This window comes from Variovorax sp. Soil_C_19 (assembly GCF_057657255.1).
In genome coordinates, this window is the sequence record NZ_JBDGIV010000020.1 from 1 (window position 1) to 55,482 (window position 55,482).

The 55,482-nt window shown below is 69.7% G+C and carries 53 protein-coding genes (1 of these 53 only partly in view); 25 read left to right on the plus strand and 28 right to left on the minus strand.

Translation table 11 applies throughout. The features are described 5' to 3' along the window. Positions 1-213: 213 nt before the first annotated feature. The 3 genes from AC3A6R_RS24885 (at position 214) to AC3A6R_RS24895 (ending at position 1,626) form a co-directional block, all read left to right on the plus strand. Positions 214-747 (plus strand): CinA family protein, encoded by a 534-nt coding sequence (locus AC3A6R_RS24885; protein ID WP_487865893.1) that lies wholly within the window; start codon positions 214-216, stop codon positions 745-747. Positions 748-814: 67 nt separating this feature from the next. Next, positions 815-1,312, plus strand: a complete 498-nt coding sequence (locus AC3A6R_RS24890; RefSeq protein WP_487865894.1) for a nuclear transport factor 2 family protein — start codon at positions 815-817, stop codon at positions 1,310-1,312. Then, on the plus strand, positions 1,309-1,626 hold the full coding sequence (locus tag AC3A6R_RS24895) for a GNAT family N-acetyltransferase (RefSeq protein ID WP_487861310.1): 318 nt from the start codon (positions 1,309-1,311) through the stop codon (positions 1,624-1,626). Before AC3A6R_RS24890 ends, AC3A6R_RS24895 begins: the two co-directional genes overlap by 4 nt. Before the next feature lie 9 nt (positions 1,627-1,635). Here the strand turns inward: AC3A6R_RS24895 and AC3A6R_RS24900 are convergent, their stop codons facing one another. Next, positions 1,636-2,820: an MFS transporter gene (locus AC3A6R_RS24900; RefSeq protein ID WP_487865931.1), complete on the minus strand. Its 1,185-nt coding sequence runs from the start codon at positions 2,818-2,820 to the stop codon at positions 1,636-1,638. 61 nt (positions 2,821-2,881) lie between these two features. Next, entirely contained in the window at positions 2,882-3,667 is a 786-nt protein-coding gene (locus AC3A6R_RS24905) for a UPF0149 family protein (protein WP_487861309.1), read from the minus strand. Between the two features lie 64 nt (positions 3,668-3,731). On the opposite strand from AC3A6R_RS24905, the gene AC3A6R_RS24910 reads away from it, so the two are divergent. Together AC3A6R_RS24910 and AC3A6R_RS24915 are read left to right on the plus strand one after the other, a co-directional pair. Further along, positions 3,732-5,420, plus strand: a complete 1,689-nt coding sequence (locus AC3A6R_RS24910; protein WP_487865895.1) for an FMN-binding glutamate synthase family protein — start codon at positions 3,732-3,734, stop codon at positions 5,418-5,420. After that, positions 5,417-6,259 carry a BUD32 family EKC/KEOPS complex subunit gene (locus AC3A6R_RS24915; protein ID WP_487865896.1) on the plus strand — a complete coding sequence of 281 codons (843 nt, stop codon included), beginning with the start codon at positions 5,417-5,419 and terminating at the stop codon, positions 6,257-6,259. The genes AC3A6R_RS24910 and AC3A6R_RS24915 overlap by 4 nt, the downstream gene beginning before the upstream one ends. Here the strand turns inward: AC3A6R_RS24915 and AC3A6R_RS24920 are convergent. The 8 genes from AC3A6R_RS24920 to argS form a co-directional block, all read right to left on the minus strand. After that, positions 6,256-6,663, minus strand: a complete 408-nt coding sequence (locus AC3A6R_RS24920) for a PIN domain-containing protein (protein ID WP_487865932.1) — start codon at positions 6,661-6,663, stop codon at positions 6,256-6,258. The two genes, AC3A6R_RS24915 and AC3A6R_RS24920, sit on opposite strands and share 4 nt — an antisense overlap. Positions 6,664-6,712: 49 nt before the next feature. Further along, a complete protein-coding gene (locus AC3A6R_RS24925) occupies positions 6,713-7,957 on the minus strand; it encodes a THUMP domain-containing class I SAM-dependent RNA methyltransferase (RefSeq protein ID WP_487861306.1) in 1,245 nt (414 codons plus the stop codon). A gap of 17 nt (positions 7,958-7,974) precedes the next feature. Then, a complete protein-coding gene (locus tag AC3A6R_RS24930; protein WP_487865897.1) occupies positions 7,975-9,573 on the minus strand; it encodes an RNA polymerase factor sigma-54 in 1,599 nt (532 codons plus the stop codon). A gap of 17 nt (positions 9,574-9,590) precedes the next feature. After that, the gene (gene lptB / locus AC3A6R_RS24935) at positions 9,591-10,385 is read right to left on the minus strand and encodes an LPS export ABC transporter ATP-binding protein (RefSeq protein ID WP_487861304.1); all 795 of its coding nucleotides are present in this window, start codon (positions 10,383-10,385) and stop codon (positions 9,591-9,593) included. Then, positions 10,386-11,066: a lipopolysaccharide transport periplasmic protein LptA gene (lptA, locus tag AC3A6R_RS24940; RefSeq protein ID WP_487861303.1), complete on the minus strand. Its 681-nt coding sequence runs from the start codon at positions 11,064-11,066 to the stop codon at positions 10,386-10,388. It abuts the gene before it with no gap. Positions 11,067-11,192: 126 nt separating this feature from the next. After that, positions 11,193-11,840 (minus strand): thiol:disulfide interchange protein DsbA/DsbL, encoded by a 648-nt coding sequence (locus tag AC3A6R_RS24945; protein ID WP_487865898.1) that lies wholly within the window; start codon positions 11,838-11,840, stop codon positions 11,193-11,195. A 145-nt stretch (positions 11,841-11,985) separates the two neighbouring features. Further along, positions 11,986-12,735, minus strand: coding sequence for an SPOR domain-containing protein (locus tag AC3A6R_RS24950; protein WP_487861301.1), 750 nt, complete (start codon positions 12,733-12,735; stop codon positions 11,986-11,988). Between the two features lie 10 nt (positions 12,736-12,745). Next, a complete protein-coding gene (gene argS / locus AC3A6R_RS24955; RefSeq protein WP_487865899.1) occupies positions 12,746-14,431 on the minus strand; it encodes an arginine--tRNA ligase in 1,686 nt (561 codons plus the stop codon). 133 nt (positions 14,432-14,564) lie between these two features. Here argS and AC3A6R_RS24960 point away from each other — a divergent pair, with 133 nt between their 5' ends. Then, on the plus strand, positions 14,565-14,909 hold the full coding sequence (locus AC3A6R_RS24960) for a hypothetical protein (protein ID WP_487865900.1): 345 nt from the start codon (positions 14,565-14,567) through the stop codon (positions 14,907-14,909). Positions 14,910-15,015: 106 nt separating this feature from the next. Here AC3A6R_RS24960 and AC3A6R_RS24965 read toward each other — a convergent pair whose 3' ends face one another. From AC3A6R_RS24965 to AC3A6R_RS24980, 4 genes are all read right to left on the minus strand, one after another. After that, positions 15,016-15,462 (minus strand): DUF2214 family protein, encoded by a 447-nt coding sequence (locus tag AC3A6R_RS24965; RefSeq protein ID WP_487865901.1) that lies wholly within the window; start codon positions 15,460-15,462, stop codon positions 15,016-15,018. An 82-nt stretch (positions 15,463-15,544) separates the two neighbouring features. Further along, positions 15,545-16,471 (minus strand): LysR family transcriptional regulator, encoded by a 927-nt coding sequence (locus tag AC3A6R_RS24970; RefSeq protein WP_487861297.1) that lies wholly within the window; start codon positions 16,469-16,471, stop codon positions 15,545-15,547. A gap of 34 nt (positions 16,472-16,505) precedes the next feature. Next, positions 16,506-17,699: a CaiB/BaiF CoA transferase family protein gene (locus AC3A6R_RS24975; protein ID WP_487865902.1), complete on the minus strand. Its 1,194-nt coding sequence runs from the start codon at positions 17,697-17,699 to the stop codon at positions 16,506-16,508. Continuing rightward, on the minus strand, positions 17,696-18,631 hold the full coding sequence (locus AC3A6R_RS24980) for a hydroxymethylglutaryl-CoA lyase (protein WP_487861295.1): 936 nt from the start codon (positions 18,629-18,631) through the stop codon (positions 17,696-17,698). The genes AC3A6R_RS24975 and AC3A6R_RS24980 overlap by 4 nt, the downstream gene beginning before the upstream one ends. A 134-nt stretch (positions 18,632-18,765) precedes the next feature. Between AC3A6R_RS24980 and AC3A6R_RS24985 the strand changes: the two genes are divergently transcribed. The 3 genes from AC3A6R_RS24985 (at position 18,766) to AC3A6R_RS24995 (ending at position 23,192) form a co-directional block, all read left to right on the plus strand. Beyond that, a complete protein-coding gene (locus AC3A6R_RS24985; RefSeq protein WP_487865903.1) occupies positions 18,766-19,509 on the plus strand; it encodes an IclR family transcriptional regulator in 744 nt (247 codons plus the stop codon). A gap of 174 nt (positions 19,510-19,683) precedes the next feature. Further along, the gene (locus tag AC3A6R_RS24990) at positions 19,684-21,861 is read left to right on the plus strand and encodes a malate synthase G (protein WP_487865904.1); all 2,178 of its coding nucleotides are present in this window, start codon (positions 19,684-19,686) and stop codon (positions 21,859-21,861) included. Positions 21,862-21,962: 101 nt separating this feature from the next. Then, on the plus strand, positions 21,963-23,192 hold the full coding sequence (locus AC3A6R_RS24995) for an MFS transporter (protein WP_487865905.1): 1,230 nt from the start codon (positions 21,963-21,965) through the stop codon (positions 23,190-23,192). Between the two features lie 27 nt (positions 23,193-23,219). Here the strand turns inward: AC3A6R_RS24995 and AC3A6R_RS25000 are convergent, their stop codons facing one another. Next, positions 23,220-24,128, minus strand: coding sequence for a LysR family transcriptional regulator (locus AC3A6R_RS25000; protein ID WP_487865906.1), 909 nt, complete (start codon positions 24,126-24,128; stop codon positions 23,220-23,222). 131 nt (positions 24,129-24,259) lie between these two features. On the opposite strand from AC3A6R_RS25000, the gene AC3A6R_RS25005 reads away from it, so the two are divergent. Further along, positions 24,260-25,582: an arylsulfatase gene (locus AC3A6R_RS25005; RefSeq protein ID WP_487865907.1), complete on the plus strand. Its 1,323-nt coding sequence runs from the start codon at positions 24,260-24,262 to the stop codon at positions 25,580-25,582. 61 nt (positions 25,583-25,643) lie between these two features. Beyond that, complete coding sequence (locus AC3A6R_RS25010) at positions 25,644-26,630, plus strand: tripartite tricarboxylate transporter substrate binding protein (RefSeq protein ID WP_487865908.1); 987 nt, start codon at positions 25,644-25,646, stop codon at positions 26,628-26,630. A 30-nt stretch (positions 26,631-26,660) separates the two neighbouring features. Here AC3A6R_RS25010 and AC3A6R_RS25015 read toward each other — a convergent pair whose 3' ends face one another. The 5 genes from AC3A6R_RS25015 to AC3A6R_RS25035 form a co-directional block, all read right to left on the minus strand. Beyond that, entirely contained in the window at positions 26,661-27,344 is a 684-nt protein-coding gene (locus AC3A6R_RS25015; RefSeq protein WP_487865909.1) for an RraA family protein, read from the minus strand. 57 nt (positions 27,345-27,401) lie between these two features. Continuing rightward, a complete protein-coding gene (locus AC3A6R_RS25020; protein ID WP_487861287.1) occupies positions 27,402-28,916 on the minus strand; it encodes a tripartite tricarboxylate transporter permease in 1,515 nt (504 codons plus the stop codon). Between the two features lie 2 nt (positions 28,917-28,918). Beyond that, positions 28,919-29,374 carry a tripartite tricarboxylate transporter TctB family protein gene (locus tag AC3A6R_RS25025; RefSeq protein ID WP_487865910.1) on the minus strand — a complete coding sequence of 152 codons (456 nt, stop codon included), beginning with the start codon at positions 29,372-29,374 and terminating at the stop codon, positions 28,919-28,921. A gap of 19 nt (positions 29,375-29,393) precedes the next feature. After that, complete coding sequence (locus tag AC3A6R_RS25030; protein WP_487865911.1) at positions 29,394-30,377, minus strand: Bug family tripartite tricarboxylate transporter substrate binding protein; 984 nt, start codon at positions 30,375-30,377, stop codon at positions 29,394-29,396. 63 nt (positions 30,378-30,440) lie between these two features. Continuing rightward, the gene (locus AC3A6R_RS25035) at positions 30,441-31,451 is read right to left on the minus strand and encodes a hydroxyacid dehydrogenase (RefSeq protein WP_487865912.1); all 1,011 of its coding nucleotides are present in this window, start codon (positions 31,449-31,451) and stop codon (positions 30,441-30,443) included. A 131-nt stretch (positions 31,452-31,582) separates the two neighbouring features. Between AC3A6R_RS25035 and AC3A6R_RS25040 the strand changes: the two genes are divergently transcribed. Together AC3A6R_RS25040 and AC3A6R_RS25045 are read left to right on the plus strand one after the other, a co-directional pair. Continuing rightward, positions 31,583-32,482 carry a LysR family transcriptional regulator gene (locus AC3A6R_RS25040; RefSeq protein ID WP_487865913.1) on the plus strand — a complete coding sequence of 300 codons (900 nt, stop codon included), beginning with the start codon at positions 31,583-31,585 and terminating at the stop codon, positions 32,480-32,482. Positions 32,483-32,671: 189 nt separating this feature from the next. Next, complete coding sequence (locus AC3A6R_RS25045) at positions 32,672-33,184, plus strand: fasciclin domain-containing protein (protein ID WP_487865933.1); 513 nt, start codon at positions 32,672-32,674, stop codon at positions 33,182-33,184. Positions 33,185-33,212: 28 nt separating this feature from the next. On the opposite strand, the gene AC3A6R_RS25050 is transcribed toward AC3A6R_RS25045, so the two are convergent. Next, positions 33,213-34,151 carry a LysR substrate-binding domain-containing protein gene (locus AC3A6R_RS25050; protein ID WP_487865914.1) on the minus strand — a complete coding sequence of 313 codons (939 nt, stop codon included), beginning with the start codon at positions 34,149-34,151 and terminating at the stop codon, positions 33,213-33,215. Positions 34,152-34,233: 82 nt separating this feature from the next. On the opposite strand from AC3A6R_RS25050, the gene AC3A6R_RS25055 reads away from it, so the two are divergent. From AC3A6R_RS25055 to AC3A6R_RS25070, 4 genes are all read left to right on the plus strand, one after another. Then, complete coding sequence (locus tag AC3A6R_RS25055) at positions 34,234-34,548, plus strand: DUF2917 domain-containing protein (RefSeq protein WP_487865915.1); 315 nt, start codon at positions 34,234-34,236, stop codon at positions 34,546-34,548. 32 nt (positions 34,549-34,580) lie between these two features. Continuing rightward, complete coding sequence (locus AC3A6R_RS25060) at positions 34,581-35,765, plus strand: acetyl-CoA C-acetyltransferase (RefSeq protein ID WP_487865916.1); 1,185 nt, start codon at positions 34,581-34,583, stop codon at positions 35,763-35,765. A gap of 62 nt (positions 35,766-35,827) precedes the next feature. Continuing rightward, positions 35,828-37,084 (plus strand): 6-phosphofructokinase, encoded by a 1,257-nt coding sequence (locus AC3A6R_RS25065; protein ID WP_487865917.1) that lies wholly within the window; start codon positions 35,828-35,830, stop codon positions 37,082-37,084. Continuing rightward, entirely contained in the window at positions 37,084-37,320 is a 237-nt protein-coding gene (locus tag AC3A6R_RS25070) for a cysteine-rich CWC family protein (protein WP_487865918.1), read from the plus strand. The genes AC3A6R_RS25065 and AC3A6R_RS25070 overlap by 1 nt, the downstream gene beginning before the upstream one ends. Here the strand turns inward: AC3A6R_RS25070 and AC3A6R_RS25075 are convergent. Beyond that, complete coding sequence (locus tag AC3A6R_RS25075; protein ID WP_487865919.1) at positions 37,311-38,621, minus strand: zinc-binding metallopeptidase family protein; 1,311 nt, start codon at positions 38,619-38,621, stop codon at positions 37,311-37,313. The two genes, AC3A6R_RS25070 and AC3A6R_RS25075, sit on opposite strands and share 10 nt — an antisense overlap. Before the next feature lie 139 nt (positions 38,622-38,760). Between AC3A6R_RS25075 and AC3A6R_RS25080 the strand changes: the two genes are divergently transcribed. Then, positions 38,761-40,260, plus strand: a complete 1,500-nt coding sequence (locus AC3A6R_RS25080) for an MFS transporter (protein WP_487861277.1) — start codon at positions 38,761-38,763, stop codon at positions 40,258-40,260. Between the two features lie 72 nt (positions 40,261-40,332). Continuing rightward, on the plus strand, positions 40,333-41,475 hold the full coding sequence (locus tag AC3A6R_RS25085; RefSeq protein WP_487861276.1) for an ABC transporter substrate-binding protein: 1,143 nt from the start codon (positions 40,333-40,335) through the stop codon (positions 41,473-41,475). Here the strand turns inward: AC3A6R_RS25085 and AC3A6R_RS25090 are convergent. Next, positions 41,447-41,908, minus strand: a complete 462-nt coding sequence (locus AC3A6R_RS25090) for a MerR family DNA-binding protein (RefSeq protein WP_487865920.1) — start codon at positions 41,906-41,908, stop codon at positions 41,447-41,449. The two genes, AC3A6R_RS25085 and AC3A6R_RS25090, sit on opposite strands and share 29 nt — an antisense overlap. 123 nt (positions 41,909-42,031) lie before the next feature. Here AC3A6R_RS25090 and AC3A6R_RS25095 point away from each other — a divergent pair, with 123 nt between their 5' ends. The 3 genes from AC3A6R_RS25095 (at position 42,032) to AC3A6R_RS25105 (ending at position 46,407) form a co-directional block, all read left to right on the plus strand. Then, positions 42,032-42,799, plus strand: a complete 768-nt coding sequence (locus AC3A6R_RS25095) for a class II glutamine amidotransferase (RefSeq protein WP_487861274.1) — start codon at positions 42,032-42,034, stop codon at positions 42,797-42,799. A 105-nt stretch (positions 42,800-42,904) separates the two neighbouring features. Then, on the plus strand, positions 42,905-45,127 hold the full coding sequence (locus tag AC3A6R_RS25100; RefSeq protein WP_487865921.1) for a TonB-dependent receptor: 2,223 nt from the start codon (positions 42,905-42,907) through the stop codon (positions 45,125-45,127). Then, the gene (locus AC3A6R_RS25105) at positions 45,127-46,407 is read left to right on the plus strand and encodes a PepSY-associated TM helix domain-containing protein (RefSeq protein WP_487865922.1); all 1,281 of its coding nucleotides are present in this window, start codon (positions 45,127-45,129) and stop codon (positions 46,405-46,407) included. The genes AC3A6R_RS25100 and AC3A6R_RS25105 overlap by 1 nt, the downstream gene beginning before the upstream one ends. 26 nt (positions 46,408-46,433) lie before the next feature. Here AC3A6R_RS25105 and gshB read toward each other — a convergent pair whose 3' ends face one another. From gshB to AC3A6R_RS25130, 5 genes are read right to left on the minus strand one after another with little or no spacing between them, the layout of a single operon-like run. After that, positions 46,434-47,393 (minus strand): glutathione synthase, encoded by a 960-nt coding sequence (gshB, locus tag AC3A6R_RS25110; protein ID WP_487865923.1) that lies wholly within the window; start codon positions 47,391-47,393, stop codon positions 46,434-46,436. Then, on the minus strand, positions 47,393-48,661 hold the full coding sequence (locus AC3A6R_RS25115) for a benzoate/H(+) symporter BenE family transporter (RefSeq protein WP_487861270.1): 1,269 nt from the start codon (positions 48,659-48,661) through the stop codon (positions 47,393-47,395). Before AC3A6R_RS25115 ends, gshB begins: the two co-directional genes overlap by 1 nt. A 54-nt stretch (positions 48,662-48,715) precedes the next feature. Continuing rightward, positions 48,716-51,232 (minus strand): branched-chain amino acid ABC transporter ATP-binding protein/permease, encoded by a 2,517-nt coding sequence (locus AC3A6R_RS25120; RefSeq protein ID WP_487865924.1) that lies wholly within the window; start codon positions 51,230-51,232, stop codon positions 48,716-48,718. A 5-nt stretch (positions 51,233-51,237) separates the two neighbouring features. Continuing rightward, positions 51,238-52,116 (minus strand): branched-chain amino acid ABC transporter permease, encoded by an 879-nt coding sequence (locus AC3A6R_RS25125; RefSeq protein ID WP_487861268.1) that lies wholly within the window; start codon positions 52,114-52,116, stop codon positions 51,238-51,240. After that, positions 52,113-53,315, minus strand: coding sequence for an ABC transporter substrate-binding protein (locus AC3A6R_RS25130; protein WP_487861267.1), 1,203 nt, complete (start codon positions 53,313-53,315; stop codon positions 52,113-52,115). Before AC3A6R_RS25130 ends, AC3A6R_RS25125 begins: the two co-directional genes overlap by 4 nt. A 241-nt stretch (positions 53,316-53,556) precedes the next feature. Here AC3A6R_RS25130 and AC3A6R_RS25135 point away from each other — a divergent pair, with 241 nt between their 5' ends. The 3 genes from AC3A6R_RS25135 to AC3A6R_RS25145 all read left to right on the plus strand — a co-directional run. Beyond that, positions 53,557-53,991, plus strand: coding sequence for a nuclear transport factor 2 family protein (locus AC3A6R_RS25135; RefSeq protein ID WP_487865925.1), 435 nt, complete (start codon positions 53,557-53,559; stop codon positions 53,989-53,991). A 10-nt stretch (positions 53,992-54,001) separates the two neighbouring features. Then, entirely contained in the window at positions 54,002-54,928 is a 927-nt protein-coding gene (locus AC3A6R_RS25140) for a polysaccharide deacetylase family protein (protein ID WP_487865926.1), read from the plus strand. Between the two features lie 64 nt (positions 54,929-54,992). Beyond that, positions 54,993-55,482, plus strand: partial view of a GntR family transcriptional regulator gene (locus tag AC3A6R_RS25145; protein ID WP_487861264.1) — the 5' portion only. 233 nt of this gene lie beyond the right edge of the window; only the first 490 of its 723 coding nucleotides appear in the window; its start codon is at positions 54,993-54,995; its stop codon lies beyond the right edge, outside the window.

The window sequence follows — 55,482 nt, forward strand, 5'->3', positions numbered from 1 at the left end:
CGCACGACGCAGTGTGTGCGTCGGCACACACAAGGCGTGCAACGCGGAGTTGGCCGCTTTGGCATGCCTTCCCTCCGGGTTGGCCCGCATCGGGGCCGTCTGCGGCGTTGCCCGCGCTTGCAATGCTTCAGCATTGCTGCGCACGGGCGCCTTGCAGCCAGCCCCGATGCGGGCCAACGCGATCCCCGTAAATAGTGTGAACAGGCCCTGACCATGACGAACCCCCTGCTTCCTCCGCGGCCCCTGCTCGCCGACAAGGCCACGCCCGCGATCGTCGCGGCCTTGGCCGACCTGCTGCTGCAGAAGGGCTGGATGCTGGCCACGGCCGAAAGCTGCACCGGCGGCCTGATCGCCGGCGCCTGCACCGACCTCGCGGGCTCGAGCGCCTGGTTCGACCGTGGCTTCGTGAGCTATTCCAACGCGGCCAAGACCGAGCTGCTGGGCGTGGATGCGGCGCTGATCGCAGTCCAGGGCGCGGTCAGCGAACCCGTGGCGCGCGCCATGGCCGTGGGCGCGGCGGACCGCTCGGGCGCCCGCGTCGCGGTGGCAGTGACCGGCGTGGCCGGCCCGAGCGGCGGCAGCGCCGACAAGCCGGTCGGCACGGTGTGGTTCGGCTGGTCGGTCGATGGCCAACTGCGCACCGAGCGCCGGCGCTTCGAGGGCGACCGCGCGGCGGTGCGCGCGGCCACGGTGCACTACGCGCTGCAGACGCTGGTGGTGCTGCTCGGCCCGCAGGGCAACGCCTGAAAAGCCGCACGGCGCGGTCCACTATGATCTCGCGCCGCGCACCGTTCCATCCGAAGAAAGAGGCCTCATGACAGCAGCATCAGCCAATGCCCAGACCATCGAGCGCTTCTACCAGGCCTTTGCGCGGCTCGACGGCCCCGCCATGTCCGCCTGCTACGCGAGCGATGCGGCCTTCGACGACGAGGCCTTCTCGCTGCGCGGGCGGCGCCAGGTCGGCGGCATGTGGCGCATGCTCTGCGACGCCACGCGCGCCAGGGGCGCCGACGTCTGGAAGCTGAGCTGGCGCGACGTGGAGGCCGACGACACCAGCGGCCGGGCCCACTGGGACGCGCACTACCGCTTCAGCGCCACCGGCCGCCTGGTCGACAACCACATCGATGCGCAGTTCGGCTTCACGCCCGAAGGCCTCATCGCCACCCACCGCGACAGCTTCGCGTTCTGGGCCTGGGCGCGCCAGGCGCTCGGCGCGCCGGGGCTGCTGCTCGGCTGGACGCCGATGCTGCGCAACAAAGTCAGGGCCACCGCGGCCGCCAACCTCGCCACTTACCTCGCACGCGAACCATGAACGACAAGACCTCCCTCGCCATTGCCGACAACCCCGCCCAGCACCGCTACGAAGCCATGCGCGACGGCCGGCTCGCGGGCTATGCCGAATACAACCTGCTGACCGACGCGATCCTGTTCTCGCACACCGAGGTGCTGCCCGAGAACGAAGGCAAGGGCGTGGGCTCGGGCCTCGCGCGGCATGTGCTCGACGACGCGCGCGCCAGGGGGCTGCATGTGATTCCGGTGTGCCAGTTCATCGCGGGCTACATCCGCAAGCACCGCGAGTACGCGGACCTCGTGCGCCCGGACGTGCAGCGCGCGTTCAAGATCTGAGCCGCACGCTCAAGACCTGAGCAGCGCCTTTGGCGCGGGCAGCCACGCGAAGGCAGCGATACCGAGCACCAGCAGCGCCGCGATGACGGCCATCACGGCCGTGAGCGGATCGCTGCCGTGCGCGACGGCCACCGATGCCGCCAGGCCCGTGGCCCACTGCATGAGCGCGACGCCGAGGAACATCGCCATGGTGAACACCGCCATGGCCCGGCCGGTGAGCGTGGCCGGATAGGCCACGCGCACGTCGGCGTACTGCCAGACGATGAAGCCCGAGAGCACGCCGATCATCAGCAGGCCCGCGATGTCGAGCCACGCCGCGTGCGTGAAGGCGACCAGCGCGAAGAGCGCCGCATAGCCGAGCGCGCAGCCCACGATCCGGCGCCGGCGCAGCGCACCGTCGCGGTCGAAACGGCCGAACAGCGGCGCGCCGACGAGCGAGATCACCGACATGGCGATGGCGACATTGCCGCTCTGCACCAGCGAGAAGCCGTGGCGCTCCATCATGAGCGGACCGAGCCAGAGGCCGCGCAGCGAGATGAAGGCCGCATACGTCACCCCGCCGAGCAGGACGATGCCGAGCGTGTGCGGCATCGCGAGCAGCACGCCGAACTGGCGGATCGCCTCGGGGATCGACTCCTTCGCCTGCGGCACCGCCGAGGCGGGCTCGCGCACCCAGTGCCAGATGGCGAGCCAGGCCAGCGCAGAGACGACGGCCAGCACCACGAAGCCCGCGCGCCACGAGAACGCCTCGACCAGCCACGCGAGCGGCGTGCCGGTGACCAGCATGCCCACCCCGCCGATTGCGAGCACCAGGCCCGAGACGGTGGCGAAGCGTGCGGCGGGAAAGTGCCGCGCGACGAAGACGGTGCACACCAGGAAGGCCGGCGCGCAGCCGATGCCGATCAGCGCCTGGCCGGCCACCAGCACTGGGTAGCTCTGCGCCAGCGCCGAGAGCAGCGCGCCCGCGATCGCGATCGGAAACGCCACCAGCACCGTGCGCCGCACGCCGTGCAGGTCGATGCCGATGCCCATGAACAGCTGCATCGCGCCGAACGCGAAATGGAACGCACCCGAGAAGATGCCGAGCGCCTGCGCCGAGAGCCCGAAATCGGCCTGCAGCGGGCTCGCCATGATCGCGCCGACGGTGCGGAAGGCCTGGCTCAGCGCCACCCCGGCGCACAGCGCCAGCACCATGACCCACGCGGCGCGCGGGCTCAGCCTTGCACCGGCGTCGCTGCTGGCGCCGATGCTGCTGTCAGGCACCGTGGCACTTCTTGTATTTCTTGCCGCTGCCGCAGGGACAGGGATCGTTGCGGCCCGGCTCGGCCTCCTTGCGGACCGTCTGGACCTTCGGGCCCAGGCTCTTCCAGAGCTGGCGCAGGTCGTACACGGCCCAGATGGCAGCGCCGAAGTCGTCGAGCCGCTGCTGGCTCACGCTGGGCGGGCCGTCGTCGCTGTACATCGAGACCGTGGGCTTGGCGGTGTCGTTCTCGGTCAGCGCGACGATGTTGTCGAGCGCATCGTCGAGCATCTGTGCGGCTTCCTTGTCGCGCGGCGCGGCCCAGTCCTCGGGCCAGTTCTCGACCGCATACATGAAGCCGAGCGCCCAGACCTGGGCGAACGAGGGGATCTCCTCGCCCTCGACCTCGGCGCGCTCTTCCTCGGGCAGCGAGGCGATCGCGCCGCGGGTGTCGAGCACCTCGGGCTGCCAGCTGCGCTCGTCGTCGAGCGACTGCACGTCGGCGTCGAGCCCTTCTTCGATCTCGCGCCAGCGGCGCTTCCAGTTCCAGACGAACTCCATGTGCTGGGCCGGAACGAAGCCGTCGCCGAGCAGCACCGGCCAGTATTCGGCCGGCTCGATCGCGCGGCGGGTGCAGATCAGCGCGGCCATGAAGCCTTCGCAGAATTCCCACTGTGGGATTTCGTCGTCGTGCTCGCGCATGGCGTCGAGCGCCTGGTCGAGCACATCGAAGTCGTCGGGGCCCAAGGGTTGCTGGGCGGGGGCGGGGGTCGGGGGGATGATGTCGGGGGAAGTGGTCATGGCAGGTCCGAGGCAGGCCTCTATGATGCAGCAGGCCGGCAGACCTCACTTTTCCACGCCCACGATGATTCCTTTCCCGACGCGCTATACCGCCTTCGCCCTGTGCGTGGCCGGGCTCGCCGCCAGCCTGGCCGCGGTGCTCGTCGCGCCGCATCTCTGGGGCGCCTGGCTTGCGCTCGTGGTCTTCGCGGTGCTCGCCGCGACCGGCGTGCACGACCTGCGCCAGACCCGCCACGCGATCCTGCGCAACTATCCCGTCATCGGCCACCTGCGCTTCCTGCTCGAATTCATCCGGCCCGAGATGCGGCAGTACTTCATCGAGAGCGACTCCGAGGCGGCGCCGTTCTCGCGCGCCCAGCGCTCGCTGGTCTACCAGCGCGCCAAGGGCGAGCCCGACAACCGGCCGTTCGGCACGCAGCTCAATGTGACCATCGCGGGCTACGAGTGGATCAACCACTCGATGCAACCGACGAAGCTCGACGACCACGACTTCCGCATCGTGATCGGCAACGCCTCGGCATCGGCCGGCCAGGCCGGACATCCCTGCACCCAGCCCTACAGCGCGAGCGTGTTCAACATCTCGGCCATGAGCTTCGGCGCGCTGTCGGCCAATGCCATCCTCGCGCTCAATCAGGGCGCGAAGATGGGCGGCTTTGCGCACGACACGGGCGAGGGCTCGATCTCGCAGCACCACCGCGTGCACGGCGGCGACCTGATCTGGGAGATCGGCTCGGGCTACTTCGGCTGCCGCAACGACGACGGCACCTTCAATGCCGAGCGCTTCAGCGCCAATGCGCGCGATCCGCAGGTGAAGATGATCGAGATCAAGCTGAGCCAGGGCGCCAAGCCCGGCCACGGCGGGGTGCTGCCGGCGCCCAAGGTCACGCCCGAGATCGCGGCCGCGCGCGGCGTGCGCGTGGGTGTCGACTGCATCTCGCCGTCGTCGCACAGCGCCTTCGACACGCCGACCGGGATGATGCATTTCATCGCCGAGCTGCGCGCGCTGTCGGGCGGCAAGCCCGTGGGCTTCAAGTTCTGCCTCGGCCATCCGTGGGAATGGTTCGCGATCGTCAAGGCGATGCAGGCGACCGGCATCACGCCCGACTTCATCGTGGTGGACGGCGCCGAAGGCGGCACCGGCGCTGCGCCGGTGGAGTTCAGCGACCATGTGGGCGCGCCGCTGCAGGAGGGCCTGCTGCTGGTGCACAACACGCTCGTCGGCGTGAACCTGCGCCACCGCATCAAGATCGGCTGCGCGGGCAAGGTGATCACCGCCTTCGACCTCGCGCGCATGATGGCGCTGGGCGCCGACTGGTGCAATGCGGGCCGCGGCTTCATGATGGCGCTCGGCTGCATCCAGGCGCAGAGCTGCCACACCGGCCACTGCCCCACGGGCGTGACCACGCAGGACCCGGTGCGCCAGCAGGCGCTGGTGGTGCCCGCCAAGGCCGAGCGCGTGCGCAACTTCCACCGCAGCACGCTGCATGCGCTGCAGGAACTCGTGCAGGCCGCGGGCCTCGACCATCCGCAGCAGATCACCGCGCACCACATCGTGCGGCGCATCTCCGACACCGAAGTGCGCCTGCTGAGCAACCTGATCATGCAGGTGCAGCCGGGCGCCCTGCTCGGTGCGCTCGACGGGCAGCACAACGTGTTCCGCACCTACTGGCCGCTGGCCAGCGCCGAGAGCTTCCAGCCGCTGACGCAGGCGCCGCCGCAGGCTGCGGCGCAGAACCTCGCCATGGCCGCATGACGCCTTTGCAACAGCAGCCGTCCGTGCCAGGGCCAGGGCCAGGCGACTACGACAGCTTCCTGCGCGTCACGCTGGCCCGGCAGCAGAAGAACGTGGCGAGCCACCGCCTGGGCAGCGAACGCGTCTGGATCAAGAAGGCCGGCCCGCGCCACGGCAAGTGGGGCTACCGCGTGATGGCGGCGGTGGCGCGGCTGGCCGGGCTCGACATCCTCAAGCCGGTGCCCAACCCGGGCGGCGCGGCGGCCATCGCCACCGAGGCGCGGCGGCTGCGGCAGTTGGCCGCGGCGGGCCTGCGCGTGCCGCGCGTGCTGGCCGAGCAGCCCGAGGGCCTGCTGATCTCCGATCTCGGCGAAAGCGGCCGTGGCACGGTGGTGCTGCAGGAGCGGCTCGACCAGGCGGCCGCAGCGGGGCCCGCGGCACTGCTCGCCGTGTGGCACGAGGGGCTCGCCGCGATCGCGCAGGTGCATCTGCGCGGACAGCACCTGAGCCAGGCCTTCGACCGCAACCTCGTGCTCTGCCCCGACGGCGTGATCGGCTACATCGATTTCGAGGACGATCCGTCGGAGGTCATGACGCTGGCCGAATGCCAGGCCCGCGACTGGCTCAGTTACCTGCATTCCACGGCCATGATGCTCGAGGCCGCGGCGCCCGAAGCCGCGGGCCAGCACTGGCAGGCCGCGCTCGCCGAGGTCGGCGGCGAGGTGCGCGCGCGCGTCGCCGAGGCGGCGCGGCGCATGAAATGGGCCCAGAAGCTGCCCGCCAGCCGCCGCTGGGGACGCGACACCCAGCGCGTGCGCGCGGTGGCGCGGCTGCTGGGGCGCTGGTACCTTGCCGCTTAGGCGTGCAGTGCCGAGCGCACCGCCACGCCGCGCAACGCAAGCCGCTTCTTCATCGACAGCACCGCGCGGTCCTTGCTGAGCAGCAGCGCGCCGTGCGCCACAGCCAGGTCGATGAAGACCTGGTCGTCGGGGTCGCTGCAGACGCAGGGTGCGCGCGGCGGAAGGACGTCGACGTGGCGCACGCGTGCATCGAAATCCGCGAGCACGGCCTGCACTTCGAGCCCGCGCTGCAGCATGCGCCGCGCGACCAGCGGGTAGCCGAGCACGCGTTCGAGCTCGACGCGCATGGCCGCCGTCGCGAGCCAGCACAGTTCGCCCGCGGCCAGCGCGGTGGCGAGCGGAGCGATGTCGGGGTTCTCGAACACCAGCAGGTCGAGCGCGATGTTGGTGTCGATCACCACCAACGCGCCGGCTTCCGCCGCAGGGGCGGGGTGTTGGCTGCCAGCAGTCACGCTACGCGGGCTTGCGCGCCGAGCCGGCCACCATGTCGAAGCGGAACAGCCGGCACTCGATGGGGCCGTTCCACATCGGCACGCGGCGCGACTCCTTCAGGCGCATGCGCTTGGGCAGCTTGAGGTCGGGCGTGAGCACCCAGGCGGTCCAGCCGGCGTAGTTCTTCTTCCAGTGCGAGGCGAGCTGCGGAAAGAACTCGCCGCCATCGCCTTCCTCGGTGCCGTCCTCACCGCCGGTCTGCGCCGCTTCGCGCGCGCCGAAGCGCGCCACCCCACCCACCTCGATGCGCTCGCCGTAGGGCGGGTTGAGCATGATCACGCCGCCCTCGGCCGGTGGCATGCGCTGCAGCGCATCGCCGCCGCGGAACTCGATCGCCTCGGCCACGCCGGCACGCTCGGCATTGCGCTCGGAAAAGTCGACCATGCGGTGCGACACGTCGGAGCCGAAGATCGCGACCTCGCGCGGCTTCGCGGCCGCTTCCGCCTCGCTCTTGAGCGCATTCCAGACATGGGCCTGGAACGGCAGCAGCTTCTCGAAGCCGAAGCGCCGCAGCCAGCCGGCCGGAATGCCGCGCGCGATCTGTGCCGCCTCGATGGCGATGGTGCCGCTGCCGCAGCACGGGTCGTAGAGCGGCTCGGCGGCGACCTCGCCGGTCTCGGGGTTCCACCAGCCGCTGGCGGCCAGCATGGCCGCGGCCAGCGTCTCCTTGAGCGGCGCGTCGCCCTTGTCCTGGCGCCAGCCGCGCTTGAACAGCGGCTCGCCCGAGGTGTCGATGTAGAGCGTGCAGGTGTCGGTGGTCAGGTGCGCGAACACGCGGCAATCGGGCCACTGGGTCTCGATGCTCGGGCGCACGCCGGCCGCCTTGGCGCGGAAGCGGTCGGCGATCGCGTCCTTGATGCGCAGGGTGGCGAAGTTCAGGCTCTGCAGCGGGCTGTGCTGCGCGGTTGTCTCGATCTTGAAGGTCTGCTTCGGCGTGAACCAGATCTCCCAGGCCACGCCGCTCGCGATGGCATAGAGGTCGTTCTCGCTGCGGTACGGCGCCTGCACGAGTTCGACCAGCACGCGCTGCGCCAGCCGGCTGTGCAGGTTGAGCCGCAGCGCGTCGCGCCATTCGGCGCGCACCCGCACGCCGCCGCGCAGCATGAGCAGGTCGTCGCCGGCGCGGCCGGTCAGTGCATGCACTTCGGCCGCGAGGAATTCCTCGACGCCGGCGGCGCAAGGCAGGAAAAGGGAAAGATCGTTCACTGGAGCGCCTTTGTCTTCTACAGCGCCTTGCGCAGGTTGGCCGGCGCGATGCGCAGGGCCTCGCGGTACTTGGCCACGGTGCGCCGCGCGCATTCGATGCCCTGCTCCTTGAGCATCTCGGAAATCTGGCTGTCGGACAGCGGCTTCTTCACGCTCTCGGAACTCACGAACTGCTTGATCAGCGCGCGCACCGCGGTGCTCGACGCATTGCCGCCGGTCTCGGTGCCGAGCGCCGAGCCGAAGAAGTACTTGAGCTCGACGGTGCCGAATGGCGTGGACATGTACTTGGCGGTGGTCACGCGCGAGATGGTCGACTCGTGCAGGCCCAGCTCGTCGGCGATCTCGCGCAGCACCAGCGGACGCATTGCCAGCTCGCCATGCACGAAGAAGCTCTTCTGCCGCTCGACGATCGCGTTCGACACGCGCAGGATGGTGTCGAAGCGCTGCTGGATGTTCTTGATGAACCAGCGCGCCTCCTGCAGCCGCTGCGACAGCGCCTGGCTGCCCTCGCCCTTGTGCGACTTGAGGGCGCCGGCATAGATGTCGTGCACGCGCAGCCGGGGCATCACCTCGGGGTTGAGCATGACGCGGAACTTGGCGTTGGTGCCGCGGCCGACCTTGGTGACGATGACGTCTGGAATGACGATGTTGCGCTCGACGTCGACGAAGCGGCGCCCCGGCTTGGGCTCGAGCCGCGAGATGACCTGCAGCGCCGAGCGCACGAGTTCCTCGCTGCTGCGCGTGAGCGTGGCGAGCCGCTTGAAGTCGCGCCGGGCGAGCAGCTCGAGCGGCTGCTTGCAGATGGCGAGCGCGGTCTTGCGCACGAGCGCCTGCTGCTCGGTCTCGCGCTCGCTCGCCATGGCGCGCAGCTGGATGCCCAGGCATTCGCCAAGATCGCGCGCGCCGACGCCCGTGGGCTCCAGGCTCTGCAGCAGGCCGAGTGCGACCTGGAAGTGATGCACCAGCTCGTCGAACTGGTCGTTGTCGTCGCCGGCAAGGCCCGAGGCCAGCGACGGCAGCGAGTCTTCGAGGTAGCCGTCGTCGTTGAGCGACTCGATCAGGAAGCGCAACGCCGCGCAGTCGTTCTCGTTGAGCCGCAGGCTCAGGGCCTGGCGGTGCAGGAACGACTGCAGTGATTCCTGGCTGCGCGCGAGTTCGGTGGCGTCGGGGCGCTCGTCGTCGCTGAGGTTGTTCTTGCGCGCGGGCGCATCGCCACCCCACTCGCTGTCGTCGGGCGCCATGTCGACGGTGCCGTCGCCTTCCCAGTCGGGCTCGCGCTCGGCAACCTCGGCGGCAGGGCCGTCGGTGTCGGTGGCCGGTGCCGTGCTCTCGGCCGGCGCCGTGGCGGCCGCACTGGCGGCGGGTGCCGCGGTGAACTCGCCCTCGCCCGCCTCGGCAAACTCGTCGCGCGGCACCGGCGTGTCGATCGCGTCGAGGCCGAATTCCTCGCGCGCCGCTTCTTCGGCCGTGCGTTCGAGAAAAGGGTTCTCGTCGAGCATCTGCTCGACTTCCTGGCTCAGTTCGAGCGTGGAAAGCTGGAGCAGCCGGATCGACTGCTGCAGCTGAGGCGTGAGCGCCAGGTGCTGCGAAACGCGAAGGGACAGCCCTTGCTTCATGGAGACCGGCCCCTCCCTTACATCCGGAAGTGCTCGCCGAGGTACACCCTGCGTACTTCGGCGTTGTCGACGATCTCCGCGGGTGTGCCTTGTGCCAGCACATGCCCGTCGCTGATGATGAAAGCGTGGTCGCAGATGCCCAGCGTCTCGCGCACGTTGTGGTCGGTGATGAGCACGCCGATGCCGCGCTCCTTGAGGAAGCTGATGATCCGCTGGATCTCGATCACCGCGATCGGGTCGATGCCGGCGAAGGGCTCGTCGAGCAGGATGAAGCGCGGCTGCGTGGCGAGCGCACGGGCGATCTCGACCCGGCGCCGCTCGCCGCCCGAGAGCGCGAGCGCGGGCGAGTCGCGCAGGTGGTCCACGCGCAGGTCGGCCAGCAGGGCCGAGAGGCGCTCTTCGGTGCGCTGCTTCGACAGCGGAGCGGGCTTGCCGTTGGCGTCGGGCTCGCGCTGGAGCTCGAGCACGGCGCGCACGTTCTCCTCGACGCTGAGCTTGCGGAAGATCGAGGCTTCCTGCGGCAGGTAGCTCAGGCCCATGCGCGCGCGCCGGTGGATCGGCATGTGGGCGATGGGTTCGCCGTCGATGGAGATCTCGCCCGCATCGGCGCGCACCAGGCCCACGATCATGTAGAACGAGGTGGTCTTGCCGGCGCCGTTCGGTCCGAGCAGACCGACGACCTCGCCCTTCTGCACCTCGAGCGACACGTCTTTGACGACCTTGCGGCTGCCGTAGCTCTTCTGCAGGCCACGCACCACGAGACGGCTGCCGGGCGCCGCTTCGGCGGCCTGGGTTCCAGCGGTTTCCGTCACTTACTTGCGCCCTTCGCCGTCGAGGGTGGTGGACGAGCGCAGGCCGGTGCCGCGGGCAGGCTGCGGCGCCGTGGGTGCGCCGGGCGCGGGCGCCGTGGCCGACTTCGGCGTCAGGATGGTCCGCACGCGGCCGCCCGACGACGCGTTGACGGCGGTGTTCGGCGGCACGGTGGAGCCATTGACGGTGTAGGTGTCGTTGCTCTGGTCGTAGACGATCAACGCGCCCTGGCTCTCGTCGTTGGGCGTGGCACCGACCAGCCGGCGCATCACCGCATTCCGGATGAACTTGACGTTGTCGGCGCGGCTGTCGTATTCGATCACCTCGGCCTCGCCCTCGATCCACTCGTTGGGCGCATTGCGCTTCTGCTTGTAGTACGCCCGCTTGCCGGGCGCCGCCGTGACCACGCCGTACTGGTAGCCCTCGGCGTCCTGGCGCACGTCGATGCGCGCGCCGCGGATGATGATCGTGCCCTTCGTGACCACCACGTTGCCCGTGAACACGCTGGTCTGCTTGAGATCGTCGTAACGCATCGCGTCCGACTCGATGTTCATCGGCTTGGTGCGATCGGCGGTTTCAGCCTGCGCACCCGCGGCGAGGCCAGCCAGCAGCAGCACGCCCGCGGCCAGCCGGCCGAGGCGACGAAGAAGGGGTGTGGTGTGGGGGTAGGAGTGCAATGTCATAGAGGCACGAAACTTGCTCTGCATTGTATGGCCGGATGGCGCCGACCTCGCGCGCAGCGATGAAAAAGCCCGCGGGTGCGGGCTTGGCATTGGATCGGGAACGCAGCGCCTGCGCGGGAGCAGGGCTCAGCCCTTCTTCGCTTCGCCGACCAGGTATTCGGCGACCTGCAGCGCCCGCGTCATGTTGCCGGCGGTCTCGCCGTCCACATACCAGCGCCCGCCGACGGCCAGCGCCGGCACGCCGGCCACGCGGTAGGCGTCGGTCAGCTGCGCGGCGCGCTTCGCCTTGCTGGCCACGCCGAACGAGGTGAACACTTCCTTGAACTTGGCGCCGTCGATGCCGTTGGCCGACACCCAGGCGACGATGTTGGCATCGCCCGTCAGGTTCTGGCGCTGGCGGTGGATCGCGGTGAAGATCTTCGGCTGGAACTCGTCGACCTTGCCGAGCGCCTCGAGCGCGTAGTACAGGCGCTGCTTGGCTTCGACGTCGTTGCCGACGAAAGGCACCGGCACGCGACGGAAGGCCACTTCCTTGGGCGCCTTCTTGAGCCAGGCCTCGAGGTGCGGCTCGAAGTCGCTGCAGTGCGGGCAGTTGTACGAGAAGAACTCGACCACCTCGACCTTGCCCGCCGGCGCGTCGACCGGCACGCGCTTGTCGAGCACGAGGTACTCCTTGCCGGCCTTCGGTGCCATCGCCTGGGCATGCGCGGCGTTTCCGGCCAGCGAAAGGAGGCCGAGCGAACTGGCGGCCAGCGAAAAGTCACGACGTTTCATGAAAGGGTTCTCCTGTGGTACGGCTGTACTGAGCCTGCATGCGGCGGGGAGTTCCCTCGCCGGCCGCGCGCCTGGGCGTGAATGGTGCCGGCGAATGGCGCGCGGCGGAGCTTAAGGGCTATTCGTGACGGGCGCGCGGGGCTTCTCAGCGCTGGACGCGCACGAGCGCGGATTCGAGGCCGCCGCCGTCGAGCCGCTCCTTGAGGCGGTCGGCGTCGTCCTTCTTGCTGAACGGGCCCGCGCGCACGCGGTAGACCGTGCGGCCCGCCTGTTCGCGCTCGGTGACCCGGGCCTCGACGCCCATCAGCGAGAGCTTGGCGCGCTGCGCCTCGGCATCGTCGTTGGTGCGGAAGGCGCCGGCTTGCACGAAGTACATGAACGGATCCGCGCCCGGGGTGCTGCTGCTGCTGCTCGGCGCTGCCGAGGCGACGGTCGTGCTGCTGTTGCTGCTGCCGCCGCCGGCGCGTGCGCGGGCCAGGTCGCCGAGCGGATCGTTCGACGGCGGCAGTGCGTTGGCCTCGGCCGGCAGCGGTGCCGGGCGCACAGGCCTCGGCGCCACCACCACGGGCACCGGCGGTGCGGGCGGGGCGGCACCGGGCGCCACCGCGGCGTTGTTCTCGCCGCCAGCCGGCGCCACCGGACCGCTGGCGGCCGGGGGCTTGGGCGCCGAGCCTGCCTTGCCGGCCAGCGGCGCGTTCGGGTCCCAGTCGCGGTTCTTGCGCGCCTCGGCTTCGTCCTGCTCGGCACCGCCGCGCTGGGTCTTGGTGACGAACGGAATCGGCACCTTGGTCACGTAGACCGCAATGCCGAGCGCCACGCCGAGCCCGAGCACCAGGCCGACGATCAGCCCGATGACGATGTTGCCGCGGTGTCTGTTTCTCTTCTTCTGCTTCATGGTGAGGGAGTTACATCTTGCTCGGCGCACTGACGCCGAGAATCGCGAGGCCATTGTGCAGCACCTGCGCGCAGGCCTTGACGAGCGCAAGCCGCGCCAGCCGGACCGGCTCGTCGTCGACCAGGATGCGCTCGGCGTCGTAGTAGCTGTGGTAGCTGGCGGCCAGTTCGCGCAGGTAGAAAGTGACGTCGTGCGGCGCGAAATCCTTCGCCGCGGCCGCGAGCATGGCGGGGTACTTGGCCAGCTGCAGCATCAGCGCCTGGGCCGCCGGGCTTTCGAGCGGCGACAGGTCGACATCCGCGAGCGTGGCCGCATCGCCGCCCCAGGCCGCCAGCACCGAGTGGATGCGCGCATGCGCGTACTGCACGTAGTACACCGGGTTGTCGTTGTTCTTCGCCACGGCCAGGTCGACGTCGAAGGTGTATTCGGTGTCGGGCTTGCGGCTCAGGAGGAAGAAGCGCACCGCGTCGGTGCTGGTCCACTCGATCAGGTCGCGCAAGGTGACGTAGCTGCCCGCGCGCTTGCTGATCTTGACCTCTTCGCCGCCCTTCATGACGCGCACCATGGTGTGCAGCACGTAGTCGGGGTAGCCCTCGGGAATGCCCACGCCCGCGGCCTGCAGGCCCGCGCGCACGCGGGCGATCGTGCCGTGGTGGTCGGTGCCCTGGATGTTGATGACCTTGTGGAAGCCTCGCTCCCACTTGGCGATGTGGTAGGCGACGTCGGGCACGAAGTACGTGTACGTGCCGTCCTGCTTTCGCATCACGCGGTCCTTGTCGTCGCCATAGTCGGTCGACTTCAGCCAGAGCGCGCCGTCCTGCTCGTAGGTCTTGCCGGCGGCCACCAGTTTTTGCACCGCGTCCTCGACGCGGCCGCTCGTGTAGAGGCTCGATTCGAGGTAATAGTTGTCGAAGCGCACGCGGAAGGCCTGCAGATCGAGGTCCTGCTCGCGGCGCAGGTAGGCCACCGCGAACTCGCGGATCGAGTCCAGGTCGTCGATGTTGCCGCTGGCGGTGTATTCGCGGTCGTCGGACTTGACGGTCTTCTTCTCTTTGAAGTCGTCGGCGATGTCGGCGATGTAGTCGCCGTTGTAGGCGGGCGCTTTTTCGCCGCTCGGCCATTCCGCATCGCCGGGCTTGAAGCCGCGCGCGCGCAGCTGCGTGCTGTGGGCGAGCGTCTGGATCTGCACGCCGGCGTCGTTGTAATAGAACTCGCGCCAGACCGTTTCGCCCTGCGAGGCGCGCAGGTTGCAGATCGCGTCGCCAAGCGCGGCCTGCCGGCCGTGCCCCACGTGCAGCGGCCCGGTCGGGTTGGCCGAAACGAACTCGACCAGCACGCGCTCGCCGGTCGCCGGCTGCCGGCCGAAGGCTTCGCCCGCGGCCAGCACCTCGCGCACGATCTGCTGCTTGGCGGCGGTCTTGAGGCGGATGTTGAGGAAACCGGGGCCGGCGATCTCGATCGCTTCGACCCACTGGCCGAAGATCGGCGTGGCGAGCAGTGCCGCGCTGAGTTCTTCAGCCAGTTCGCGGGGCTTGCGCGCTAGCGGTTTGGCAAGCTGCATCGCAGCCGTGGAGGCGAAATCGCCATGGGCCGCCACCTTGGGCGACTCGAAAGCGGCCTTGGCGCCGGCGCCGGGCGAGAGTGATTCGAGCGTGTTCGCGAGCGCCGCGAGCAGCTCCTGTTTGACCAATAGCATCGCGGGATTTTACCGGGGGCAAACCCGGACCCGGGTGACATTCGTCATCCAATTGATACCTACTCCCGTTAGGATGGCCGGCCCCCGGGTCGGGGCGCCTGCCGCAACACCATTCAAAAGGACGTACCCCATCATGAAGAAGCTCCTTTCCCTGGTCGCCTCCGCTGCTGTGCTCGGCGCCTGCCTCTCCTTCGGCGCCGCCGCCCACGCCCAAGACAAGGCCGCCACGCCGGCCATGCCCGCCGCCACCGCGCCGGCCGCTGGCGCGAACTGCGAAGCCAAGGCCGTGGACAAGAACGGCAAGGCCCTTGCGGGTGCCGCCAAGAACAGCTTCGTCAAGAAGTGCGAGAAGGATGCGCAGGCCGCCGCCGCGCCCGCCTGCGCCGCGAAGGCGGTCGACAAGAACGGCAAGGCCCTCGCCGGCGCCGCCAAGAACAGCTTCATGAAGAAGTGCGAATCGGACGCAGCGAAGGGCTGATCCGGTCTGCCCGGGAACACCGCGGAACCGGCTTTGCCGGGCCGCTGGTGTTGCCCCCTTGAGGGGGAGGCGGCTACACGAAGTGAGCCGCTTCGGGGGTGGGCTTTTACATTCCGCGCGCGAGGAACACGGCGACCAGCGGGATCAGCGCGATCAGGTGCGCCTGCACCATCACCAGCTTGCGGGTCTTGCGCACCTCGGCCTCGTCCGGCAGCGTGCCGCTGGCGCGCAGGGTCTTGCGCCAGCGCAGGTAGGTCAAGGTCGGAAAGATCGACAGCACGCCGACGACGATGAACAGGCTGAGCTTCACGTGCAGCAGCGGGTTGGTCCAGTACCAGGCGGTGCCCTTCACGCCCCACCAGGTGCGCGCGATGCCGGTGGCGAGCACCGTGATCGAGGCAATGCCGTAGACCATGTCGACGCGCGCGAGCCGTTCGACCACGGCGGCGTTGAGCCACTCGATGCGGCACAGCGCCGCTTCGCTCGAAATGAAGACGACCATCGTGAGGATGGCCAGCAGGTGCACGTAGGCGAGGATGGCTTCGAGGGTCATCGTGGCTTTCTTCTTTTCTTCGTCGTGGTTGCGGGATGTGTTTGCAAAAAATGCGAGCGGATTGTGCCGCGAGTCCGCGGGCTCAGCGCCTTCCGCCCCAGAATTCGGGCCGCCCGTACTGCTCCTTGAGGAAATCCAGCCACAGCCGCACGCGCAGCGGCAGGTGCTTGGTGCCGGTGAAGACGGCGTAGATGCCGTTCGGCGGCGCGGCGAACTCGTCGAGCAGCGGCACCAGCAGGCCGGCATCGATCTCGGCCTCGACTTCCCAGGTGCTGCGCCACGCAATGCCGTGGCCCGCGAGGCACCAGTCGTGCAGGACCTGGCCGTCGGAGCAGTCGAGCGGGCCTTCGGGCCGCAGGTGGATCAGCTCCTCGCCGCCGCCTTCGGTGGCGACGCGAAACGCCCAGCCGCGCGTCTGCGAAGCGTCGCTGGACAGCGCGAGGCAGGCGAAGCGCGACAGCTCGCTCGGGTGGTTCGGCTTGCCGTGGCGGCGCACGAACTCGGGCGTCGCGACACAGCGGCGGCGGTTGTCGGCCAGCCGCACGCTCACGAGCGACGAGTCGGGCATGTCGCCCACGCGCACCGCGCAGTCGAAGCTCTCGCCGCGCACGTCGACCACGCGGTCGCTGAGGTTCAGCGAGATGGTCACCTCGGGGTGCAGCGCATGGAAGCGCGGCACCAGCGGCGCGACGTGGCGCCGCCCGAAGCCCGCCGGCGCGGTGATGCGCAGGTGGCCGCTGGCCTTGACGCCGCCGGCGCTGACGCTGGCCTCGGCATTGGCAAACTCGGTCAGCAGGCGTTGGCAATCTTCGAGGAAGGCGCTGCCCTCGTGCGTGAGCGTGATGCGCCGCGTGGTGCGCACCACGAGCTTGACGCCCAGCCGCGCCTCGAGCGCATCGAGCCGCCGGCCGATGATGGCGGGCGCCACGCCCTCGGCCTTGGCCGCGGCCGTGAGACCGCCGCGGGTCGCCACCGAGACGAAGGATTCGAGTTGCTTCAGGCGGTCCATGGCGAGCGAACTATATCGCCGGACTTTCGCGCACTCAGGCTGCCCTGTCTTCGCGCCGTGCCTCGAAAGCCGCGATCTCGGCCTCGCCGTAGCCCACTTCGCGCAGCAGCTCGGCCGTGTGCTCGCCCACGGCCGGCGGCTGCAGCCGGATGCCGGGCCGCGCGCCGTCGAGCGTGAACGGCATCAGCGGCACCTTGGCCATGTGGCCGTCGTTCATGCGCACCGGCGCGAGGCCGCCAGTGGCGTTCAGGTGCGGATCGTCGAACAGGTCCTGCGGCTTGGTGATGGGCGCGAAGGGCAGCTCGTTGCGCTCGAACACGGCGCTGAGTTCGGCCGCGCTGTAGCCCGCGAGGTGCGAGCGCAGCATCGGCATCATCCAGTCGCGCGCGCGCACGCGGTCGTTGTTGGTGGCAAGGCGCGGGTCGGCGAGCATCTCCGCAAGGCCGAAGGCCTTGCAGAAGATGGCCCATTGCTTGTCGCTCACCGCGGCCAGGAAGATCTGCTCGCCGTCCTTCACGGTGAAGACGTCGTACACGGCCCAGGCCGAGATGCGGCTGGGCATCGGGTCGGCCGCGCGGCCCGTGGCGGCGAACTGCATCATGTGCTGCGCCACCAGGAACACGTTGTTCTCGAACAGCGCAGCCTGCACCTCGCAGCCCTTGCCGGTGAGCTCGCGCTGGCGCAGCGCGGCCATCGCGCCGATGGCGCCGAACATGCCGCCCATGATGTCGTTCACGCTGGTGCCGGCGCGCAGCGGATCGCCCGCGCGGCCGGTCATGTAGGCCAGCCCGCCCATCATCTGCACCACTTCGTCGAGCGCGGTCCGGTGCTCGTAGGGGCCGGGCAAAAAGCCCTTGTGGCTCACGTAGATCAGGCGCGGGTTGAGCTTGCTCAGGCTGTCGTAGTCGAGCCCGAGCTTCTTCATCGTGCCGGGCTTGAAGTTCTCGCTCACGATGTCGGCGGTGGCCACGAGGCGCAGCGCAGCCTCGACGCCTTCGGGCGACTTCAGGTCGAGCGCGATGCTCTTCTTGTTGCGGTTGAAGGCCGGAAAGAAGCCCGAGCCCGAGCCGAGCAGCCGCCGCGTGCTGTCGCCTTCGAGCGGCTCGACCTTGATGACCTCGGCACCGAGGTCCGCGAGCAGCAGCCCGCAGGTCGGCCCCATCACCATGTGGGTGAACTCGACGACGCGGATGCCGGCGTAGGGCAAGGGGAACGAACTGTCAGTCATTGTGCGGTGGTGGTTTGCGGGACGAAGCCCTTGGGCAGGCCGGCCTCGGGCGTCATGCCGTAGACCGGTTCGCCGGGCAGGCCGGCCATGAGCGGCGCGCGTGCCGCGATGAGTTTCTCGATGTCGATGCCGGTGCGCACGCCCATGGCCTCGAACATGAAGACGAGGTCTTCGGTGACCGCATTGCCCGAGGCGCCGGGCGCATAGGGACAGCCGCCGAGGCCGCCGAGCGAAGCGTCGAAGGTGCGCACGCCCTCGTCCCACGCGGCCAGGCAGTTGGCAATGCCGAGGCCGCGCGTGTTGTGCATGTGGGCCGCGCCCGCGTGGTCGCCGAGTTCGGCGCGCAGCCGCCGGAACAGGCGCCGCACCTGGGCCGGGTTGGCATAGCCCACGGTGTCAGACAGGCCGGCCTCCTGGGCGCCGGCCGCGATGCACTGCGCCGCGAGCCGGATCACGTCGTCCTCGGGCACCAGGCCCTGCAGCGTGCAGCCGAAGGCGGTGGAAATGCCGGCCTCGAGCTTCACCTGCGGCGCGATCGCGTCGCGCAGTTCGGCGATGGCGCGCACTTCGTCGACCATTTCGGCCGGCGTCTTGCGCACGTTGGCGAGCGAATGCGCCACGCTGGCGGAGACCGGCATCGTGAGCTTGTGCACGCCGGCTTCGAGCGCGGCCTGCGCGCCCTTGCGGTTGGGCACCAGCGCCATCACCGTCAACCCTGGCAGGGTGGCCGCATGGCGCACCACCTCGGCGGCATCGGCCATCTGCGGCAGCAGCTTCGCGGGCACGAAGGACGCGACCTCGATCTCGCGCAGGCCCGCGGCATGCAGCGCGTCAATCCAGCGCAGCTTGGCGGCCGTGGGCATGGTGGCCGCGACCGATTGCAGGCCGTCGCGCGGGCCGACCTCGCTGATGAGGACGTCGGGGGATGTCATCGGCTGGATTCCTGGGGAATGAGGAGTCACGGAGAAGAAGGCGGCCGGCTTGACCGTTCTGTCTTGCAGAACTATATTCTGCCAAACAGAATTACACCGCCGAAGCGGATCCACTGTCAAGCCGAAGGTCCACCATGCCGCGCAAAGCCCAGACCGAATCGATGGCCGACCGCCATGCCGCACCCGGCGGTGCCGCCGCGGTCGACCGCGCGCTGAGCCTGCTCTCGGCCTTCCGGCCCGGCGACGAGGCGCTCTCGCTCGCGCAGTTCGCCGAACGCACGCAGCTCTACAAGAGCACGGCGCTGCGCCTGCTGGCCTCGCTCGGGCATGCGCGCTGGGTGCGCCGGCAGGACGACGGCCGCTACGCACTCGGCCCCGAGATCGCGCGGCTGCACGGCGTGTATGCCGCTGCGCAGTCGCTCGACCGCACCGTGCTGCCGGTGCTGCGCACGCTGGCGGCGACCACCGGCGAAAGCGCGGCGTACCACGTGCGGCAGCCGCAGGGCGACGGCTGGGTGCGGCTGTGCCAGTTCCGCATCGATTCGGCGCAGCTCGTGCGCGACCACGTGCGCGCCGGCGACCTGCTGCCGAACGACCGCGGTGCGGGTGCGCGCGTGCTGATCGCCTGGGGCCCCGAGGCCGAATGGCCGCCCAAGGGCAGCGGCGAGCGCTCACTCTGCGAAGCGGTCCGCGCGCAGGGCTATTGCGCGCTCGTGGGCGACCGCACGGCCGAGCTCGCGGGCATTTCGGCACCGGTGTTCCATGCCGACGGCCGCCTCGCCGCGGCGCTCACGCTGACGATGCCGGCCCACCGCTACGACGCGCGCCACATCGCGCCCGTGTGCGCGGCGGCGCGGGAGCTCGGCAGAACGGTCTGAGCGAGGCCGCTCGATTACCGTCATTCAAGTCATCGATAAATCCCACTTTCAGCTATTACTCTCCATCGGGGTATCGAATAAAGTGCAGGTTATGGATGGCCCGAGGCGCCCGCGTCCGCCGTTCCCCCCACGTATCACCGCAACGACCGCACTCGTTTCCAAGGAGAAAAGAACATGACCCCCTCCCGTACCACCGCCCACCGGCTCGAAGTGGCGACCGAGCTCCACCGCTTCATCGAGGACAAGGTCTTGCCCGCCAGCGGCGTGGCGAGCGACGTGTTCTGGAAGGGCTTCGACGCCATCGTGGCCGACCTCGCGCCGAAGAACCTGGCGCTGCTCGCCGAGCGCGACCGCCTGCAGGCCGAGCTCGACACCTGGCACAAGAAGAACCCGGGCCCGATCGCCGACATGCCGGCGTACCGCGCCTTCCTCGAGAAGATCGGCTACCTGCTGCCGCAGCCCAAGGGCACGAAGGCCACCACCGCCAACGTCGACGACGAACTCGCGCTGCAGGCCGGTCCGCAGCTGGTGGTGCCGATCCTCAATGCGCGCTATGCGCTCAACGCGGCGAACGCGCGCTGGGGCTCGCTGTACGACGCGCTCTACGGCACCGACGCGATTCCCGAAACCGACGGCGCCGACAAGGGCCAGGGCTACAACCCGGTGCGCGGCGCCAAGGTGATCGCGTTCGCGCGCAACGTGCTCGACCAGGCCGCGCCGCTCGTCAACGGCTCGCACAAGAACGCCACCGGCTACAGCGTGAAGGACGGCCAGCTCGTGGTCGCGCTGCAAAGCAGCGACACCGCGCTGGCCGACCCGTCGCAGTTCATCGGCTACCAGGGCGACGCCACGGCGCCGTCGTCGGTGCTGCTCAAGCACAACGGCATTCACCTCGACATCCGCATCGACCGCACCACGCCCATCGGCAAGAACGATCCGGCCGGCGTGAGCGACCTGGTGCTCGAAGCCGCGCTCTCGACGATCCTCGACCTCGAGGACTCGGTGGCCGTGGTCGATGCCGCCGACAAGGTGACGGCCTATGCCAACTGGCTCGGCATCGTCGACGGCACACTGACCGAACAGGTGGCCAAGGGCGGCAAGACCTTCACGCGGGGCCTGAACCCCGACCGCGAATACACCGGCGCCAACGGCCAGCCGCTGAAGCTGCACGGCCGCTCGCTGATGTTCCTGCGCAACGTGGGCCACCTGATGACCAACCCGGCCGTGCTGTACGACGGCGGCAAGGAAATCCCCGAGGGCATCCTCGATGCGGTGGTCACCACCACCATCGCGATGATCGACCTGAAGCGCAAGGGCAACTCGCGCGCCGGCAGCATCTACATCGTCAAGCCCAAGATGCACGGCCCGGCCGAAGTGGCCTTCGCGAGCGAACTCTTCGGCCGCGTCGAGCAGCTGCTCGGCCTGCCGGCCAACACGGTGAAGCTCGGCATCATGGACGAGGAGCGCCGCACCAGCGTGAACCTCAAGGCCTGCATCGCCGAGGCCGCCGCGCGCGTGGCCTTCATCAACACCGGCTTCCTCGACCGCACCGGCGACGAGATGCACACCGCCATGCAGGGCGGCCCGATGATCCGCAAGGGCGACATGAAGGCCAGCGCATGGATCGGCGCCTACGAGAAGAACAACGTGCTCGTCGGCCTCGCCTGCGGCCTGCGCGGCAAGGCGCAGATCGGCAAGGGCATGTGGGCCATGCCCGACCTGATGGCCGCCATGCTCGAGCAGAAGATCGGCCACCCCAAGGCCGGCGCCAACACCGCCTGGGTGCCCTCGCCCACGGCCGCCACGCTGCATGCGCTGCACTACCATCAGGTGAACGTGGCGGCCGTGCAGCAGGCGCTCGAGAAGACCGACGCCGATGCCGAGCGCGACAACATCCTCAACGCGCTGCTGCAGGTGCCGATCGCGGCCGAAGCCAAGTGGAGCGATGCCGAGAAGCAGCAGGAGCTCGACAACAACGTGCAGGGCATCCTCGGCTACGTGGTGCGCTGGATCGACCAGGGCGTGGGCTGCTCCAAGGTGCCCGACATCCACGACGTGGGCCTGATGGAAGACCGCGCCACGCTGCGCATCTCGAGCCAGCACATCGCCAACTGGCTGCTGCACGGCGTGGTCACGAAGGCGCAGGTCGACGAGACCTTCCAGCGCATGGCCAAGGTGGTCGACCAGCAGAACGCGGGCGACCCGGTGTACCAGCCGATGGCCGGCCATTTCGACACCTCGGCCGCGTACAAGGCGGCGCAGGACCTGGTCTTCAAGGGCATCGCGCAGCCGAGCGGCTACACCGAGCCGCTGCTGCATGCGTGGCGCCTCAAGGTCAAGGCTGGGGCCTGATCGCCTCTTCGCCGGCTTGTGAACCACGGCGCCCTCGGGCGCCGTTTTTTGTTGGCCGTTAGGATGCGGATCGCTTTTCGCCTCCGGTTCCCCGCTTTCCCATGACACTCTCCACGGCCCCCGCACGCTCGGCCACATCGATGCTGATCGTGCTGGCCTCGGCCTTCGCGCTGAGCCAGGCCTTTCGCACCGTCGGCGCGATGATGGCCACGCCGCTCGGCGGCCACTTCGGCCTCTCGCCCCAGCAGATCGGCCTGTGGGCCGGCACCTTCCATTTCATGTTCGGCGCGACCCAGCTCGCGATGGGCGTGGCGATCGACATCTACGGCGTGCGGCGCACCGTGCTCAGCGCCTTTCCGCTCGCCGTCGCGGGCGCGGTGCTGTGCGCGGTGGCGCCGAGCTTCCATGCGCTGCTGCTCGGGCAGGCCCTGATCGGCGTCGGCTGCGCGCCGGCGTTCCTGGCCTGCACGGTGTTCATCGCGCGCCACTTCGAGGCCACGCGCTTCACCGCGATGTCGGGCCTCGTGATGAGCATGTCCGGGCTCGGCATCCTGTTCACCGGCACGCCGCTCGCGCTGCTGATCGACGCGGCAAGCTGGCGCGCGGGCTATGCCGCGCTGGCCGGCTTCGCGCTGCTGTCGTGGGGCTTCGTGTTCTGGCGCGTGCACGAGCCGCCGCAGGCGGCGGCGCAGGAACAACGGCCCTCGCTTGGCCGCGCGGTGCGCGAGCTGCTGCCGCTGTTCGCGATGCCGCACACGCTGGGCCTGCTGTGCTTCGCCTGCGTGTCGTACGCCGCGTTCATCACGCTTCGCGGCCTGTGGCTCGGTCCGATGCTGCACGACCGGCACGGGCTGTCGCTGGTCAACGCCGGCAACGTCGCGGTTGCGATGACCATCGCCGGCATCGCCAGCCCCGCGATCTTCGGCCGCCTCGACCCCGGCGGCGCGGGCCGGGGACGCTGGCTCATGGGCTGTGCCTTCACGGCCGCCGCCATTTTCACGCTGATGGCGCTGACGCACTCTCTGTCGCTCGACATCGGCCTGGCGATCCTCTACGGCCTGCTGTCGGGCTATTCAGTGCTGCAGTACTCGTACACGCGAGCAGCCTATCCCGCGGCCATGACGGGACGCGCGCTCGCGCTGCTGAACATGGCGATCTTCCTCGGCGTGTCGCTGATGCAATGGACCACGGGCGTGGCCGCCTCGTGGGCCGCGGCCAGCGGGGTGGAGCCGTTCCGCGCCGTGTTCCTCACGATCGCGGGCATGGTCGCGGCAGGCACCACCGCGTTCATCCTGCTGCCGCGGGCGCCGGGGCGGCCGGCCGCGAATTGAGCCGCCGTCGAACGAGCGGCTGCCGTTTCATTCGGCCTGGCCGACCACCAGGTCCCGCAGCGCGGTCATCAGCGGCGACCATGTCGCCTTGGGACGGCTGATCAGCATCCATTGGCGCCGCGTGCGCAGGTCCGCGAGCGGTAGCGCCTGCAGCTGTTCCGGACGCCGCTGCAGCAGGTACGTGGGCACGAAGCACAACAGGTCGGCGCTGCCGACGATGTCCATCGCGGCATCGGTGTTGTGCTCGATCTCGAGCACCACCACCGGAGCGCCGAGACCGCGATCGGCAAAGGCCTGGTCGACGACCCGGCGCGCGGCGGTGTGGCGGCTCGGCAGCGTCCAGCCATAGGGCTGCAGGTCCTCGAGCTGCAGATCGATGCCCCGGCGGCTGGCCTGCAGGAAGAGCGGATGGCGCGGCCGCGCGGCCACTTGCAGTTCGTCCCCGCCGATGGGCGTCTGCGTGCATGTCGTGACCTGGCCCGGATACGAAGGCACCACCGCCAGGTCGAGCCGCCCCTGAAGCAGCGCGCGCTCCAAGTCGTCGGATTTGCCGACCTCGAGCAGCACACGCAGCCCCGGACGGTTCCGGATCAATTCGGAGACCGCCTTGGCCGCGCGGCTTTCGGATGTGGCGAGCGTCATGCCCAGGCGCAGCAAGCCTGCGTGCTGGGCCTGGATGTCGCGCGCGGCGCGCAGCGTCTCTTCGTGCTGCAGCACCAGTTGCCGCGCCGACTCGAGGAACAGCTGGCCGCTGCTGGTGAGGATCACGCCGTGCGCGCCGCGCTGGAACAGCGGCGTGCCCACGGCCTCCTCGACGCGCCGGATGATCTTGGAGACCGCGGGCTGCCCCAGTTGCAGCGCGGTCGCGGCCCGGCCGATGTGGCCATGCGCGACCACGGCCTGCAAGCACACGAGGTCGGTGTAGGCAAAACCCATAGGTGGCACCAGCATAGGCCAAAAGGCGCACTTTCATTCCAGCGCGGAATCGATTCGGAGATGCCCGGGAATGGGTTTCGACGGGGTTCTGACTAGAGTTTGTGCATCCACAGACACATCCGCAGGCCCTCGTGAAACAACCCAACATCGTGCTGATCGTGGCCGACAACCTCGGCTGGGGCGAACTCGGCTGCTACGGCGGCGGCAGCCTGCGCGGCGCGCCCACCCCGCGCATCGACGCGCTCGCGCGCCAGGGCCTGCTGTTGCAGAACTTCAACGTCGAAAGCGACTGCGTCCCGACGCGCTCCGCGCTGATGTCCGGGCGGCACCCGACGCGCACCGGGTGCCTCCAGTCGGTGCCCCCAGGCCTGCCGCAGGGGCTGACACGGCGGGAGGTCACCCTGGCGCAGGTGCTGTCGCAGGCGGGTTATGCCACGGCGCACTTCGGCAAATGGCATCTGGGCGACATCGAAGGCCGCTTCCCTTCGGACCGCGGGTTCGACGAGTGGTACGGCATTCCGCGCACCACGGACGAGAGCCAGTTCACGTCGACGATCGGGTTCGACCCCAGCGTCGCCGACATCCCCCACATCATGGAGGGCCGCGCCGGCGAGCCCTCGCGCAACGTCAAGGTCTACGACCTCGAAAGCCGGCGGCGCATCGATGAGGAACTGGTCGAGCGCTCGCTCGAATTCATCCAGTCGAACCATTCGCAGCAGAAGCCGTTCTTCCTTTACCTGCCGATGGTGCACCTGCATTTCCCGACACTGCCGCACCGCGACTTCGAAGGGCGCACGCAGGCCGGCGACTTTGCGGACTCGATGGTAGAGATGGACCATCGCGTCGGCCAGGTGGTCGACGAGATCGACCGGCTTGGCATCGCCGAGGACACGCTGTTCGTCTTCTGCAGCGACAACGGCCCCGAGTTCCGCGTGCCCTACCGCGGCACGGCCGGGCCCTGGAGCGGCACGTACCACACCGCGATGGAGGGCTCGCTGCGCGTGCCGTTCATTGCGCGCTGGCCGGGCAAGATCGAGCCCGGCCGGGTCAGCAACGAGATGGTCCACGTGACCGACCTCTTCACGACGCTGGCAGCCGTGGCCGGCGGCCGCATTCCGGCGGACCGCCCGATCGATGGCGTCGACCAGTCGGAATTCCTGTTCGGCAGGCAGGCCAAGTCGGCGCGCGAAGGCTTCCTGTTCTACATCAAGGGCGACCTTCGGGCGGTCAAGTGGCGCGACTGGAAGCTTCACTTCTACTGGGAGCCCCAGGTCAACGAAGGCAAGGGCAAGCTCGAGACGCCTTATCTCTTCAACATCACGCGCGATCCCAAGGAAGAGACCGACGTGCTGATCTACAACACCTGGGTCCTCGGCCCGGTAATGCGCATGGTCCAGGCGTTCAACCAGAGCTGTGCGGCGCATCCCAATACGCCGCCGGGCGCGCCCGACTGAAGACGAAGGCCGCTCGCTTTCGCCCGCCCCTTTCGACCCCCTTATCCACCGGACCCACACCATGCCATTCGATACCTCCCTCGCCCGCCGCAGCGTCGTGCGCGCTGCCCTCCTCCTGTGCGCGCTGGCCGGGGTCGCCGCTCACGCGGCCGACGACGAGAAGCCGTGGCCCGCGGCGAAGCCGATCAGCTGGCTCGTCGGCTTCTCGCCTGGCGGGAGCCTGGACGTGCTCACGCGCACTGCCGCACGCAAGCTCAGCGAAAAGACAGGCCTGCCGGTGGTGGTGGAAAACCGCCCCGGCGCGTCGGGTGCGATCGCGCTGCAGGCGTTGGTCAAGGCGGCGCCCGACGGCTACACGCTGATCTCCATCCCTGGCCCGATCCTGTTCAACCAGCGCGTCCCGGAGCTCGGCAACGAGCTCATGGCCGTGGCATCGCTGGCGCAAGGCCCCATGGTGCTGGTCGGGCCCGCGTCGGCCGCACAGGCCACGGTGGCCGACCTCGTCGAGGCGATGCGCAAGGAGCCCGCGCGGTGGAGCTACGCCAGCTCCGGCACCGGCAGTTCGCAGCACCTCGCAGGCGAACTGTTCAACGTGACCTCTGGCACGGCCATGGCGCACGTGCCCTACAAGGGCGGCGGCCAGGCGGTGGCCGACGTGGTGGGCGGGCAGATTCCGCTGGGCATGCTGGGCGTGACGCCCGTGCTGCCGCACATCCAGTCCGGCAAGCTCAAGGCGTATGCCGTGACCACGCGCTACCGCATCGAGAGCCTGCCCGACGTGCCCACGATGCAGGAGGCGGGCCTGAAGAACTACGACGCCACGCAGTGGTACGTGGTCGGCGTGCCGGCCGGCACGCCCGATGACCGCGTGGCGCTTCTGAGCCAGTGGATCAACGAGATCATGGCGTCCGTCGACCTGAAGGCGGTGTTGATGGCGAGCGGTTCGGTGGCCGGCAAGGGTGGCCCGAAGGAGACGCAGGATTTCGTGGCGAACGACACGCGCAGGTGGAAAGAACTGGCGCGCAAATCGAAGCTCGCGCTGAACTGATTCGCGCGCCAGGGGAAAGCCGGCGCGCGGTCAGCCGGCAGGCGTAGCGACCTCGCACCCCAGCCGCGTGAGCGCCGCGTCGATCCAGCTGCGGTCGTCCTTTCCCGCCAGGATCGCGCTCATCTTCTTCTGCTCCTGCTGGTGCTTGGCCGTGGCGGCCTTGAAGACCGCGTCGGTCTGGTCGAAGGGTACGCACAGCACACCGTCGTCGTCGCCGAGCAGCAGGTCGCCCGGCTCGATCACCATGCCGTCGATCGCGATCGGCACGTTGATCTCGCCGGGGCCGTCCTTGTAAGGGCCGCGGTGGCTCACGCCGGCGGCGAAGATCGGCAGCGTCTGGGCGCGAATCCAACCCAGGTCGCGCACCGCGCCCCACAGCACGATGCCGGCCACGCCGCGCACCTTGGCGTGGCTGATCATCAGTTCGCCGATCAGCGAGTTGCTCAGGTCGCCGCCACCGTCCACCACCACCACGTCGCCGGGCTGCGCGAGGTCGAGCGCCTTGTGGATCATGAGGTTGTCGCCGGGCCGCGTCTTCACGGTGAGGGCCGCGCCGGCCATGGCGCCGCCGCCGTGCAGCGGACGCAGGCGCGCGCCGCCGGCGGTCATGCGGTTCATCACGTCGCTCACGTTGGCCACGGGCAGGTCGCCAAAGCGGGCCACGGTGTCGGCGCGCACGGTGCGTTGGCGCTGCAGGATTCGGAATCCGATCATCGAGAAATCTCCAGGAAAGATGGAACAGGAAAGAGGGAGAAAACGGAAGCGACCGCTTCAGGGCGCTGCAGCCGCCTCGACGGCTGCCACGGCACCGCGGCGGCGCCGGCGCGGCAGCAGCGCCGCCAGCAGCAGCAGCGCCGTCACCACCAGGAAGCCCAGGCTGATCGGCCGCGTGAAGAAGACCGAGGCATCGCCCGCCGACAGCAGCAGCGCGCGGCGCAGGTTCTCTTCCATCATCGGACCGAGCACATAGCCCAGCACCAGCGGCGCCGGCGGGCAGTCGAGGCGCGCGAACACGTAGCCGAGCACGCCCACTCCCGCGCACAGGTACACGTCCATCGCGTTGCCGTTGACCGTGTAGTTGCCGAGCGCGCAGAACATCACGATGGCCGGGAACAGCCAGCGGTACGGCACGCTCAGCAACCGCACCCACAGGCCCACCAGCGGCAGGTTGAGTGCCACGAGCAGCGCGTTGCCGATGAACATGCTCGCGATCACGCCCCAGAACAGCTCGGGGTTGCGGGTCATCACCGTGGGGCCGGGCTGCACGCCGTTCATCACCATCGCGCCGAGGATCAGCGCCATGGTGGCGCTGCCCGGGATGCCGAGCGTCAGGGTGGGGATGAAGGCGGTCTGGGCCGCGGCGTTGTTGGCCGCCTCGGGCGCGGCCACGCCCTCGATCGCGCCCTGACCCAGCCGCTCGGGATGGCGCGCGAGCTTCTTCTCGACCATGTAGGCGGCAAAGGTGGAGATGGTCGGGCCGGTGCCGGGCAGCACGCCGAAGAACGCGCCGAGTGCCGTGCCCCGCAGCGACGGCGCGATGATCGCCTTGAACTCCGAGGCGCGCAGCCACATGCCCGACAGCGGCGTGCTGAACACGCTGCGCTCCTCGGGCTCGGCCAGGTTCTTCAGCACCTCGGCAATGGCGAAGAGCCCGACCGCCAGCACGGTGAAGCCGATGCCGTCGGCCAGCTCCGGCACGTCGAAGGTGTAGCGCTCGATGCCCGAGTTGACGTCGGTGCCGACCAGCCCGACGAGCAGGCCCACCACCACCATGGCAATGGCTTTGAGCGCGTCGCCGCTCGACAGCACGGTGGCAGAGACCAGGCCCATCAGCATCAGCGAGAAGTAGTCCTCGGCACCGAACTCGATGGCCCAGCCCGCGAGCGGCACGCCGAGCAGCGCGATCAGCAGCGTGCCGATGCAACCCGCGATGAAGGAGGCCAGCGCCGCGGTGGCGAGCGCGGCGCCGGCACGGCCCTGCCGCGCCATCTGGTAGCCGTCGAGGCAGGTGACCGCCGAAGAGGTCTCGCCCGGCAGGTTGACCAGGATGGCGGCGGTGGAGCCGCCGTACTGCGCGCCGTAGTAGATGCCCGCCAGCATGATCAGCGCCGACACGGGCGGCAGCCCGAAGGTGAGCGGCAGCAGCATCGAGATGGTGACCAGGGGTCCCACGCCGGGCAGCACGCCGATCAGCGTGCCCAGCAGCACACCCATGAAGCAGTAGCCCAGGTTCTGCAGCGTCATCGCGACGCCGAAGCCCAGGCTGAGGTGGTCGATGAATTCCATGGCTAGAACCTCCACGCGAAGAGCGCGTAGGGCAGCTGGAGCCCCCAGATGAACACCGCGACCGCGCCGAGGTTGAGCACCACCGTGAGCACCAGCACCTCGAGCAGGCGGAATTCCCGGCCGGCAAACGCAGCGATGCCCACCAGCAGTGCCAGCGCGGGAACCAGCCCGATGCGCTCGATGCCCGCGCCGAAGGCCAGCATGGCCCCCGTGAGCAGCGCGAGCGCGCCCCAGTCCCAGCGCCCCTGCATCGGCTGGAGGCTGCGCAGCCCGCGCAGCAGCACCGTGCCGCCGATCAGCATCAGCAGGCCGCCGAGCGCGCGCGGGAAGTAGCCCGGGCCCATCTCGCCGAGGGTGCCGACCGGGTAGTCGTGTGCCGCGAAGAACGCGAAGGCGCCGATCGAGACGAAGAGCAGCCCCGCGAGCGCGTCGCGGTTGCCGAAGAGTTGCAGCTTCATGCCGTGCTCCGGACCGCCGTTACGGCGCCACCGGCAGCTTGGCGGCCTTGACCACCGCGGTCCACTTGGGCACGTCCGACTTCACGAGCGCGGCGAACTCCTCGGCGGTACCGCCGAGCGCTTCGGCACCGGCCGCCTTCAGCTGCGCCCGCACGCGCTCCTGCTGCAGCAGTGCGTTGATGCGCGTGTTGAGCAGTTCGATCACGGCTGGCGGCGTGCCGGCCGGCGCCGCCACGCCCCACCATGTGACGGCCTCGGAATCCTTCACGCCCAGTTCCTCGAGCGTCGGCACATCGGCCAGGTCTGCGCTGCGCTTTTTGGCGAACACGGCGAGCGGGCGCAGCGTACCTTCCTGGATGTGGGACATGGCCGAGGGCACCGAAGAGATGTACACGTCGACCCGCCCGCCGAGCAGTTCGGGCAGCGCCTGGCCGGTGCCCTTGTAGGGAACGTGCAGCAGCTTGATGCCCGAGCGCTGCTGGAACAGCTCGCCCGCGAGATGCGAGCTGGTGCCCACGCCCGGCGTGGCGAGCCGCACCTTGCCGGGGCGTTCCTTGGCCTGCGCCAGCAGGTCGGCCACCGAGGCGATCGGCGAATCCTTGCGCACCACCATCACCTGCGGCGCCGATGCAACCAGCGCCACCGGCGCGAAGTCGGCCACGGGGTCGTAGTTGCCCTTGCCGAGGATCGGATTGATGACCATGTTGGCGTTCTGCGCCATCACGATCGAATAGCCGTCGGGCCGGGCCTTGGCCGCGAGGCTCAGGCCCAGGCTGCCGCCGCTGCCGGCCTTGTTCTCGGGCACCACGGTCCAGCCGTTCTGCTTGCTGAGTTCGTTGGCGATCACGCGCGAGACCGTGTCCGTGCCACCGCCCGGGGGGAAGGGCACGATCATGCGGATCGGCTGGTCCGGGTAGGCGTCGGCGTGGGCCGCACCGGCGCCAGCGAAGGCGAGCCCGAGGACGATGGCGCCGAGGGCGCGCTGGGTGATGATGTTCTTCATTCTTTTGTCTCCTTGATGTGGTCTTTTTGGATGCGGGCCGGCGTGCGCCCGCGGCTTTGTCATTCAATCGGCGGCGAGCTCGGCCACGCGCACCAGGTTGCGCGCATCGGGTTCGCCGCCGTCGAGGATGTCGATCACCTGCTGCGCGGCCATTTGCGCCATGGCGCGGCTGGCGCCCGCCGTCACGCCCGCGATGTGCGGCGTGGCGATCAGGTTCGGCGCCGACCACAGCGGGCTGCCGGCGGGCGGCGGCTCCTCGGCGAAGCTGTCGAGCCCCGCGCCGCTGAGCTGGCCGCTGTGCAGCGCCTCGCACAGCGCCTCTTCGTCGATCAGCGGGCCGCGCGCGGTGTTGATGACGCAGGCGCCGCGCTTCATCAGCGCAATGCGCGTGCGGTCGAGCAGGTGGCGCGTCTCGCGCGTCAACGGGCAGTGCAGGCTGACGATGTCGCTCTCGCGCAGCAGGTCGTCGAGTTCGCGCTCGCAGGCGGCGTCGAAGCCGCGGATCGCATCGCGTGCATGCGGATCGTGGATGCGCACCTGCAGGCCCAGGCCGCGCGCCATCCGCGCCGCCTGCTGGCCGATCGAGCCGAAGCCGACCAGCCCCAGCACCGTGTCGCCGATGTCGCGGCCGATGAAGGTGGGCTTGGGCCACTCGCCGCGCTTGACCGCCGCGTCGAGCCACGGCACCTCCTTGAGCAGCGCCAGCGCCAGCGTGATCGTCAGCTCGGCCACTGCCTGCGAGTTCGAGCCCATGCCGCGCACCACCGGGATGTTGCGCGCCGCGGCGGCATGCAGGTCGATGTTGTCCACGCCCACGCCGTGCTTGGCAATCACGCGCAGCCGCGGCGATGCGTCGATCACCGCCTGCGTCACGCGGCCCTGCCGCACGATCAGCGCGTCGACCTCGAACTCGGCCACCCGCGCCGCCACCTGGTCGGGCGGCGAATAGGCGGGCGAAAAGATCACGTCCACGTCATGGGCCTGCAGCAGCTCGACCGCGCCGCCGGCCAGTCGGTCATGGGTCACCAGCACGCGGCGGCCGCGGGTGTAGGTGCGCTTGTCTTCTTCGTTCAATCCGTGTCTCCCTGAAGTCGGGGCCCCCGATGTGGCGGCGAGGGCTCGATGCTCTGCCGATCGGATTGATCTGGGAACTGCAAGAATCGCAAATGTCTATGATCTTCAGTCATCAATAGGGGGGCAGCGGCATGAAGTACCCGATCGACGGCCTGGAGGCCTTCATCGAGATCGTGGACCTGGGCAGCTTCAACAAGGCCGCGCAGAAGATGCATCTCACCCAGACCGCGCTGACGCGCCGCATCCAGCGGCTCGAGGCGCAGCTGGGCCTGCGGCTCCTGGACCGCACCACGCGCTCGGTCAGCCTGACCACGCTGGGCCGCGATTTTTTGCCCGAGGCGCGGCAGTTGGTCGAGGACGTGCACCGCAGCTTCGAGCGGCTGCGCAACATGTCGCGCCTGTCCGATGGCGACGTCGTGATCGCCTCGGTGCCTTCGCTGATGTTCGGCCGCCTGCCGCGCGTGCTGCACCGCTATGCGCTCGCGCATCCCGGCAACCGGGTCGAGGTGCTGGACCGCAACAGCACGCGCGTGCTCGAAGCCGTGCGCCAGCGGCATGCCGAGTTCGGGCTGCACGTGCACCTGCCGAACCAGCCCGAGCTGCATCACGAGGCGGTCTGCCGCGATCCGTTCGTGGCCTATTGCCGCGAAGACCATCCGCTGGCCGGGCGCGCCGAGGTGTCGTGGGCCGAGCTTGTGGACTTCGACCTGATCACGCTCGGCGGCACCAGCGGCAACCGCCAGCGCATGGAGGCGCAGCTCGCGACGGCGGGCATCGACATCCGCACGCGCTTCGTGGTCGAGTACTACTCCACCGCGCTCGGCCTCGCGAGCGAAGGGCTCGGCGTGGCGATCCTCGTGTCCTTCGGTGCGGAGGTGCGGCCGCCCCTGGTGCAGGTGCCGCTGGTCGGCCCGGTGATCGACCGGCCGCTGTCGCTGGTGCGCCGGCGCGGCGAGACGCTCACGCCCGCGGCGCAGGCGCTGTACCGGCAGATCCTCGGCGAGCTGTCGCCGCCCAGCGCGGTTGGATGAAGCACGGCAACCTGGTGCGCTGAATCCAGCGGCGCTTTGGTTGCGTAGAAGAGGCAAGCGCATTGCGCCTCCGCACCGTGGCGGTTCGCACGGGTCTCTCTACACAACCAATCTCTCCAGGAGCCTTCCATGAAAAAGATCGTGATCGCAGTCGGCGTGTCGGTACTGCTCGGCGCGTGCGCAGGCGGCATGGGCATGAGCGGCAGCAATGCCACCTCGCCCAACCCGATGGTCGGCGGCGCAGCGATGTTCCCGACCAAGGACATCGTCGACAACGCGGTGAATTCGAAGGACCATACGACGCTGGTCGCGGCAGTGAAGGCGGCCGACCTCGTCGCAACGCTCAAGAGCCCCGGTCCGTTCACCGTCTTCGCGCCCACCAACAGCGCCTTTGCCGCGCTGCCGGCCGGCACGGTCGACACGCTGCTCAAGCCCGAGAACAAGCCCACGCTGACGAAGGTGCTGACCTACCACGTGGTGCCCGGCCGCATGGACGGCGCGGCGCTCGCGAGCGCGATCAAGGCGGGCGGCGGCAAGGCGATGCTGAAGACCGCGAGCGGCGGCACGCTGACCGCCACCATGAGCGGCAGCAAGGTGATCGTGACCGATGCGAAGGGCGGTGCCGCGAGCGTCACCATCGCCAACGTCTACCAGTCGAACGGCGTGATCCACGTCGTCGACAAGGTGCTGCTGCCGGGTTGATCGCCCAAGGGCGCGCGCGGCTGCGCGTTCAGCCGCGCTGCGCCGCGTCGGCCTCGTCGCGCAGCCACTGCGCGAAGTCCTGTGCGTCTCGGTTGGCCGCGGCGCGGCGCGAGGTCTGCACGAAATAGCCGCGCTGCGAGGCGGTGCCCTCGCCGAGCGGCGTCACGAGCCGGCCCTCGCGCAGCAGTTCGCGCAGCAGCGGCAGCCGGCCGATGACCACGCCCTGCCCCGCAACCGCCGCGGCGACGGCATCGGCGTACTGCGTGAAGCGCAGCGTGCTCTTCATGCGCAGGTCGTCGAGCCCCATCACCTTGAGCCAGGGCTCCCAGTCGGCGGTCGGCGCCTCGCCGTGGTCGGGATAGTCGACCGTGAGCAGCGTGAGCTTCGACAGATCGGGCAGCGCGCGCAGCGAGGCCGCGAGCTGCGGCGCGCACATCGGCACCACCGTTTCCTCGAACAGCGCCGGCCCCACGCCGCGCGCGATCGGCATCAGCCGCACCGCCACGTCGATGCGGCTGCGTTCCATGTCGAGCACGTCGAGCGTGGCCGACACCCGCACGTCGACCTGCGGATGCGCGCCGGTGAACCGCGCGAGCCGCGGAATCAGCCAGAGCGAGGCAAAGCCGGGCGTGGTGGTGATCGCCACCTGCCGCGGCGCCGACGCCGCGCGCACGCGTGCGGTGGCATCGCGCAGGCGCTCGAGGCTGTCGGTCACCGCGCGCTGCAGCACGCCGCCGGCCTCGGTGAGCGCCAGCGCGCGGTGCCGGCGCTCGAACAGCAGCACGCCGAGGCTGGTTTCGAGCTGCTGGATCTGCCGGCTCACGGCCGACTGCGTGAGGTGCAACTCACCCGCAGCGAGCGTGAAGCTCAGCCGGCGCGCCGCGGCCTCGAAGCTGCGCAGCAGCTCGAGCGGAGGCAGCTCGCCGGCAGTACCGCTTGTCAGGGCTTTCGCATTCTCTGGATGCATGCAACGAGTTCCGAATGACCGCGTGTAAGAAAGAGGCGGGTTCACTATATTCATTCGCATCACGAATGCAATGGAGCTTGCCATGCGCCCCCCGACTTCTTCCTTCGCCCTGAGCCTACCCGTCCATTCCGTCTTCGCCGTGCCCGACGGCGACAGCGTGGGCATCGAATGCCGCAGCGGGGCGGTATGGGTCACGCTCGACCGCGACCCGCGCGACGTGGTGCTCGCACCCGGCGAGCGATTCGTCGGCACCGGGCACCGCCGCATGCTGGTGTCGGCCCTCGAGGCGTCGTGCATCGCAGTGCGCGATGCACAACCCGCGGCGATACCGCTCGCCGCACCGGTGCGGCGCCCGTCGCCCTGGCGCCTGCCCGCGCTCGGGTTGTCCCCGGCTTGACCTCGGCGGCCGCGGCATCGAACCTCGATGCCATGCACAAGACAGAGGCCTACATCGTCGCCGCGGTCCGCACGGCCGGGGGCCGGCGCGGCGGCAAGCTCTCGGGCTGGCATCCGGCCGACCTCGCGGCGCAGGTGATCGACGCGCTGATCGCGAAGAGCGGCATCGACCCCGCTGAGGTGGAAGACGTGATCCTCGGCTGCGTGAGCCAGGCCGGCGAGCAGGCCAGCAACGTCGCGCGCAATGCAGTGCTGGCCTCGCGGCTGCCCGAATCGGTGCCGGGCACCTCGGTCGACCGGCAGTGCGGCTCGTCGCAGCAGGCGCTGCATTTCGCGGCGCAGGCGGTGATGTCGGGCAGCATGGACGCGGTGATCGCGGGCGGCGTCGAGAGCATGACGCGCGTGCCGATGTTCACGCCCAACGCGCTGGCGGCCAGGGCGGGACTCGGCACCTTCATGAGCCCCGCGATGCAGCGGCGCTATCCCGGCGTCGAATTCAGCCAGTTCACCGGCGCCGAGATGATCGCGCGCAGCCACGGCATCGAGAAGGAGGCGCTCGACGGCTACGCGCTCGAAAGCCATCGCCGCGCCATCGCGGCAACGCAGGCGGGCGCCTTCGACGACGAGATCGTGCCGGTCGAGGTCCTGCAGGCCGACGGCACCCCGGGCGGCACGCAGCACACGGTCGACGAGGGCATCCGCTTCGACGCCACGCTCGAAGGCATCGCGGCAGTCAAGCGCATTGCCGAAGGCGGGCGCTGCACCGCCGCCACCGCGAGCCAGATCTGCGATGGCGCGAGCGGCGTGCTGGTGGTGAACGAACGCGGCCTGAAGGCGCTCGGCGCCAGGCCACTCGCGCGCATCCACCACATGAGCGTGATGGGGCACGACCCCGTCGTCATGCTCGAGGCGCCGCTGCCCGCCACCGTGCGCGCACTCGCGAAAGCCGGCATGCGCATCGACGACATCGACCTGTACGAAGTGAACGAGGCCTTCGCGCCGGTGCCTCTGGCCTGGCTGCGGGCGCTCGACGCCGACCCCGCGCGGCTCAACGTGAACGGCGGTGCGATCGCGCTCGGCCACCCACTCGGCGCCTCGGGCACCAGGCTCATGGCGACGCTGGTGCATGCACTCGGCCGGCGCGGCAAACGCTACGGCCTGCAGACCATGTGCGAAGGCGGCGGCATGGCCAACGTCACCATCGTCGAAAGGCTCTGAAGCGCAGCAGGACGCAGGCCGCGGCACTGGCGCCGCGCAAAAGGCTGCAGGACAATGCCCGCATGCCCATCCTCAATGCCTTCTACGCCCAGTCGGGCGGCGTCACCTCGGTCATCAACGCGTCGGCCTGCGGCGTGATCGAGACCGCGCGCAAGCACCCCGACCGCATCGGTGCCGTCTACGCCGGGCGCAACGGCATCATCGGCGCGCTGACCGAAGACCTGATCGACACCGGCGCCGAGCCGACCGAGGCGATTGCGGCGCTGCGCACCACGCCGGCCGGCGCGTTCGGCTCGTGCCGCTACAAGCTCAAGTCGCTCGAGAAGAACCGGCGCGAGTACGAGCGGCTCATCGAGGTGTTCAAGGCGCACGGCATCGGCTACTTCTTCTACAACGGCGGCGGCGATTCGGCCGACACCTGCTTCAAGGTGAGCCAGCTCTCGCAGTCGCTCGGCTATCCGCTGCAGGCCATCCATGTGCCCAAGACCATCGACAACGACCTGCCGCTGACCGACTGCTGCCCGGGCTTCGGCTCGGTCGCCAAGTACGTGGCGGTGTCCACGCTGGAGGCCTCGTTCGACGTACGCTCGATGGCGGCCACGTCGACCAAGGTGTTCGTGCTCGAGGTGATGGGCCGCCATGCGGGCTGGATCGCCGCGGCAGGCGGCCTGGCCGCCGACCACGGGATTCCGGTGGTGGTGCTGTTTCCCGAGATCGCATTCGACCAGGCCCGTTTTCTCGCGCGCGTGGACGAACTGGTGAAGCAGCATGGCTACTGCTCGGTGGTGGTGTCCGAGGGCTGCCACCATCCCGACGGCACGTTCCTGGCCGAGCAGGGATCGCGCGACGCCTTCGGCCATGCGCAGCTCGGCGGCGCGGCGCCGGTGGTGGCGCAGATGGTGAAAGACGCGCTGGGCCACAAGTTCCACTGGGCCGTGGCCGACTACCTGCAGCGCGCCGCGCGGCACATCGCCTCGGCCACCGACGTGCGACAGGCCTACGAACTCGGGCAGCGCGCGGTCGAGCTCGCGCTCGAGGGACACAACGCGGTGATGCCCACGATCGAGCGCACGTCCGATGTGCCGTACGCCTACCGCATCGGCAACGCGCCGCTCGAGCAGGTGGCGAACGTCGAGAAGCCGATGCCGCGCGACTTCATCACGGGCGACGGCTACGGCATCACCGAGAAATGCCGGCGCTACCTGCTGCCGCTCATCGAAGGCGAGGACTACCCCGCCTACCGCAACGGCCTGCCTGTGTACGTCACGCTGCAGAACGCGGCCGTGCCGAAGAAGCTGCCCGCGTTCGCGCTCGCCTGATGCACGCCACGGCCGCCACGATCGACGCCACGCGCTGCCCGCTGTGCGGCACGCGCAACGGCTGCGCCATGGAAGCAGCGCGCGAAACGGGGGAGCCGCAGCCGCCCTGCTGGTGCATGGCGGCCGACTTCGGCCGCGCGCCGCTCTCGCGGCTGCCACCGGAACTGCGCGGCAAGGCCTGCCTCTGCGCGCGCTGCGCCGCAGGCCTGCCCGCCGAAGCGCCCGCTCAGGACTGAACCGGTTCCGGCGGCGGCGCCGGATCGGGCGCGGGCACACCCTGCGGCGCCACCGGCGCTGCCGCGTGCTGGCGCTGCTCGGTGATCACGCAGTGGATGAACTGCAGCTTGCCCACCGCGACGCGCGGCAGCACGAAGGGATAGCCGTCGGGCTGCCCCATGCTGCGCGAGAGTTCGTTGAGCACGTTGGTGAGCAGCACCCAGCCGTTCAGGAATTCGAGAAATCGTTCGGCATCGGGATGCTGGGGCTGCCAGAGATCGTCGAGCGTGAACAGGTCGCTCGCGAGCTCGACGTTGGTGGCGTCGATCCCGAAGCTCATCGCGGTGTCGGTGGTGTCGGCCATGTGCAGGTAATGGGCCCAGGTCTCGGCCCAGTCCTCCCACGGATGCATGCTCGCGTAGCTGCTCACGAAACGGTCGGGCCAGTCGGGCGGCGGCCCCTGGTCGTAATGCTGCTGCAGCGCGGCCGCGTAGTCGGCGCGCTCGTCGCCGAAGAGCGCGCGGAACGGCTCGAGCCAGGGCGTGGGCTGCACCAGCAGGTCCCAGTAGTAGTGGCCGACCTCGTGGCGGAAGTGGCCCAACAGCGTGCGGTAGGGCTCGTGCATCTCGGCACGGATGCGCTCGCGCACGGCGTCCTCGGCTTCCTCGGCGTTCAGCGTGATGACGCCGTGCTCGTGGCCCGTCATCACGCGCGGGCCGCCCGGCACGTCGCCGAGAAAGTCGAACACCAGGCCGTGCGCGGGGTCGGCATGTCGGCTCACCACCGGCAGCCCGAGCGCCAGCAACTGCGAGATGAGCCGGCGCTTGGCATGCTCGAGCCGGCGCCAGCGTTCGCCATTGGCCTCGATGGTCAGGTCCGGAATGGTGCGCGTGACGCTGCACGACAGGCAGTAGCCCGGCGCGAGCCCGACCGCGTCGGCGTCGGCCTCCTCACCCTCGCGCAGCATCGGCACCATCCAGTTGCAGCTCGCGGGCGTCATGAAGTTGGCGCAGCGGCGGTAGGTCTTGCCGTCCGGGTCGCCGAACACGGTGAAGGTGTCGGGCGCTGGGTCCTTGTTGCCGCCGCCATCGCCCGCCGAAGCGGGTGCCACCAGCGCCAGCGGCATCACGCCGAGCCGGTCCGTCACATAGCCGAGCGGCGTCTGGCAGGCCAGGCACTGACTGTTGCGCAGGAACACGGGCCGGCCGCATTGACAGCGGTAGGCGCGGCTGACCGTCGGCGCGGCCAGCTCGGAGGCCAGGCTCGGCGGTGCCGCCGCAGGCGCGGAGGCGTCGGCGGGAATGTCGGCGTGAAGGTCCATGGGGAATCGATCTGAGGGTGCGCGCCACGACGGCCAATGCATTGTGCGGCGCGCAGGCGTCAGGCCGGCCATGCAAAGACCGATATGCTTGTAGGACGACGGACCCGCACCGGCGGCACACGCCGCGCTGCCAGCGCCCATGACCACGCCGCCCACGCCAGAACAACAAACCACCGCCCCACCCTCCCTCGGCACGCTGCGCGAGCGCTACGGCCCGCGCTACCGCTGGTACCTGCTGCTGACGGTGATGGTCGGCGTGATGGCATCGATCATGTCGTCGACCATCGTCAACGTGGCGATCCCCGGCATGAGCCACCATTTCGCGCTGGGCCAGGAGCGCGCGCAATGGGTGAGCTCGGGTTTCATGGTGGCGATGACCGTGTCGATGCTGACCACGCCCTGGCTGCTCGCGCGCTACGGCTACCGGCGCACCTACGCGGGCACGATGGTGCTGCTGCTCGCGGGCGGCATCGCAGGCGGCGTGGCGAACGACTTCTCGCTGGTGCTGCTCGCGCGCGTGGCCGAGGGACTGGCGGCCGGCGTGGTGCAACCGATCCCGGCGATCATCATCCTGCGCGCCTTCGAGCCCCACGAGCAGGGCCGCGCCAGCGGCATCTTCGGCATGGGCGTGGTGCTCGCACCGGCCATCGGCCCGAGCATCGGCGGCGTGCTGGTCGACCTGTTCGGCTGGCGCTCGATCTTCTTCATGGTGGTGCCGTTCTGCCTGGCCTCGCTCTGGCTGGCCTACAAGTTCGTGCCCACCACCGGGCCCGGCGGGGTGGCCGCCACGCGCGGCAGCGGGCTCGACTGGCGCGGGCTGACGCTCGGCACGCTGGGCACGCTGTGCCTGCTCAACGGCCTGGTCGAACTGCGCGGCGACTCGCCGCTGCAGGCCTTGCTGCTGCTCGCGGGCGCGGCTGCTTCGTTCGCGGCCTTCGTCTGGTGGCAGCGCCGGTTCGCCGCCTCGGGCGGCACGCCGCTGATGAACCTCGAACTGTTCCGCTACCGCCAGTTCGCCATGGGCAGCGTGGTCGCCTTCATCTATGGCACCGCGCTGTTCGGCTCGACCTACCTGCTGCCGGTGTACATGCAGGTCGGGCTGCAGCTGTCGGCCTCGCACGTGGGCGCCATCCTGCTGCCCGCGGGCTTCGTGCTGGCGCTGACCATCGCCGGCGTGGGCCGGCTGGCCGACCGGCAACCGACCTGGCTGCTCGTGAGCGTGGGCCTGGCGCTGCTGGCGGCCTCGTTCGCGCTGATGCTGGTGCTGCGGCTCGACAGCGCGCTGTGGCTGCTGGTGATCTTCGCGATCATCGGGCGCATCGGGCTCGGCTTCATCCTGCCGTCGCTCAACCTCGGCTCGATGCGCCCGCTCGCGAAGCCGCTGATCCCGCAAGGCGCGAGCGCGATCAACTTCCTGCGCATGCTGGGCGGCGCGGCCGGCGTGAGCCTGTGCGCCATCGTGCTCGAGTGGCGGCTCGCCGCGCATGGCGATTCGCTCGCCAATACCGCCACCAGCGCGGCGCGGCTCGCGGCCTTCGACGAGGTGTTCGCGATGCTGGCCGGGCTGTGCGCGCTGGCCATTTGCGCGGCCTGGCAACTGCGTGAGGGCGCCGCAAGCGACGCGCGCAAGAGCGGGTAAACCCCGGCCGTCATCAGACCGGATTTCGATTTCAATTGTTATCAGTTGTATCAAATTCGAAGACGGGGTTCCATGCATCGCAGAAGTTTCATTGCCGCCGCGTCGGCCGCAGCGGCCGTGGCCGGGTTCGGCCGCGTCGGCAGCGCGTGGGCAGCCGATGGCGTCACCGACTCAGAGATCGTGCTCGGCCACACCGGCATCCTCAGCGGCCCGCTGGGCGCGCCGATCAAGGTGGTGATGGCCGGTGCAGGCCTGGCCTTCGACGCGGCCAATGCGCAGGGCGGCATCGCAGGGCGCAAGTTGCGACTGGTGTCGCTCGACGACGAGCTCTCGCCCGAGAAGGCGGTCGCCAACTACGAAAAGCTGCTTTCGGAGCACCGCGCCTTCGCCTTCTTCGGCTGCGTCGGCTCGGGCACCACGGCCGCGGCCGCGCGCGTGCTGTCGCAAAGCGGCGCGCCGATGATCGCGGGCTATGCGGTGTCCGATTCGGCGCGCGAGAAGGTGTCCGGTTCGGGCTACTTCGTGCGCGCCACCTTCGCGCGCGAGGCGCAGGCGCTGGTGCAGCACCTGACCACCATCGGCGTGACGCGCATCGCCTCGGCCTGCCTCGACAACCCCGGCGGGGCCGAGGTCGCGCGGCTGGTGGAAGCGGCCTTGGCGACGCATCAGCTCAAGCCGGTGGCGGCGGTGGCCGTCAAGGGCGACGGCTCGACCAACGCGGCCATGGGGAAGGCGCTGGCCGAGAGCAAGGCGCAGGCGGTGATCATGTACCTGGGCGGCGCCATCGGCGGCGAGGTGATGAAGAGCGCCTGGGACGCGGGCGGACGCCTGATGTTCTACGGCATGTCGATCGTTCCGGGCGACCTGACGGCCAGGCTGGTCGGCAACAAGGCCAGCGGGCTCGCGATCTCGCAGGTGGTGCCCTATCCGTGGAGCGAGGTCGACACGGTGGCGCGCGACTACCGCCAGCTCGCCGAGCGCGCCAAGGTCGACGTCGGCTACCTGAGCTACGAAGGCTACGTCAACGCGCTGGTGGCGATCGAGGCGCTGCGGCGCGCCGGCCGCGACCTCACGCGCGCCAGGCTGCATGCCGCGCTGAAAGCGATGAAGCTGCGCATCGCGGGCATGGAGATCGACTTCACGGGGGCGAGCAACACCGGTTCGCGCTTCATCGAAATGGTGCGGGTCACGAAGGAGGGCCGCTTTCTGCGCTGACGGCCAGCGCCGTAGCCGCGGCGCAACCGGCAAAGCCCTTGAGCTCCGCGAGTTCGTCGAGGATCGGGCAGTCCGGGCGCCGGTCGCCGCCGCAGCAATGGGCCAACCGCTCGAGCAAGCGCTTCATCTGCGCGAGCTCCTCGATGCGCTCGCCCAGGGCCTCTGCGCGCGCGAGGGCAACGCGCTTCACATCGACGCTCGCGCGGCGCTCGTCGCGCCAGAGCGCGAGCAATTCCACGACATCGGGGGTCTCGAAGCCGAGCGCCTGCGCCCTGCGCACGAAACGCAGCAGCGGAACCGCGCGCGCCGCCTCGTCGAGCAGCCCCAGCGCTTCGCAGTCGCGCATCAGGCGGTCCGACGCGCCCGAGCGCGCGGCGAGCTGCGCGCGTGTCAGGCCTGTGGTGGCGGCGCCATGCGCCAATGGGTGGTCCATGCAGAACTCCTTTCAAACGGATGACCGCAGTCTTGGGCTTCACACCATCGGAAGGTCAACAGAAGGGACATTGCTTCGTGCCGGCGCGGCGTCGCCCGGGCGAATCGCGGTCTAATCGCCCCCATGTGCCAATTGCTAGGGATGAACTGCAACACGCCGACCGACGTGACCTTCAGCTTCACGGGTTTCGCGCAGCGCGGCGGGCGCACCGACCACCACGCCGACGGCTGGGGCATCGCCTTCTTCGAGGACCGCGGGCTGCGCCATTTCGTCGACCACCTGCCGGCCTGCGAATCGCCCGTGGCCGAGCTGATACGGCGCTACCCGATCCAGAGCCGCAACGTCATTGCCCACATCCGCAAGGCGACGCAGGGCGCGGTCAACCTGCAGAACTGCCATCCGTTCGTGCGAGAGCTCTGGGGCCGCTACTGGGTGTTCGCGCACAACGGCGATCTGAAGGATTTCCGGCCGCGGCTGCATGGCAACTTCCATCCCGTGGGCAGCACCGACAGCGAGCATGCCTTCTGCTGGCTGATGCAGGAACTGGCCAAGTCGCATGCGGGCGTGCCGAGCGTCGAGGAACTCACGCTCACGCTGCGCGAGCTCGCGCCGCAACTCGCGCGGCACGGCACCTTCAACTTCATGCTCTCGAACGGACAGGCGCTTTGGGCCCATGCCTCGACCCACCTGTGGTACGTGGAGCGGCGCCATCCGTTCGTGACCGCGCAGCTCGCCGACGAAGACCTCGAGATCGACTTCGCGCAGCACACGACGCCGACCGACCGCGTGGCGGTGGTGGTAACCGCGCCGCTCACGAACAACGAAGACTGGACACCGTTCGCGCCGGGCGAGCTGCATGTGTTCGTCGACGGGCAGCGCCTCCGCAATTGAAACGTTTTACTGACACATTTTTGCAACAGCACGAGAAAGTCTCGGCAAACCGGTTCAATGGAATAACAATAATGGTTCTCATTAGCGCTCTCCCGAAACCATTCCATGCCTTCTTCCTCCCGCTTCCTGCGCGCCAGCCTGCGCCCGACCGCCACCGCGACGCTGCTCGTGCTGCATGCCCTCGCGGCTTCGGCCCAGACCGCGGCAACGCCTGAACCCGCTGCCGGTACGCCCGGGACCCTGGCCACCGTCACGGTCGAGGCCAGCGCCGATGCGTCGGCCGAAGGCCTGACCAAGCCCTTTGCCGGCGGCCAGGTGGCGCGCGGCGGCCGCGTGGGCATCCTGGGCAACCAGGACATGATGGCGACGCCGTTCTCGAGCACCAGCTACACCGCGGAGCTGATCCAGGACCAGCAGGCGAAGAGCGTGGCCGACGTGCTGCAGAACGACCCGTCGGTGCGCGTGGCGCGCGGCTTCGGCAACTTCCAGGAGCTCTACGTGGTGCGCGGCTTTCCCGTGTACTCGGACGACGTGGCGTACAACGGCCTCTACGGCATGCTGCCGCGCCAGTACATCGCCTCCGAGTTCTTCGAGCGCGTGGAAGTGTTCCGCGGTGCCAACACCTTCCTGAACGGTGCCGCACCGGGCGGCAGCGGCATCGGCGGCGCCATCAACCTGCTGCCCAAGCGCGCGCCCAACGAGCCGCTCACACGCGTCGGCTTCGGCGTGCAGACCGGCGGCCAGGGTTACGTGAACCTCGACCTGGCGCGCCGCTTCGGCCCCGAAGACAGCCTGGGCGTGCGCGTGAACGCCGTGCGCCGCGAGGGCGGCACCGGCGTGTTCAAGGAAAGCCAGCAACTGAGCGCCTTCGGCGTCGGCCTCGACTGGCGCAACCGCAACGTGCGCTTGTCGGCCGACTTCGGCTTCCAGGACTACACACTGCAGGACGGCCGCCCGAGCCTCACGCCGTCCTCGACGCTGCCGATCCCGCGAGCGCCCGACGCCAAGATCAACTTCGCTCAGCCCTGGAGTCACTCGAAGGAAAAGGACAGGTTCGCCACCTTCCGCGGCGAAGTCGACATTACCGACAGCATCACGGCCTGGGCCGCGGGCGGCGTGCGCCGCAGCGACGAAGACAACATCCTGGCCAACCCGACGCTCGCCGACGCGTTCGGCAACACCAGCGGCACGCGCTTCAGCAATACCCGCAAGGACCGCATCGGCACCGCCGAGATCGGCGTGCGCGGCACCTTCGCCACCGGCCCCGTCAAACACACCGTGGTGGCATCGGCCGCCACGTACAGCAACGATCGCGACAACGCCTACACGATCTCGCGCGACAGGCTCTACAACAACATCTACATGCCGTACGCGTCGCCGTATCCGCTGGCGAACAGCTTCACCGGCAACACGCTCGAAGACCCGCGCCTGACGGACCAGATCGAGACCTCGAGCATTGCGGTCGCCGACACCATGTCCTTCATGGACGACCGCCTGCTGGTCACGCTCGGCGCGCGCCGCCAGACCATCAAGCAGACCAGCTTCGCCTACAACACGATCAAGGAAACGAGCGCCTACGACAAGAGCAAGACCACGCCCGTGGCCGGCGTCGTGTTCAAGATCACGCCGACGGTGTCGGCCTACGCCAACTACATCGAAGGCCTCGTCAAGGGCAACGTGGCGCCCGGCACGGTGAACAGCCGGCCGGTCACCAACGCTGGCGAGGTGTTCGCGCCGTACCAGGCCAAGCAGAAGGAAATCGGCATCAAGTACGACGGCGGCACGCTCGGCGCGAGCGCGGCATTCTTCACCACCGACCAGCCGACCTACCAATACGAGGGCCAGACCTACGGCCTCTACGGCAAGCAGCGCAACCAGGGCCTCGAGTTCTCGGTGTTCGGCCAGCCGGCCAAGGGCCTGCGCCTGCTTGGCGGCCTGACACTGATCGATGCCAAGCAGAAAAACACGCAAGGCGGCGCCACCGACGGCCGCACCGCCATCGGCGTGGCCAAGCAGCAGGCCAACATCGGCGCCGAATGGGACGTGCCGGGCGTGCGCAGCCTGTCGCTGAATGCGCGCCTGCTCTACACCTCCAAGCAGTACGCCAACGCCGCCAACACGCAGCAGATCCCGGGCTGGACCCGCTTCGACGTCGGTGCGCGCTACCTGGTCGATCTCGGCAACGGGCGCCTGCTCACGCTGCGCGCGCGCATCGACAACCTGTTCAACAAGTCGTACTGGGCATCGGTGGGCGGCACGCAAGGCTCCAACTACCTGGTGCTCGGCGCGCCGCGCACCTTCGCCGTCAGCGGCACCATCGACTTCTGATGCGCACGTTCTGGACCGCAGTGCACCGCTTCGCGGGACTCGCGGTCGCGCTCTTCCTCATCGTCTCGGGCCTGACGGGCGCCGTGATCTCGTGGGACCACGAGATCGATGGCTGGCTCAACCGCAAGCTCTACGACACCACCGCGCGCGGCCCGTTCAAGGACCCGTTCGACCTCGCGGCCGCGGTCGAGGCGCACGATCCGCGCGTGCGCGTCGCGTACCTTCCGCTCGGCTTCGAGGAAGGCCACGCGGCCGGCTACTTCGTGCAGCCGCGCACCGACTCCGCCACGGGGAAGCCCTACCCGCTCGACTACAACCGCGTGTACGTCGATCCGGTGACGGCCGAGATCCGCGGCAGGCGCGACTCGACCGCGATCTCGCTCAGTCCCGAGACGCTCATGCCCTTCCTGCGCAAGCTGCACTACACGCTGCATGTGCCGGCCGTCTGGGGCACCGACCGGCTCGGCCACTGGATCATGGGCACGGTGGCGCTGGTGTGGCTGCTCGACAGCTTCGTGGCGCTTTACCTCACAACGCCCCGGCGCCAGCGCCAGGCCGTGCATCCGTCGCACCGCGCGGCAGGCGAATGGTGGCAGCGCTGGAAGCCGGCCTGGGCGGTGCGCTGGGCGGCGGGCGGTTACAAGCTCAACTTCGACCTGCACCGCGCGGGCGGGCTCTGGATGTGGGTGCTGATCATCATCATCGCCTTCACCTCGTTCTCGCTGAATCTCTACAAGGAGATCTTCCACCCGATGCTGTCGCTGGTATCGAAGACCACGCCCGGACCGTCATCCCTGGTGCCGCTGGCGCCGCTGGGCGTGCGCATCGAGCCCACGATCGGCTTTCGCCAGATCGTCGCCGATGCCGAGGCCGAAGCGCGCCGGCGCGGCTGGACCGCGCCGCTCGGCGGCGTGTTCTACAACCAGCGCGGCGGCTTCTACAACGTGTCTTTCTTCGACCACGCCTCGCACGACGACAGCGACGGCATGGGCCTGTCGAACCTCTACCTCGACGGCCGCGACGGCCACGTGATCAGCCACAACCGGCCCTGGCACGGCACCGCCGCCGACGTGTTCGCGCAGCTGCAGCTGCCGCTGCACGGCGGCCGCATCCTTGGCATGCCGGGGCGCATCCTGATGTCGCTGATGGGGCTGGCGGTGGCGGGCCTGTCGGTCACGGGGATCGTGATCTGGTGGCGCAAGCGGCGCGCGAGGCTGGTGCAGGCCAGGCGCCAGCGCGAGACGGACATGCAGGCCGGGGCCGCCTTCGCGCCGCGCTGAAGGCGGACGCGGAAGAACTCAGCGGCTCAGCGTGCGGCGGTCAGGTGCGTCTCGAGCGCATCGATGAACATCTTCGGCACATCGAAGCCCGTCTGCTCCGTGATCTCCTGGAAGCAGGTCGGGCTGGTCACGTTGATCTCGGTGATCGAATCGCCGATCACGTCGAGCCCGATCAGGAGCAGCCCGCGCGGCGCGAGGGCGCGGCCCACGGCTTCTGCGATCTCGCGGTTGCGCGGCGTGAGCGGCTCGGCCACGCCCTTGCCGCCGGCCGCGAGGTTGCCGCGCACCTCGGTGCCCTGCGGAATGCGCGCCAGCACGAAAGGCGCGGGCTCGCCGGCGATGATCAGGATGCGCTTGTCGCCCTGCACGATCTCGGGCACGAAGCGCTGCACCATGATGGTTTCGGCACCGCCCTTGTTGAGCGTCTCGACGATGGAGCCGAGGTTCAGCGCGTCCTGCTTCACGCGGAAGATGCCCATGCCGCCCATGCCGTCAAGCGGCTTCAGGATGATGTCGCCATGTTCGGCATGGAAGTCGCGCACCGCCTGTGCGCTGCGCGTGACCAGCGTGGGTGTGGTGAACTGCGGAAACTCCATGATCGCGAGTTTCTCGGGATGATCGCGCAGCGCCCGCGGCTTGTTGACCACGCGCGCGCCCTCGCGCTCGGCCTGCTCGAGCAAGTGGGTCGCGTAGATGTACTCGGCGTCGAACGGCGGGTCCTTGCGCATCAGCACCGCGTCGAAATCGGCCAGCGCCTTCGATTCGACGATGTCGACCTTCCACCAGTCCCCGGGATCACCGGTCAGCGTGATCTGCTGCACCGTGGCCGTCACCTTGCCGCCCGACACCCACTGCAGGTCCTGCGGCAGGCAGGCCGCGATGCGCCAGCCGCGGCGCTGCGCCTCGCGCATCATCGAGAACGTGGTGTCCTTGTAGATCTTGAAGTGGTCGAGCGGGTCGGCGACGAAGAGGATGTTCTTGTTCATCAGGGAGTCTTTCGGCCGCCCGGTGGCGGCGCCATGTTGCTGCTGTCCGGCGCCATGTTGCCGGAAGCGGCGATGTCCTTGCCGGCGGAGGCCTTTGCGGCCCGGCGGCCCAGCTCCTGCACGGCGAGCGCCAGCGCACCGGCCACCACGCCCCAGAAGGCCGAGCCGATGCCCGCCAGCGTGACGCCCGAGAGCGTGACCAGGAAGGTGATCAGCGCCGCTTCGCGGTGCGATTCGTCGCGCACCGCGGCCGCGAGCCCGCTGCCGATGGTGCCCAGCAGCGCCAGGCCGGCGATGGCCGCGACCAGCTCCTTGGGAAAGGCGGTCAGCAGCCCGGTGACCGCCGCGCCGAACAGCCCGATCACCACGTAGAGGGCGCCGCAGCTCACGGCCGCCGTATAGCGCCGCGCCGGGTCCTCATGCGCCTCGCGGCCCATGCAGATGGCGGCGGTGATCGCGCTCAGGTTCAGCGCGAAGGCGCCGAAGGGCGCGAGCACCAGCGTGGCAACGCCGCCGATGGTGATGAGCTTGCTGACCGGCAGCTCGCCATAGCCGGCGGCGCGGATGGCCGCCACGCCGGGCAGGTTCTGCGAGGCCATGGTGACGACGAACAGCGGCAGCGCCAGGCTGACGATCGCCTGCCAGGTGAAGGCCGGCATCGTGAACACCGGCCAGGTGAGCGAGAACTGCACCGCCGACCAGGCCAGCTCGCCGCGCGCGGCGGCGAAGGCGATCGCCACCAGCAGCGTCAGCGGCACCGCATAGCGCGGCAGCATGCGCCGGGCCAGCAGATAGGTGCCGAGCATCAGCAGCACCAGCGGCAGCGCCGTCTGCGCAGCCGTGAAGGCCGCGAGGCCGAAGCGCGTAAGCACGCCCGCGAGCAGCGCGGAGGCGATGGCCATTGGAATGCGGTTCATCACGCGCTCGAACCAGCCGGTGGCGCCCGCCAGCACCATCAGCACCGCGCAGACGATGAAGGCGCCGACCGCCTCGTTCATGCTGTAGCCCGCGCCTGCCACCGCGAGCACGGCCGCGCCCGGCGTGCTCCAGGCGATCATCACCGGCTTCTTCCACCAGAGCGAGGGCAGCGCCGAGGCCAGGCCCATGCCGATGCCGAGCGCCCACATCCACGAGGCGGCGATCTCCGGCGTGGCACCGAAGGCCTGCGCAGCCTGGAACACGATGGCCACCGAGCTCGTGAAACCCACGAGCACCGCGACGAAGCCCGCGGTGAAGGCCGAGAGGCTCAGATCCTTGAAAAACGACATCGCGCGATTGTGCCGGCTGGCCGGCGCCACCGCTCGCGGCGGCAGACCGTGCCTTCAGCCCGCGCCCAGGTAGGCCCGCGCCAGCGCGCCGTCGGCCGCGATCTCAGCGGCGCTGCCTTCGGCCACGATGCGGCCGCCCTCGATCACATAGGCGCGGTCGCACAGCGCCAGCGCGAGCGCGGCCATCTGGTCGACCAGCACCACGGTCAGGCCCTCGGCGCGCAGCGTGTCGAGCGCCTCGAACAGCTCGGCGATGATCTTCGGCGCGAGGCCGAGCGAGGGCTCGTCGAGCAGCAGCACGCGCGGCTTCGACATCAGCCCGCGCGCGATGGCCAGCATCTGCTGCTCGCCGCCCGAGAGCAGGCCCGCACGCTGGTGCAGCCGCTCACGCAGCCGCGGAAAGCGCCCGAGCATGGCCTCGGTGCGCGCATCGATGTCGCGGCCGTCGAGAAACGCGCCGAGGCGGATGTTGTCGCGCACGCTGAGCTCGGGAAACACCTGCCGGCCCTCGGGCACCAGCACCAGCCCGCGCGCCACGATGCGCTCGGCCGCGAGGCCGGCCAGCTCGGTGCCGTCGAGGTGGATGCCGCCCTGCACCGGCCGGTGCAGGCCTGCGAGCGAACGCATCAGCGTCGACTTGCCCGCGCCGTTCGCGCCGAGCAGCGCGACCAGCTCGCCGCGCCGCACGCGCAGGTCGATGCCGTGCAGCACCGGTTCGGCGCCGTAGCCCGCGATGAGGCCGCCGACGCCGAGCAGCTCGGGCGCATCGGCCGAAAGCGGCTTGCGCGGCGCACGCGCGGCCGCCGGTGTTTCGTCGTTCTCCACCAGCGCTTCGCCGAGATAAGCCTTGCGCACCGCGGGATCGGCCTGCACGGCGGCCACGTCGCCGACCGCGAGCCGTTGGCCGGCATCGAGCACCACGATGTGGTCGGAAATGCCCATGACGAGTTCCATGTCGTGCTCGACCAGCAGCACGCCGATGCCCGCCGCCGCGATGCGCTGCAGCAGTTCGGCCAGCCGCGCCTTGTCCTCGCGCGAGAGGCCGGCCGCGGGCTCGTCGAGCAGCAGCACCTGCGGCGCGGTCGCCAGCGCACGCGCGATCTCGACCAGCCGGCGCTCGACGTGCGCGAGATCGGACGCGCGCCGCTGCGCCGTGCCCGCGCAGCCGCAGAAGGCGAGCAGCCGCCGCGCCTCGGCGCGTGCAGAAGCCGAGCGGAAGCGCCGCGCGCCGAGCAGCGGCCCGAGCGTGCCGCGGCCGAGCGCGAGCGCCACGTTGTCTTCCACGCTGAGGCTGCCGAAGAGCTGCGAGGTCTGATAGGTGCGCGCCACCCCGGCGCGCGCGATGCGGAACGCGCGCCGCCCCTGCAGCGGCACGTCGCCGAGGCGGAATCCGCCACCCGTGGGGCGGTAGAAGCCGCTCAGCATGTTGAGCACGGTCGTCTTGCCCGCGCCGTTGGGCCCGATCAGGCTCGTGATGCCGCCGGGCTGCGTGGCAAAGTCCAGGTCGCCCACGGCGCGCACGCCGCCGAACTGCATCGTGAGGCCCTCGGTGCGGATCGGCGCGCCGGCTGCGCGTGGCGGCAGCTGGCCTGCATCGGACTCGGCCGCCACGGGCGCCTCGGCGCGCCGCGCACCGAAGCGCGCTGCAACGCGCCGCCAGAGCCCGGCCGCACCCTCGGGCGCGGCCCACAGCACCACCAGCAGCAGCAGGCCGAAGATCAAGAGCCGATACTCCTCGAATTGCGAGAGCAGTTCCGGCAGCAGGCCCACCACCAGCGCGCCGACCAGCGGCCCCGCCACGGAACCGGCGCCGCCGATCATCACCACCAGCACGAACAGGATCGACTGCCCGAAGCCGAAGGTGTGCGGCGTGACGAAGCCCGAGAGCGGCGCGAACAGCCCGCCTGCCGCGCCCGCGCAGAACGCCGAGATTGCGAATGCCACGGTCTTGATGCGCAGCGGATCGAGGCCGATGGACTCGGCCGCGGTGTCGCTGTCGCGCACCGCGCGCATCGCCGCGCCCCAGCCGCCGCGCGAGAGCATCGCAAAGCCCGCGAGCGCCACACCGGCCGTGAGCACCGCGAGCATTGCCGCCGCACGCTCGCCCTGCGCGAGGGACCCGAGCACCGGGGCCGCGATGCCCATGATGCCGTTCTGGCCGCCCGTGAGGTCGCGCGCCTCGACGATCGCATGCTCGACGATGAAGCCGAAGGCGATGGTGATCATCGCGAGGTAAGGGCCCCGGGCGCGCAGCGCCGGCAGCGCGAGCAGCGCACCCATGGCGCCGGCGAGCAGCGCGCCCGCCGGCCAGGCGGCCCAGAAGCTCCAGCCGGCCTTGCCCGTGAGGATGGCGACCGCGTAGGCGCCAATGGCATAGAAGCCCACATGGCCGAACGACATCTGCCCCGTGAGCCCGAGCAGCACATTGAGGCCGACGCCGACGATCGCGAACAGCGCGACATTGGCGAGCACGAAGACGTAGTAGCCGTTGACGGTGGCCGCGAGCGCCACGCCCGCGGTCATCAGCGCCACCAAACCGGCGAGCGAAGGCCAGCGCGTGCGTGAGTCCATGGCGCTCATACCTTCTTCACCGCCGCGCGGCCGAACAGGCCCTGGGGCCGCAATGCAAGCACCGCGATCACCAGCGCAAAGGTCAGGATCTGCGTGTAGCCCGAGCCGAGCGTGGCGGTGATCAGCGCCTCGGCCAGGCCGAACAGCAGGCCCGCGCCCATCACGCCCCAGGCGCTGGTGATGCCGCCGAGGATCGCCACCGCGAAGGCCTTGAGGCCGAACAGCGTGCCCATGTCGGCCTGCACGTTGTAGAGCGGCGCAATGAGCACGCCCGCCGTGCCCGCGAGCACGGCCGAAAGTGCGAAGGCCGCGGCCACCGCGCGCCGGATCGGAATGCCCATGAGCCGTGCGGCCGCGGGGTTCTGCACCACCGCGAGCATGCCGATGCCCCAGCGCGTGCGCCGTGCCACCAGGTGCAGCAGCGCCGCCAGCGCAAGGCCCGCGAGCGGGATCAGCAACTGCAGCGGGTACACGCCCAGCCCCACCTCACCGACCTGCAGCGGCGTGACGGCCAGCGACGAGGGCAGGCTGCGCGGCTCCTTGCCGAAGGTGAACATCACGAGGTTGTCGACCACCATGCCGAGCGCGACCGTGGCCATCAGCCAGGCCTCGGAACCGCGGCTCGCGAAAGGCCGCACGGCCGCGAACTCGACCACCAGGCCGTAGGCGCCGCACAGCACGAGCGCCAGCAGCACCGCGAGCGGCATCGGCCAGCCCAGCGTCTGCGCGAACCAGAAGGTGAAGACGGCGCCGAGCATCATCGCGCTGCCCTGCGCGAAGTTGACGGTGCCCGAGACGGCATAGGTGACGTGGAAGCCGAGGGCGATGAGCCCGTACATGCTCCCGAGCCCCAGCCCGCTGATCCATGCGGACAGCAGCATCATTTGGCCGCGGCCATGGCCACGGGCAGGATGCGGTTGTCGATGAACTGGGCCCAGACGTAGTCGTTCGCGGTCACCGCGTCATGCACGCCGGGCGAGAAGGGCTTGTCGTAGGTCTTGATGAGGCCTTCGTACCTGCCGATCTTGTAGAAGCCCTGGCGCACCGCGTCGCCGTCGGTCGAGCCCGCGGCCGCGATGGCCAGCGCGGCGAGCTGCATGCCGTCGTAGGCATTGGCCACGCCCACGGCCGGCGTGATGTCGTCGGGGCCCTTGATGGCCGGGTATTTGGCCTTGAGCGCCGCGATCACCCGCTCGCCCACCGGCGACTGCTTGCCGAAGAAGCTGTAGGTCTGCACGAAGTGCACGTTCTTGCCGTTCGGGCCGGCCAGTTCGGTGAAACGGCCGCCGGCCGGTCCCCAGTGCGAGACGATCGGCACCTGCCAGCCCATGCGGTCGAGCGACTTGACCACCTGCGCCGACGGGCCGACATTGCCCACCATGAAGAGCGTGTCGGCGCCCGCGGCCTTGAGCCGCGTGAGCTGCGGCACCACGTCGACGTCGTTGCCGTCGAACTTCTCCACACCCACGGCCTTCAGCCCCTTGGCCGCGAGCGCGGCATGCAGGCCCTTCTCGTTCGATTCGCCCCAGGGGTTGTTGACGAGGATCATGCCGAACTTGCCGCTCTTGAAGCTCTTCTGCGCGTAGTCGAGCATGCCCACGTTGACGATCTCGTCGACCGCCGAGACACGGAAGGCGAAGTTGGGATTGGCGCCGTTCTTGGTGATCGGCGTGCCCGCGGCCCACGGCCCCATGAACGGCGTCTTCTCCTGGTTGGCGATCGGCACGATGGCCATCGACACTGGCGTGTCGAGCCCGCCGAACAGCACCGCCACCTTCTCCTTGAAGATCAGCTCGCGCGCAGCCACCACGCCCTTGGCAGGATTGGCCTCGTCGTCGCGGCGCACCAGCTCGAGCTTGCGTCCGCCGAGCAGGCCGCCCTTGGCGTTGATCTCGTCGATGGCGACCGTGAGGCCGCGGCTGATGGCTTCACCGGCCAGCGCCGACTGGCCCGAGAGCGCGGTGACGAGGCCGATCTTGATCGGCTCGGCGGCGAGAACCGAGCCCGCGGCGAGGCAGGCGGCGGCTGCAATGCAGAGCGTGCGGCGGCGAAGAACTGGAAGGCGAACAGCGGTGCGGGTCATGGCGGACTCCTGGGTCGAAGAGGACAACAACAAACGGGGCGGCACCCAACAAGGTGCATCGGGCATCCGCCGAAGCGGCTGGCTCGTTCCGGATGCAAGCGCCATGCCAAGTCGACACTTTCATTTCGAAATTGTCGACAATCTCTTAGAGTTCACGTTGACAATTCGGCACGAGATTTGCTGTGCATGACGCACGCACCTTTGCCATGCACCGCCTTGGCCCCCAACAGATGGAGAACCCATGGACACCCCCACATCGACCGCCCCTTCGCCCACGCATGCCGACCCGGCCGCCGTGGTCGACGAGTTCCTTCGCCTGGTGATGATTCCCGACCCCGCCGCGGCGTCGCGCTACACCGCCCCCGGCATCCGCATCCGCTTCACGGGCAACCGCCCGATGCACGCACCTGGTGACACCTCGGCCTTCAATGCGAAGCGCTACGCCTGGGTCAAGAAGAGGATCGAGCGCACCGAAACGGTGGCCGGCGGCACGCCCGAGGAGACCGTGGTCTACAGCCTCGGCACGCTCTATGGCGCGTGGCCCGACGGAACGCCCTTCGAAGGCAACCGTTATGTCGACCGCTACGTGGTGCGCCACGGGCTGATCGTGCAGATGGACGTGTGGAACGACAGCGCCGAATGGCTACTCGTGCGCGCCGGCCTCGCGGTGCTGTGAGGCCGCACGCATGACGGCCCGCTGGCCCGAGCTGCTGCCCTCGCACGGCCGCTTCGACTACCGGCCGATCACGCGCCGGCCCGAATACGCCTGGCCCAACGGCGCGCGGCTGGCCGTGTACCTGGGCTTCAACATCGAGCACTTCGCGTTCGGCGACGGGCTCGGCGCCTGCATCGGCCCGGCCTCGCCGCAGCCCGACGTGCTGAACCACGGCTGGCGCGAGTACGGCAACCGCGTGGGCGCCTGGCGCTGCCTCGAGCTCTTCGACGCGCTCGAGCTTCCGACGGGCGCGCTGGTCAACACCGCGCTCTACGACCACTGCCCTGAACTGGTGCAGGCGGTGGTGGCGCGCGGCGACGAACTCATCGGCCACGGCCACAGCAATGCCGAGCGCCAGGGCGCGCTCGACGAGGTGCACGAACGCGCGCTGCTGGTGCGCTGCCGCGACCGCATGCTGCGCGAGAGCGGGCAGGCGCCCGCGGGATGGCTGTCGCCGTGGATCTCTGAAAGCGCGGTCACGCCAGACCTGCTGGCGGAGTCCGGCTACGGCTATACGCTCAACTGGTGCCATGACGACCAGCCGGTGCGCATGCGCACGCGCTCGGGCGCCGCGATCTGGTCGGTGCCGTATCCGCAGGAGCTCAACGACATTCCGATGATCGTGGGCCGGCTGATGGACGCGAAGGACTTCGCCGCCATGGTGATCGACAACTTCGACGAGATGCGCGAGCAGTCGCGCGCGCAGCCGCTGGTGATGGGCCTCGCGCTGCATCCGTACATCGTCGGCCAGCCCTACCGGCTGCGCCACCTGCGCACCGCGCTCGCGCACCTCGCGCGGGCGCGCGACCGCGGCGAGGTCTGGTTCACCACGCCGGGCGAGATCGCCGCGCACATGCAGCGGCTGGCGACGGAGCGGCCCGACGCGTTCGGTGCCTGACGATGCGCGGCACTCGATAATCGGCGCGTTCTCGTCCACGCCCCGACCGCACCTCCTCCCGCTCATGGCCCGCACCCCCGCCTCGAAGAAGCCCACCGCTGCACGTCCGCCGCCCGACGACGCTGACGTCGAGGAACGCATCTACCGCTCGGTGTTCGAGGGCGTGACGCACCAGCGCCTCGCGCCCGGCACCAAGCTGCCCGAGGCGTCGCTGTGCGCGTTGTTCGGCGTGAGCCGGGCGATGGTGCGCAAGGTGCTGCAACGGCTGGCCCACGACCACATCGTGGAGCTGCGGCCGAACCGCGGCGCGATCGTGGCAATGCCCTCGCCCGAGGAGACGCGGCAGATCTTCGAGGCCCGCCGCGCGCTCGAGGCCGCGCTGGTGCGCATGGCGGTGCGCAACGCCACGCGCACCGAGATCGCCGAGCTGCGGCGACACCTGAAGGAAGAACATGCGGCGATGCACCGCTACACGCAGCCCGAATGGGCGCGTCTCGCGAGCTCGTTCCACCTGCGCGTGGCACGGCTCGCGCGCAACCCGATCCTGGAGCGCT

Coding starts and splice junctions, on each gene's coding strand:
- AC3A6R_RS24885 (WP_487865893.1), top strand. CDS start 214: ATGACGAACCCCCTGCTTCCTCCGCGGCCCCTGCTCGCCGACAAGGCC.
- AC3A6R_RS24890 (WP_487865894.1), top strand. CDS start 815: ATGACAGCAGCATCAGCCAATGCCCAGACCATCGAGCGCTTCTACCAG.
- AC3A6R_RS24895 (WP_487861310.1), top strand. CDS start 1,309: ATGAACGACAAGACCTCCCTCGCCATTGCCGACAACCCCGCCCAGCAC.
- AC3A6R_RS24900 (WP_487865931.1), bottom strand. CDS start 2,820: ATGGTGCTGGCGCTGTGCGCCGGGGTGGCGCTGAGCCAGGCCTTCCGC.
- AC3A6R_RS24905 (WP_487861309.1), bottom strand. CDS start 3,667: ATGACCACTTCCCCCGACATCATCCCCCCGACCCCCGCCCCCGCCCAG.
- AC3A6R_RS24910 (WP_487865895.1), top strand. CDS start 3,732: ATGATTCCTTTCCCGACGCGCTATACCGCCTTCGCCCTGTGCGTGGCC.
- AC3A6R_RS24915 (WP_487865896.1), top strand. CDS start 5,417: ATGACGCCTTTGCAACAGCAGCCGTCCGTGCCAGGGCCAGGGCCAGGC.
- AC3A6R_RS24930 (WP_487865897.1), bottom strand. CDS start 9,573: ATGAAGCAAGGGCTGTCCCTTCGCGTTTCGCAGCACCTGGCGCTCACG.
- lptA (WP_487861303.1), bottom strand. CDS start 11,066: ATGACATTGCACTCCTACCCCCACACCACACCCCTTCTTCGTCGCCTC.
- AC3A6R_RS24945 (WP_487865898.1), bottom strand. CDS start 11,840: ATGAAACGTCGTGACTTTTCGCTGGCCGCCAGTTCGCTCGGCCTCCTT.
- AC3A6R_RS24950 (WP_487861301.1), bottom strand. CDS start 12,735: ATGAAGCAGAAGAAGAGAAACAGACACCGCGGCAACATCGTCATCGGG.
- argS (WP_487865899.1), bottom strand. CDS start 14,431: ATGCTATTGGTCAAACAGGAGCTGCTCGCGGCGCTCGCGAACACGCTC.
- AC3A6R_RS24960 (WP_487865900.1), top strand. CDS start 14,565: ATGAAGAAGCTCCTTTCCCTGGTCGCCTCCGCTGCTGTGCTCGGCGCC.
- AC3A6R_RS24965 (WP_487865901.1), bottom strand. CDS start 15,462: ATGACCCTCGAAGCCATCCTCGCCTACGTGCACCTGCTGGCCATCCTC.
- AC3A6R_RS24970 (WP_487861297.1), bottom strand. CDS start 16,471: ATGGACCGCCTGAAGCAACTCGAATCCTTCGTCTCGGTGGCGACCCGC.
- AC3A6R_RS24975 (WP_487865902.1), bottom strand. CDS start 17,699: ATGACTGACAGTTCGTTCCCCTTGCCCTACGCCGGCATCCGCGTCGTC.
- AC3A6R_RS24980 (WP_487861295.1), bottom strand. CDS start 18,631: ATGACATCCCCCGACGTCCTCATCAGCGAGGTCGGCCCGCGCGACGGC.
- AC3A6R_RS24985 (WP_487865903.1), top strand. CDS start 18,766: ATGCCGCGCAAAGCCCAGACCGAATCGATGGCCGACCGCCATGCCGCA.
- AC3A6R_RS24990 (WP_487865904.1), top strand. CDS start 19,684: ATGACCCCCTCCCGTACCACCGCCCACCGGCTCGAAGTGGCGACCGAG.
- AC3A6R_RS24995 (WP_487865905.1), top strand. CDS start 21,963: ATGACACTCTCCACGGCCCCCGCACGCTCGGCCACATCGATGCTGATC.
- AC3A6R_RS25000 (WP_487865906.1), bottom strand. CDS start 24,128: ATGGGTTTTGCCTACACCGACCTCGTGTGCTTGCAGGCCGTGGTCGCG.
- AC3A6R_RS25010 (WP_487865908.1), top strand. CDS start 25,644: ATGCCATTCGATACCTCCCTCGCCCGCCGCAGCGTCGTGCGCGCTGCC.
- AC3A6R_RS25015 (WP_487865909.1), bottom strand. CDS start 27,344: ATGATCGGATTCCGAATCCTGCAGCGCCAACGCACCGTGCGCGCCGAC.
- AC3A6R_RS25020 (WP_487861287.1), bottom strand. CDS start 28,916: ATGGAATTCATCGACCACCTCAGCCTGGGCTTCGGCGTCGCGATGACG.
- AC3A6R_RS25025 (WP_487865910.1), bottom strand. CDS start 29,374: ATGAAGCTGCAACTCTTCGGCAACCGCGACGCGCTCGCGGGGCTGCTC.
- AC3A6R_RS25030 (WP_487865911.1), bottom strand. CDS start 30,377: ATGAAGAACATCATCACCCAGCGCGCCCTCGGCGCCATCGTCCTCGGG.
- AC3A6R_RS25040 (WP_487865913.1), top strand. CDS start 31,583: ATGAAGTACCCGATCGACGGCCTGGAGGCCTTCATCGAGATCGTGGAC.
- AC3A6R_RS25045 (WP_487865933.1), top strand. CDS start 32,672: ATGGGCATGAGCGGCAGCAATGCCACCTCGCCCAACCCGATGGTCGGC.
- AC3A6R_RS25050 (WP_487865914.1), bottom strand. CDS start 34,151: ATGCATCCAGAGAATGCGAAAGCCCTGACAAGCGGTACTGCCGGCGAG.
- AC3A6R_RS25055 (WP_487865915.1), top strand. CDS start 34,234: ATGCGCCCCCCGACTTCTTCCTTCGCCCTGAGCCTACCCGTCCATTCC.
- AC3A6R_RS25060 (WP_487865916.1), top strand. CDS start 34,581: ATGCACAAGACAGAGGCCTACATCGTCGCCGCGGTCCGCACGGCCGGG.
- AC3A6R_RS25065 (WP_487865917.1), top strand. CDS start 35,828: ATGCCCATCCTCAATGCCTTCTACGCCCAGTCGGGCGGCGTCACCTCG.
- AC3A6R_RS25070 (WP_487865918.1), top strand. CDS start 37,084: ATGCACGCCACGGCCGCCACGATCGACGCCACGCGCTGCCCGCTGTGC.
- AC3A6R_RS25075 (WP_487865919.1), bottom strand. CDS start 38,621: ATGGACCTTCACGCCGACATTCCCGCCGACGCCTCCGCGCCTGCGGCG.
- AC3A6R_RS25080 (WP_487861277.1), top strand. CDS start 38,761: ATGACCACGCCGCCCACGCCAGAACAACAAACCACCGCCCCACCCTCC.
- AC3A6R_RS25085 (WP_487861276.1), top strand. CDS start 40,333: ATGCATCGCAGAAGTTTCATTGCCGCCGCGTCGGCCGCAGCGGCCGTG.
- AC3A6R_RS25090 (WP_487865920.1), bottom strand. CDS start 41,908: ATGGACCACCCATTGGCGCATGGCGCCGCCACCACAGGCCTGACACGC.
- AC3A6R_RS25095 (WP_487861274.1), top strand. CDS start 42,032: ATGTGCCAATTGCTAGGGATGAACTGCAACACGCCGACCGACGTGACC.
- AC3A6R_RS25100 (WP_487865921.1), top strand. CDS start 42,905: ATGCCTTCTTCCTCCCGCTTCCTGCGCGCCAGCCTGCGCCCGACCGCC.
- AC3A6R_RS25105 (WP_487865922.1), top strand. CDS start 45,127: ATGCGCACGTTCTGGACCGCAGTGCACCGCTTCGCGGGACTCGCGGTC.
- gshB (WP_487865923.1), bottom strand. CDS start 47,393: ATGAACAAGAACATCCTCTTCGTCGCCGACCCGCTCGACCACTTCAAG.
- AC3A6R_RS25115 (WP_487861270.1), bottom strand. CDS start 48,661: ATGTCGTTTTTCAAGGATCTGAGCCTCTCGGCCTTCACCGCGGGCTTC.
- AC3A6R_RS25120 (WP_487865924.1), bottom strand. CDS start 51,232: ATGGACTCACGCACGCGCTGGCCTTCGCTCGCCGGTTTGGTGGCGCTG.
- AC3A6R_RS25125 (WP_487861268.1), bottom strand. CDS start 52,116: ATGATGCTGCTGTCCGCATGGATCAGCGGGCTGGGGCTCGGGAGCATG.
- AC3A6R_RS25130 (WP_487861267.1), bottom strand. CDS start 53,315: ATGACCCGCACCGCTGTTCGCCTTCCAGTTCTTCGCCGCCGCACGCTC.
- AC3A6R_RS25135 (WP_487865925.1), top strand. CDS start 53,557: ATGGACACCCCCACATCGACCGCCCCTTCGCCCACGCATGCCGACCCG.
- AC3A6R_RS25140 (WP_487865926.1), top strand. CDS start 54,002: ATGACGGCCCGCTGGCCCGAGCTGCTGCCCTCGCACGGCCGCTTCGAC.